The following is a 54,963-nucleotide window of genomic DNA, read 5'->3' as shown; positions in this document are numbered from 1 at the left end:
GCCGAGCAGCTCCGGGATCACGTACTCGCCCACCGCCGGGATGAACACCAGCAGGCTGCCGGCGATGATCCCGTTCTTCGACAGCGGCAGCGTGATGCGCGTGAACGCGACCCACGGCTTCGCTCCCAGGTCGTACGCGGCTTCGAGCAGCGTCAGGTCCATCTTCACGAGGTGCGCATAGAGCGGCATCACCATGAACGGCAGGTACGAATAGACCATCCCGATGTAGACGCCCGCATCGCTGTGATAGAGCCGCAGCGGCGTGTGGATGATGCCGAGCGCGATCAGCGTGTGGTTCAGCAGGCCGTCATCCTTCAGGATGCCGATCCATGCGTACACGCGGATCAGGAACGACGTCCAGAACGGCAGCATCACGGCCATCATCAGCACGTTGCGGCGGTTCGGCTCCGAGCGCGCGATGTAGTACGCCATCGGATACCCGATCAGCAGGCACAGCACCGTCGACACGGCGGCCATCTTCAGCGAGCTGAGATAGGTCGCGATGTACAGGTCGTCCTGCAGCAGGAACGCGTAGTGCGACAGTTGCAACGCGAAGTGCACGACGCCGTCCTTGATCTCGACGAGCGACGTGTACGGCGGGATGCCCATCACCTGGTCGGCGAAGCTGATCTTCAGCACCAGCACGAACGGCAGCGCGAAGAACACGGCCAGCCACAGGAACGGCACGCCGATCGCGACGTTGCGGCCCGACGGCAGGAAGCGCGACAGCGCGGCGAAGCGGCGGCCGCGCGCGGCGGCCCGTGTGGCGGCGGCAGCGCCGGCCGACACCGGCGCGGAAGGCGTGGAAGGCGTGGAAGCGGAGGTTCTCATCGTGGCGTCCTCATTGCGTCAGCACGACGCCGCTGGCCGGCGACCACGACACGAACACGTCGTCGTTCCAGGCCGGCGCGCCGTCGTTCATCAGGTGCGAGCTCGACAGGTTCGACACCACCGTCTTGCCGCTCGGCAGACGTACGTGGTACAGCGAATAGCTGCCCATGTACGCGATATCGGTGACGACGCCGCGCGCCCAGTTGTGCTTCGAGCCCGGCTTCTCGCGCGACACGTGCACGCGCTCCGGGCGCACCGAGATGCCGACCGGCATCCCGAGCGGGCCGGTCACGCCGTGGCTCACGTACATGCGGGTTTCGAGGTCGTCGCTTTCGACGAAGATGTGATCGGGTTCGTCCTCGACGACGCGGCCTTCGAACAGGTTGGTCGAGCCGATGAATTCGGCCGAGAAGCGGCTGTTCGGGAATTCGTACACTTCGCCGGGTGCGCCGATCTGCACGATCTTGCCTTCGCTCATCACCGCGAGGCGGCTCGCCATCGTCATCGCTTCTTCCTGGTCGTGCGTAACCATCACGCAGGTCACGTCGACCTTCTCGATGATGTTCACGAGTTCGAGCTGGGTTTTCTGACGAATCTTCTTGTCGAGCGCGGACATCGGCTCGTCGAGCAGCAGCAGCTTCGGGCGCTTCACCAGCGAGCGGGCCAGCGCGACGCGCTGCTGCTGGCCGCCCGAGAGCTGGTGCGGCTTGCGCTTCGCGTACTTGCTCATCTGCACGAGCGCGAGCGCGTCGGCCACGCGCTCCTTGATCTCGTTCTTCGGCGTGCCTTCCTGCTTCAGGCCGAATGCGACGTTCGTTTCGACCGTCATGTGGGGGAACAGCGCGTACGACTGGAACATCATGTTGACGGGGCGGCGGTACGGCGGCAGCGACGCGAGGTCCTCGCCGTCGACGAAGATCTTGCCGGAGGTGGCCGTTTCCAGCCCGGCGAGCATGCGCAGCAGCGTTGACTTGCCGCAGCCCGAGCTGCCGAGCAGCGCGAACAGCTCGTTCTTCGCGATCGTCAGGTTCACGTTGTCGACGGCCGTGCTGTCGCCGAATTTCTTCACGACGTTTTCGATGCGCACGAACGCGTCGTTTTGCGTACGGGGCGCGATGGCCGGTTGGGTCTGTCGTGCAGCAGCGGAAGAGGGTATCGATTGCATGGGAGTCACCATTCGTTCTTCACGGATTGCAGGCGTGAGCGTCCCCGCGCGAGGCGCGCAACGCGACTCGCGGACGACGGCTCGTGCCGGATGGAACAGCGCGCGGGGCGCGCGGGCGGACGGAGGTCCGCGAATGTCAGGCGGGCAGGCGTACCGCGATGCCTGCGCCGCCGCGATGCATGGCGATCAGTGCCCCGTCTTCAACTGGGCCCACAGACGGTTCTCGAGGCGCAGGATGTCGGCCGGCATCGGCTTCATCAGCACCATCTTCTTCAGCACGTCTTCGGGCGGGTAGACGGTCGGGTCCTGCGCGACGGCCGGCGTGACGAACGGGTGCGCGGCCTTGTTCGCGGTCGGGTAGAACACGGTGTTGGTGATCGCCGCATTGACCTTCGGATCGGACACGTAGTTGATCCACTTCATCGCGGCTTCCGGGTGCGGCGCATCCTTCGGGATCACCATCACGTCGAACCACAGCAGGCCGCCTTCCTTCGGGTTCGCGAACTTGATGTCGTACGAGCGCTTCGCTTCGGCCGAACGACGGTGTGCGATGCCGACGTCGCCCGACCAGCCGAGCACGACGCACACGTCGTTGTTCGCGAGGTCGTTGATGTAGCCGGACGAGTTGAACTGGGTGATGTACGGGCGGACTTTCTTCAGGACTTCGAATGCAGCCTGGTAATCGCCGGGGTTCTTGCTGTTCGGATCCTTGCCCATGTACTGCAGCGTGGCGGCGAACACGTCGACGGCCTGGTCGAGGAACGACACGCCGCAGCTCTTCAGCTTCTCCATGTTGGCCGGATCGAACACCAGCGCCCAGCTGTCGACGGGCGCCTTGTCGCCGAGCGCCTTCTTCACCGCCTGCGCGTTGTAGCCGATGCCGTCCGTGCCGTACGCCCAGGGCACGCCGTACTGGTTGCCCGGATCGGCGTCGGCGATCATCTTCATCAGCAGCGGGTCGAGGTTCGCGAGGTTCGGAATCTTCGACTTGTCGAGCTTCTGGTACACGCCGGCCTGGATCTGCTTGGCCATGTAGTTCGACGTCGGCACGACGATGTCGTAGCCGGAGCTGCCGGCCAGCAGCTTCGCCTGAAGCGTGTCGTCGCTGTCGTAGTTGTCGTACTTGACGTGAATGCCCGTCTGCTTCTGGAAGTTCGGGATCGTGTCCGGCGCGATGTAGTCGGACCAGTTGTAGACGTTCAGCTCGTCGGCATGCGCCGACGGGCTGGCGACCGACGTGAATGCCGCCGCGGCGGCGAGGGCGGCGACGGAGCAGGCTTGGCGAAGAAAGCAGGCACGCATGGTGGAGTTCCCCTGGTTATGGCGGCGTGCGGCGCCCGCCGCACGCCTGTAGGCAAGGCCGTTACGAAATACCCAGTTGCTGGGCGGTAGCATCGACGGCCTTCTTCGCCTTCGACACGAGTTCATCGATTTCCTGGCGCGAGATCACGAGCGGCGGCGACAGCAGCATCCGGTCGCCGGTCGCACGCATGATCAGGTTGCCGTTGAAGCAGAAGTCGCGGCAGATCGTGCCGACGTCGCCGCCGTTCGCGAAGCGGCGGCGTTCGGCCGGCGCTTCGGCCAGCTGCAGGCTCGCGACCATCCCGTGGCCGTGCACTTCGCCGACGATCGGATGACGTGCGAAGGTTTCGCGCATCAGCGCCTGGAAGTACGGGCCGGTGTCGCTCTTCACGCGCTCGACGATGCCTTCGTCGCGCAGCAGCTTCAGGTTCGCGACCGCGACGGCCGCCGCCACCGGGTGGCCCGAGTACGTGAGGCCGTGATTGAATTCGCCGTTGTCGATGATCGGGCGCGCGATGCGCTCGTGGATGCCCACCGCGCCCATCGGCACGTAGCCCGACGTGAGGCCCTTCGCCATCGTGATCAGGTCCGGCTCGAAGCCGAAGTGCTGGTGCGCGAACCATTCGCCAGTGCGCCCGAAGCCGCCGATCACTTCGTCGGCGACGAGCAGAATGTCGTACTGGCGGCAGATCCGCTGGATTTCCGGCCAGTACGTCGACGGCGGGAAGATCACGCCGCCCGCGCCCTGGAACGGCTCGCCGATGAACGCCGCGACGTTCTCCGCGCCGAGCTCGAGGATCTTCGCTTCGAGCTGCCGCGCACGCGCGAGACCGAATGCTTCCGGCGTCTCGCCCGGCTGCGCCTCGCCGAAGAAATACGGCTGGTCGATGTGCACGATGTGCTCGACCTTCGACGGCATCTGCTCGTGCATGTAGCCCATCCCGCCGAGCGTGCCGCCGGCGATGGTGGAGCCGTGGTAGCCGTTCCTGCGCGAGATCACGTACTTCTTCTGCGGCTTGCCCTGCACGCGCCAGTACTGGTGCACGAGACGCAGCACCGTGTCGTTGCCTTCCGAGCCGCTGTTGCAATAGAAGAAGTGGTTGAAGCCGGCGGGCGTCACTTCCGCGAGCATCGCGGAGAGTTCGATCACCGGCGGATGCGTGGTCTTGAAGAACGTGTTGTAGAACGGCAGCTCCTGCAACTGGCGATACGCGGCGTCGGCCAGTTCCTTGCGGCCGTAGCCGACGTTCACGCACCAGAGGCCGGCCATTCCGTCGATCACCTTGTTGCCGTCCGAGTCCCACAGGTAGACGCCGTCGGCCTTGACGATCACGCGGCTGCCCGCGCGATTGAGCGCGCCCATGTCCGAGAACGGATGGATGTGGTGTGCGGCGTCGAGCGCGCGGTATTCGGCGGTCGAGCGTGCCTGCGTCGCGCGCGGCGCGGCGGCCGTGGCGGTCGGTGCGGCCGGCTGGACCCAGGCCGTTTCATTGCGGTAAGTCATGTTTTCTCCGTGATTCCGTATGCGGTTGGCACGCTTACACGTGCAGCAGCAGATGGCGGCGTTCCCACGAGCTGATCACGCGGAAGAACGCTTCGTATTCGGTTTCTTTCAGCGCGAAATACGCCTTCAGGAACTTGTGCCCGAGGATCTCGCCGAGCGGCTCGCATGCGGCCATCAGCGTCAGTCCTTCCTCGAGGTTGCGCGGCAACTGGTACGGCAGGCTGTAGCCGTCGCTGACGAGCGGCTCGGTCGGCTCCAGGCGCTGCGTCATGCCGAGATAGCCGGCCGCGAGCGTCGCCGCGAGCGCGAGATACGGATTGCAGTCGACGCCCGGGATGCGGTTTTCGATGCGGCGTGCGGCCGGGCCCGAATGCGGGATGCGGAACCCCACCGTGCGGTTGTCGTAACCCCATTGCACGTTGATCGGCGCGGCCATGAAGCGCGACAGGCGGCGATACGAATTGATGTACGGCGCGAAGATCGGCATCAGCGCCGGCGTGTACTTCTGCAGCCCCGCCAGATAGTTGTAGAACATCGACGTCGCGCCGCCGGTCTCCTGCGACGTGAACAGGTTCCGGCCCGTTTCCTCGTCGACGATGCTCTGGTGCACGTGCATCGCCGAGCCTGGTTCGTCTTCCATCGGCTTGGCCATGAACGTCGCGTACATGTTGTGACGCAGCGCGGCCTCGCGCACCGTGCGCTTGAACAGGAACACCTGGTCGGCCAGCGACAGCGCGTCGCCGTGCATGAAGTTGATCTCCATCTGCGCGGCGCCGACTTCGTGGATCAGCGTATCGATGTCGAGGTTCTGCGCGTCGCAGTACTCGTAGATGTCCTCGAACAGCGGATCGAATTCGTTGACGGCCTCGATCGAATACGACTGGCGGCCCGTTTCGGGGCGGCCCGTGCGGCCGACCGGCGGACGCAGCGGCAGATCGGGGTCCTTGTTCATGTCGACCAGATAGAACTCGAGCTCGGGCGCCACGACCGGCTTCCAGCCCTTCGCCTTGTACAGCGCGAGCACGCGGCGCAGCACGTAGCGCGGCGAGATCTCGACCGGCGAGCCGTCGAAGTGCACGCAGTCGTGGATCACCTGCGCGGTCGGGTCGACGGCCCACGGAATCAGGCGGATCGTCGACTCGTCGGGCACGCACACCATGTCGGGATCGGTCACGCCGGTCAGCGAGCCGTCTTCCGGATATTCGCCGGTGACGGTCTGCACCATCACGGCCTGCGGCAGCCGCATCGATTCGCCGGACGTGAACTTGTTGCGCGGCGTGATCTTGCCGCGCGCGATGCCGGCCATGTCGGGAATGATCGCTTCGACTTCGGTGATCCGGTGTTGTTTCAGAAAGTCTTCGATGTCTTGCATGTCTGTTCTCGTTGTCTGGTTGGCGCGCTCAAGCGAGCGCGGCGGCGGCCATCGCGCGGATGCGGGCGGCGCGGCGAGCGCGGCAGGCATCGCCGAAGGCGCGGAAGATCGCGCTCGACAGCGGGTCCTGCGCGTGTCGCCATTCCGGATGCCACTGCACGGCCAATGCGAAGGCCGGTGCATCGACGACGCTCACGGCCTCGATCAGCCCATCCGGCGCGACGGCCTCGACGGCGAGGCCGGAGCCGAGCCGCGCGACGCCTTGCTTGTGCAGCGAGTTCACGTGCACTTCGTCGCGACCGCCGGCGAGCGCATGCAGCTTGCCGCCGGGCGTCAGGCGCACGACGTGCGCGGGGCCGTATTGCGTGTCCATCGGCGCGTCGTCGTCCTCGCGGTGATCGCCGAAGCCGTCGACTTCGTGCACGCGCTGGTGCAGCGTGCCGCCGCAAACGACGTTCAGCTCCTGGAAGCCGCGGCACACGGCGAGCACGGGCACGCCCGCGACGATCGCCGCGCGCAGCAGCGGCAGCGTCGTCGCGTCGCGTGCGGGGTCGTGCTTCGTGCCCGGTGCGCTCGGTTCGCCGCCATACCGGTGCGGCTCGACGTTCGAGTAGCTGCCGGTAAACAGCAGCCCGTCGACCGCGTCGAGTACGTCGGCGCTCGACTGGCGTTCGCCGAGGGCCGGCAGCACCATCGCGAGCGCATGCGCGCCGTCGACGATCGCGGCGACGTATTTGTCGCCGACCGTATGCGACGCGTGGGCGCCTATCTGGGTGAGGTCGGCAGTGATACCGACGAGAGGTTTCCTTTCCATGACGTCAATCAGTAATCCATATGGACGTGACGCGCGTCGAGCCGGATGCGGCAAAACGCAGACGCGACACGACCCCGCAGCCGGGCGCTGGGCGCACGGACGCTGGTGAATGGGCGCAACGGGATGGCGTGGCGATCCGCGCTGCGCGCGACGATCAGGCCGTCGTTCGTTTCGTCGCGATACGCGACGCCGCAACGAATGCGCGAACGCGTTCCGTCACCGCAGGGACGATGCGGTTGGCGAATCGACGAACGAAACGAACGACGTGAAGAAAGGAGAGGCGCTACGGCAGCAGCGACGCCACTTCGTCGGTATCGACGGCGACGAAGGCGCGTGCGGAAACGGCGTTGTGGCGCCGAACGGAACGACGGGACAGGATGGTGTAGATCGACAGGTGAAGCAGGCGAGGACTATGCCAGCCGCAACTGCCGTCGGAAGCGGGAACGGCGCTGCGCAAACTTCGCACATCGCCTCGATCCCACCTCACCAGAGGGCCACGGACTCTCACGATTACACTCGACTGGTTTGTTGAAAGTATTGAACACCTGATCGTTTCGACGCGCGGGGCGTTTAAAATAATCAAGGCGCCGGCCCTGCATCATTTACGTTGACGGGCATCGATTGCTGCGTTGCGATAACGCTTTTCGATGTCTGTGAAAGCCTGATGACGCTGACCTGAGAGCCAGCATATACGAGCCAATAACGGCGTCAAATGTTTTTTAATGGTCCTGTATCAGGGCTTTCCCGAGCAGTGCGAACAAAATATTCGCAAAAGGAATCATCGACGCGCCGTTCATTATTTCGAACGCCTTTCAGGGTTTTCCCCGCTGATGTGCGGCATAAAGTGATTAGAATATTCAACGGCTGTCCCATGCGCCGTTTCACTTTGTCATCGCACTTATCGTGTCCGAAACCGAATCGATGTCCACCGAAGTTGCCGAGCGCCTGCGTTTCGTGCGCAACAAGCATGGCCTGTCGCAGCGCGAACTCGCGAAACGCGCCGGCGTCACCAACGGCACGATCTCGCTGATCGAACAGGGCCGCGTGAGCCCGTCGGTCGGCTCGCTGAAGAAGCTGCTCGAATGCATCCCGATGAGTCTCGCGGAGTTCTTTACGTTCGAGCTCGTCGAATCGCGCGCGGTCGTGTCGCGTCGCGACGAGATGCCGAACCTCGGCAACGAGTCGCTCGCGTTTCACCTGGTCGGCGCGAACGTGAAGGATCGCAACATGTGCATCCTGCGCGAGATCTACCAGCCGCTGGCCGACACGGGGCCCGAGATGCTGGTGCACGCGGGGCACGAGGGCGGCGTCGTCGTGTCGGGCCGGCTCGAGCTGACCGTCGACGGCGCGACGTGGCTGCTCGACCCCGGAGACGGCTACTACTTCGAAAGCCGTTTGCCGCATCGTTTTCGCAATCCCAGCGCGGAACTGCTCTGCGAGATCGTCTCGGCCAATTCGCCGGCGACCTTCTGACCGCGCGTCACCGCATTCGCCGCCGGCCGGCTGCGCGCCAGGCGCGGCGTGCCGCGTCGCGAATGCCAAACCATTGAGGCATCCTGATGAACAAGTTGACTTTGGCTGACTGGCAAAACAAGGCGGCGTCGCTCGAGATCGAAGGGCGCGCATTCATCGATGGCGCGTCGCGCGACGCGCACGGCGGCAGGACGTTCGACTGCGTGAGCCCGATCGACGGCCGCGTGCTGGCGAAGGTCGCCGACTGCGGCGAAGCGGACGTGAACGCCGCGGTCGCGGCCGCGCGCCGCGCGTTCGACGCAGGGGTGTGGGCCGGCCTGAACCCGCGTGCACGCAAGGCCGTGCTGCTGCGCTGGGCCGCACTGATGCGCGAGCACCTCGACGAACTGTCGCTGCTCGAGACGCTCGACGCGGGCAAGCCGATCGGCGACACGACGACGGTCGACGTGCCGGGCGCCGCATACTGCGTCGAATGGTTTGCGGAAGCGATCGACAAGGTCGGCGGCGAGGTCGCGCCGGCCGATCATCATCTTGTCGGCCTCGTCACGCGCGAGCCGGTCGGCGTGGTGGCCGCCGTCGTGCCGTGGAACTTCCCGATCCTGATGGCCGCATGGAAATTCGGCCCCGCGCTCGCGGCCGGCAACAGCGTCGTGCTGAAGCCATCAGAGAAATCGCCGCTGACCGCGATCCGCGTCGCGCAGCTCGCATTCGAAGCCGGCATGCCGGCCGGCGTGTTCAACGTCGTGCCGGGCGCGGGCGAACCGGGCAAGCTGCTCGCGCTGCATCGCGACGTCGACTGCATCGCGTTCACGGGCTCGACGGCGGTCGGCAAGCTGATCATGCAGTACGCGGCGCAGTCGAACCTGAAGCGCGCGTGGCTCGAGCTCGGCGGCAAGTCGCCGAACATCGTGTTGCCCGACTGCCCCGATCTCGACCGTGCGGCACAAACGGCGGCCGGCGCGATCTTCTACAACATGGGCGAGATGTGCACGGCCGGCTCGCGGCTGCTCGTGCATCGCGACATCAAGGACGCGTTCATCGAGAAGCTCGTCGCGGCCGCCCGCGCGTACGTGCCGGGCAATCCGCTCGATCCGTCGGTATCGATGGGCGCGATCGTCGACGGCATCCAGCTCGAACGCGTGCTCGGTTATATCGAAGCGGGGCGGGGCGAAGGCCGGCTCGTCACGGGCGGCGCGCGCGTGAACGCGGAAACGGGCGGCTTCTATGTGGAGCCGACGGTGTTCGAGGTGAAGCCCGATGCGAGGATCGCGCGCGAGGAAATCTTCGGGCCGGTGCTGTCGGTGATCGTGTTCGACGACGTCGACGAGGCCGTGCGGATCGCGAACGACACCGAATACGGGCTGGCCGCGGCCGTGTGGACGTCGAACCTGACGACCGCGCACGACGTGTCGCGCCGGTTGCGTGCGGGCACCGTGTGGGTGAACTGCTATGACGAGGGCGGCGACATGAACTTCCCGTTCGGCGGCTACAAGCAGTCGGGCAACGGCCGCGACAAGTCGCTGCATGCGCTCGAGAAGTATACCGAACTGAAGTCGACGCTGATCCGGCTGCGCTGACATGCCGGCGGGCGCGTCGCCGTCCGGCGCTGCGCCCGCAGCTGCGCCCGCAGCTTTCGTCGCGCGTTACGCGGTGCGCAGCGCGGGATGGAAGCCGGCGGCTTCGATGATCGACTGGACGCGCTCGGCGCCTTGCGCCGAGTCGACCTTGACGATCTTCGCCGCGACGTCGATGTCGAGCTTCGCGGCGGGGTCGGCGGCCGTCACCGCACGCGTGATTGCGTTGGCGCAGCCGCCGCAGGTCATGTCCTGGACTTCGAATTCCATCGTGTTCTCCCGGGTAAATGGTTGACGAATACGTTCAGCATGAAGCTTGCCACGGTTGGAAGGTCAAGCGCTCGCACGCAGTGATGGCATTGCATCAGCCATTTGTAATGCTGAAGTCTGACGAATCGCCATTTGCGTGCGCGCGTCAGTCCGAACTTTTCCCGATTGACGGCTGCACATCGTCGGCGAAATCTGGCGGAGCCTTGCGCGGCAAGGCGCGCACGGGATCGACGGCGCCCGATTCCCTTGATCGGAGTAAGGGTACTCCGAGTTGAAAATGCGAATCGATCTTAGTATCGATTCCCTTCAATATTTCCGCTCATTACGCACATGACCCGTTTCGCTATCGGTTTCGCTCTGGCCCTGCTGGGCGCCTCCGCCGCCTCCGCATTCGCTGCCGACGACGTCGTCAACCTGACGCTGAAGGACCACAAGTTTTCGCCCGATGGCGTGACGATCCCCGCCGGCAAGAAGGTGAAGTTCGTCGTGAAGAACCTCGATGCGACGCCCGCGGAATTCGAAAGCGACGACTTCAAGGCGGAGAAGGTCGTGCCGGCCGGCAAGTCGGTCGAGATTCTCGTCGGGCCGCTGAAGGCCGGGACCTACGAGTTCCACGACGAGTATCACGAAGCGCAGTCGAAGACGCACCTGACCGTCAAGTAAGCCGATACCGACATGCTGTCTACTGCCCTGATCGTCTTTCGTGAAGTGCTCGAGGCCGCGCTGGTGGTCTCGATCGTGATGGCCGCCACGAAGGGCGTGCCGCGGCGCGGCTGGTGGGTGGGCGGCGGGCTGGTCGGCGGCGTGATCGGCGCCGGCCTGATCGCGGCGTTCGCCGACGTGATCTCGCAATGGGCGTCCGGCATGGGCCAGGAAGTCTTCAACGCGGGCGTGATGTTCGTCGCGACGCTGATGCTTGCGTGGCATTGCATCTGGATGAGCCGGCACGGTCGCGAAATGGCGCTGCACATGGGCGAGGTCGGCCGGGCGGTCGCGGCCGGCAGCCGGCCGCTGACCGGGCTCGCGATCGTGGTCGGCGTCGCGGTGCTGCGCGAGGGTTCCGAGGCCGTGCTGTTCCTGTACGGGATCGCGGCGGGCGATCCGGGGCAGACGCCGCAGATGATCGCCGGCGGGCTGCTCGGCGTGCTCGGCGGCGCGGGGCTCGGCTACGCGATGTATGCGGGCCTGCTGCAGATTCCGTTGAAGCGCCTGTTCTCCGTCACCAACGGGCTGATCGTGCTGCTCGCCGCGGGCATGGCGAGCCAGTGCGTCGGCTTCCTGCTGGCCGCCGGCCTCGTGCCGTCGTGGGGCGATGCGGTCTGGGACACGTCGTGGCTGCTCAAGGAGTCGAGCATCGTCGGCAAGGCGCTGCATACGCTGATCGGCTATACCGCGCGTCCGGCGGGCATCCAGATCGCCGCGTACGTCGCGACGCTCGCGGCGATCGTCGTGCTGGCACGGCTCGTCGGCCGGCCGCGGGAAACGGTGAGGCCACCGCACGCCGCGGTGTGAGCGTGCCGGATTCGAATGAAAGAAGGGGCGTCCATGACGCCCCTTCTTTCATTCCAGATGCATGCAGTCGGTGTCGGTCAGCAGTGGTTGTCGATCCACGCGCGCGCCCATTCGAGCCCCGCGTCGCGCGCGTCGTCTTCGGTGTCGAACACGCCGAGCACGCCCGACGCCTCGACGAGCCGGTTGTTCTGCGTGATCGTGCCGCTCGCCGCGAAACGCTCGGGCTGCATGATCTCCTCCTGCTGCAGGATCGCGTGGCCCCAGATCTGGTAGCCGCGGTAGGTCTGCGCTTCCATTATCGAGTCACCTCCGCGGAGCGGCCGTGCGTGCCGACCTGCAGCACGTTGCCGTCCGGCGTGTATTGACGCGGGATGTCGGAGAAGGCGAGCGCGCGCGTCGTGTCCGGTGCGGCGGGCTGCATCACCGTGAGACGCCCGGGCGCGGGTTGCGCGACGGGGCGCGGGGCGGCCGGGGTGTCGGTCGCGGCGGGCGCGCGGTGCGAGCCGGCTTTCATGGCCTGCGCGACGCGGCGCTTGTGCGGTTTCGCGGCGGCTTTCGGGGTGGCGCTCGCGTGCTTCTCCGCGCTCTTGCCGACGCGCGCGTCGGCGCCCGGGCGGGCGGCCGGTGTGCGGGCATCCGGCATGCGAGCCGCGGGTTGCCGCGCCTCGGGCGGGTTCCAGACCTCGACATAGTGCTCGGCGGCCCAGCCCGTCGACGCGAACGTCAGCGCCAGCACTCCGCATCCAAACAGTCTTACCATTGTCTCTCCGTCATATTCGTTGCGGCGCGTCCGGCCGGGCCGGCCATGTGCATTCGCGGAAGCCGGCTCAGGAGAACACCTCGAGCCCGTGTTTCTCGACGATCTGGAGCATGCGCGCGGCGATGCCGCTGGGCCGCTTGTCGCCCTGTTCCCATTGGCGGATCGTCGATGTCGTCGTGTTCAGGTAGAGCGCGAACACGCTCTGGCTGACGTTGACCGACTTGCGGATGCGGGCGATCGCTTCCGGGTCGAATTGCGGCGCGGCTTCGATGCAGAGATCGTCGTATTCCCGCATCGTCTTCTTGTCGATCAGGTTGGCGCGATAAAGCCCCGACGCGGCGCCGTGGATCGCCTCCGTCGCGTCGCTCTTGAATCGACTCTTGGCCATTGCAACTCTCCACAAGCTCTTTCAGTGCGACCAGCGTCGCGATGTCGCCGTCGGCGTGTCGACCGACGTCCGGCGCCAGCTTTCTGAAGGCGCGCAGTTCGCGTGCGTCGATGTCGTCGCGACCGCATTTCGCGAACAGGAACACCCACGTGTGCCCGACCTTGCCCAGCACGATCCCGCGTTGCCGATTCCCGTCGAGGCGCTTCTTCCAGACGTTCCCGCCCAGATCGACGCCCTGCCCGCGGGCTAGCTCCCGCACCGCGCGGCAGAGCTCGCCATCGGCGATTCCCGCTTTCCCGGCTGCCTTGTGAAACCATCTCGTCCTGAAGACGCGTCGTACGGAAGCAGACATGTCGAGCCGGTCGAGTCAGCACGGGATTATATACCACTACGTGGTACATAATTCGACCTGGCCGAATGGCCTCCCGCACGCCGATACGACGTCCGGACGGGCCGGCGACGGCCCGGCCGGCCAGACAGACAGCCTTACTCCACCGTCACCGATTTCGCGAGGTTCCGCGGCTTGTCGACGTCGGTGCCGCGCGCGCACGCGGTGTGATACGCGAGCAGTTGCAGCGGCACGACGTGCAGGATCGGCGACAGTTGCCCGTAGTGCTCCGGCATCCGGATCACGTGCAGGCCGTCGTCGTTGACGATCTGCGTGTCGGCATCGGCGAACACGTACAGCTCGCCGCCGCGCGCGCGCACTTCCTGCATGTTCGATTTCAGCTTCTCGAGCAGCGTGTCGTTCGGCGCGACCGTGACGACCGGCATCGCTTCCGTGACGAGCGCGAGCGGCCCGTGCTTCAGTTCGCCGGCCGGATAGGCCTCCGCGTGGATGTACGAGATTTCCTTCAGCTTCAGCGCGCCTTCGAGCGCGATCGGGTAGTGCAGCCCGCGGCCGAGGAACAGCGCGTTTTCCTTGCGCGCGAATTCCTCCGACCACGCGATGATCTGCGGCTCGAGCGCGAGCACGCTGTTCAGCGCGGCCGGCAGGTGGCGCAGCTCCTTCAGGAATTGCGTCTCCTGAGCGGCATCGACGTGCCCGCGCAGCTTGCCGAGCGTCGCGGCCAGCACGAACAGCGCGACGAGCTGCGTGGTGAACGCCTTCGTCGACGCGACGCCGATTTCGGTGCCCGCGTGCGTCAGGAACTGCATTTCGGTCAGGCGCACCATCGCGCTCGTCGCGACGTTGCAGACCGCGAGCGTATGCGTATGGCCGAGCGATTGCGCATGCTTGAGCGCCGCGAGCGTGTCGGCCGTCTCGCCCGATTGCGAGATCACGAGCACGAGCTGGCGCGGGTTCGGTACCGACTCGCGGTAGCGGTATTCGCTGGCGATCTCGACCTGGGTCGGGATCTTCGCGATCGATTCGAGCCAGTACTTCGCGGTGAGGCCCGAGTAGTAGCTCGTGCCGCACGCGAGGATCAGCAGGCTGTCGATCTGCGCGAACGCGGCGGGCGCGGCGTCGCCGAACAGCGTCGCGTCGAACGCTTCCGTCTGCGGCACGGTGTCGCCGATCGCGCGCGGCTGCTCGAAGATTTCCTTCTGCATGAAGTGGCGATAGGGCCCGAGCTCGACCGCGCCGCCGTATGCGCTGACGACGCGGATCTCGCGCTGCACGGTGGCGCCGTGGCGATCGACGATCGTCACGCCGTCGAGCGACAGCTCGCACACGTCCCCTTCCTCGAGGAACGTGAAGCGGTCGGTGCTGCCGGCGAGCGCGAGCGCGTCGGACGCGAGGAAGTTCTCGCCGTCGCCGTGGCCGACGACGAGCGGCGAACCCTGGCGCGCGCCGACGACGGTGTGCGGCTGGTCCTTGTGGATCACCGCGATCGCATACGCGCCGTGCAGCTGCCGAATGGCTTCGCGCACGGCGTCGAACAGGTTGCCGCGGTACACGCTGTGCACGAGGTGCGCGATCACTTCGGTGTCGGTCTGCGACACGAATTCGTAGCCCTTCGCGCGCAGCGCGTCGCGCAGCGGCTCGAAGTTCTCGATGATGCCGTTGTGCACGAGCGCGAGCGCGCCCGACGAGAAGATCGGGTGCGCGTTGTGCGTGACGGGCGCGCCGTGCGTGGCCCAGCGCGTGTGTGCGACGCCGGTCGTGCCTTCGAGGTGCGTGTCGCGCACCTGCGCGTCGAGGTCGGCGACGCGTGCGACGCTGCGCGCGCGCTTCGGTGCGCCGGGTTCGAGCACGGCGACGCCGCACGAGTCGTAGCCGCGGTATTCGAGGCGCCGCAATCCTTCGATCAGCACCGGGACGATATTACGTTGCGCAACTGCGCCGACAATGCCGCACATGTATGGTCAATCCTGTCAGTCGAAGCGGGCGCCGTGCGGGCGCCCGCAAAAGGTTCAGCTCTTCTTCTTGACCGGGCGGACGTAGCCGCTCTTCGCGGTCTGCGTCTTCTCGTTCAATGCGAGGACGCCTTCGGCGACGTCCTTCCAGATCGTCGTGCCGGCGGCGATCGTCACGCCGCGGCCGACGCGCACGGGCGCGACGAGCTGCGTGTCGGAGCCGACGAACACGTCGTCCTCGATCACGGTGCGGAACTTGTTCGCGCCGTCGTAGTTGCAGGTGATCGTGCCCGCGCCGATGTTCACGCGCGCGCCGATGTCGGCGTCGCCGATGTACGTGAGGTGGTTCGCCTTCGAGCCGTGGCCGATCACCGCGTTCTTCACCTCGACGAAGTTGCCGACGTGCGCTTCGTCCGCGAGCCGCGCGCCGGGGCGCAGCCGCGCGTACGGGCCGATCACGGTGTGCGCGCCGAGTTCGGCGCCGTCGATGTGCGAGAACGCGTCGATGCGCGTGCCCGCGCCGACCGACGCGTTGCGGATCACGCAGTTCGCGCCGATCGTCACGTTGTCGGCGAGCGTCACGTTGCCTTCGAACACGCAGTTCACGTCGATCGATACGTCGCGGCCGCAGCGCAGCGTGCCGCGCACGTCGACGCGGGCCGGATCGGCGAGCGTGACGCCGTCGACGAGCAGCGCATCGGCGACGTTACGCTGGTGAATGCGTTCGAGCTCCGCGAGCTGCGCCTTGCTGTTCACGCCGAGCGTTTCCCATTCGTCGTCGGGCTGCGACGTGACGACCTCGAAGCCGGCCTCGATCGCGAGTTCGACGACGTCGGTCAGGTAGTACTCGCCCTGCGCGTTTTCGTTCTTCAGCGCACCGAGCCACATCGACAGCTGGGCCGTCGGCGTGACGATGATGCCGGTGTTGATCTCGGCGATCTTCAATTCTTCCGGCGCCGCGTCCTTCTGCTCGACGATGCGCGTGACGAAGCCGGACGCGTCGCGCACGATGCGGCCGTAGCCGGTCGGGTCGTCGAGCGTGACGGTCAGGATCCCGTAGCGGCCCTCGCGCGCGGCATCGACGAGACGCTGCAGCGTCGACGCACGCGTGAGCGGCACGTCGCCGTACAGCACGAGCGTCGGCTGGGCGGGATCGAGAAGCGGCAGCGCCTGGCGGACCGCATGGCCGGTACCGAGCTGCTCGGCCTGCACCGCGAACTGGACGTCGGGTGCGGCGACGGCGGCCTGGACCTGCTCGGCGCCGTGGCCGACGACGACGACGAGCCGGGACGGCTGCAGCGTGCGCGCGGTGTCGATGACGTGGGAGAGGAGCGGCCTGCCGGCCAGGGGGTGAAGCACTTTCGGCAGCGCGGAACGCATGCGCTTGCCGGTGCCTGCCGCCAAAATCACGATATTCATGGCGCGCGCTTGGTCAGGGAGTTCGAAGCCGTCCATTTTAGCACGCGGCCCCCGCCGTTCCGGGCCTGCCGCGGCGGCCGCGCCACGCCGGAAAGGGCGCTCGGCGCCCGGTTCCGGCGGGTGTTCCAGCCCTGCTTACAGGTCGTCGAACTGGACGATCGAGATCGGTCGGGCGGCGCCCGGCGCCGCCGGGTCGTCGCCCGACGCGCACGGTTCCTCGTCGAACGCGATGTCGCCTTGCGGATCGGCTTCGCCCGTCGCGCGCAGCGACTGGAACGGGTACAGCGTCGTGTCCATCAGGTGCGACGGCACGACCTTCGCGAGCGCGTTGAACATGTTCTCGACGCGGCCCGGGAAGCGTTTGTCCCATTCGCGGATCAGCGCCTTCATTTCCGCGCGCTTCAGGTTCGGCTGGCTGCCGCACAGGTTGCACGGGATGATCGGGAATTCGCGCAACTCCGCGTATTTCTCGAGATCGGTTTCCTTCACGTACGCAAGCGGGCGGATCACGATGTTCTTGCCGTCGTCCGACTGCAGCTTCGGCGGCATCCCTTTCAGCTTGCCGCCGTAGAACATGTTGAGCAGCAGCGTCTGCACGATGTCGTCGCGGTGATGGCCGAGCGCGATCTTGGTCGCGCCGAGCTCGCCGGCCACGCGGTACAGGATGCCGCGGCGCAGCCGCGAGCACAGCGAGCAGGTCGTCTTGCCTTCGGGCACGAGCCGCTTGACGATGCTGTAGGTGTCCTGGTTCTCGATATGGAACGGGATGCCGACCTGTTTCAGGTATTCGGGCAGCACGTGCTCGGGGAAGCCCGGCTGCTTCTGGTCGAGGTTCACCGCGACGATGTCGAAGTCGATCGGCGCGCGCTCGCGCAGGCGCAGCAGCACGTCGAGCATCGCGTAACTGTCCTTGCCGCCCGACAGGCACACCATCACCTTGTCGCCCTGCTCGATCATGTTGTAGTCGCCGATCGCCTGGCCGACCTGGCGTGCGATCCGCTTGAACAGCTTGTTGTTCTCGTACGCTTCCTTCTGCTCGCGACGCGTCAGCGCCTGGCGGCCGGCCGGCGCGGCGGCGTCGTCCTGCGTGGCGGCATCGGCCGCCGTGTCGTTCATGTGGGGGGCGTTCATGCGCGCTCCTCGTCCTTGATGCGAAAGACTTCGACGCCGACGGCGTCGCAGTCCGGATAGGCGTCCGGTTTCTCGGTACGGACGCGTACCGCGCGCACGGCATCGTGCGCCAGCAGGTGCGCGGCGATCGAATCGCACAGCGTTTCCTGCAGGTGGATGTGGCCGCGCGCGAGGCACTGCGCGACGCTCTGCTTCATCAGGTCGTAGTCGACGACTTCGTGCAGCCGGTCGTCGACGGGCGTCGACTGGGCGAGCGGCACGAACAGGTCGACGTTGATGACGACGCGCTGCTCGCCGCGCTTCTCGTGTTCGAAGGCCCCGATGTTGATGTGCACCTCGTAGTCGCGCAGGTAGAGCCTGCGGCAATCCGCGAGGCGGGGGTGCAGGAGAGCGGAAAACATGGTCGTCCCAGTCAAATTGGCGTGCGCGCACGCAAAGCGGCGCGGGCGGCGGCGATCACGCCGCGCCCGCGCGGTTCATTCATTCGGGCCGGCGGCGGGCGGCACCAGGTGCTCGCCACCGTCGACGGTCAGCGTCGCGCCCGTCACGCCGGGCGCGCTCGCGAGATAGCAGGCGGCCGCCGCGATGTCGTCCGCGTGCGGCGCGTGGCCGCGCACGAGCGCCGCGACCCGCACCTTCGGCGCGAGCGCCAGCGCGAGCGCCGACGTCGCGCGGTTCAAGGCGGCCTGCATCAGCGCGTGCGACAGCTGCGCCGGTGCCGGGTGAAACAGGGCCTGATCCAGCACGTGGATCGCGCACGCGCGCAGCGCTTCGTGCTCGCACGCGGCGTCGGGCGTCGCATCGGCGAGCGCGCGAGCCAGCGCGAGCGGCGCCGTCACGTTGCGCGCGAGCGCGGCGGCGAGCGACGCGCCGTCCACCGTGTGCGCGTCGTCGGCGCCTGCGCTGGCGCTGACGAACACCCCGCACGTGGGCCGGCCGAGCGCTTCGCCGCATGCTGTGACGAGGGCCGCGGCATCGGCTTGCAGGGCCAGATCGGCGTCCAGCACGGCCGCGCGGCGGCCCAGCGCCGCGACTTCGGCGACGAGCGCGTCGGCGGCCGCGCGCGGCGCGCCGTGGCTGCGCTGCAGCGCGACGTCCCAGCCGCGGCGTGCGAAACCCGTCGCGAGCGCACGGCCGATCGACGCGGCGTCGGCCGCGCTGCCCAGGGCGCCCGTGACGAGCACCACGCGTTGGGGCGACGTATCGGCTGAAACGGTCATTTACAATGCCGGGATGAACCCGAAAGCTCACGAACCCGCTAGTTTACCTGCTCCCGGCCCTGACGCGCTCGCGCAGTCCGAAACCCTTGCCGCTCAATTGCGCGACGAGATCGTGGCGGCCGGCGGCTGGCTGCCGTTCGACCGCTTCATGGAGCGGGCGCTGTATGCGCCGGGCCTCGGCTACTACAGCGGCGGCGCGCGCAAGTTCGGGCGCCGCGCCGACGACGGCAGCGACTTCGTCACCGCCCCCGAGCTGTCGCCGCTGTTCGCGCGCACGCTCGCGCAACCGGTGGCCGAGGCGCTCGCGGCGAGCGGCACGCGCCGCGTGATGGAGTTCGGCGCGGGCACCGGCAAGCTCGCGGCCGGGCTGCTCGCGGCGCTCGACGCACTGGGCGTCGAACTCGACGAATACCTGATCGTCGACCTGTCCGGCGAATTGCGCGAACGGCAGCGCGACACGATCGAGGCCGCAGTGCCGGCGCTGGCCGCGAAGGTGCGCTGGCTCGACGCGCTGCCCGAGCGGTTCGACGGCGTCGTGGTCGGCAACGAAGTGCTCGACGCGATGCCGGTGCGGCTGTTCGCGAAGGCGGACGGCGCGTGGCGCGAGCGCGGCGTCGCGCTCGACGCGCGACAGGCGTTCGTGTTCGACGACCGGCCGGTCGGCGCAGCCGGCCTGCCGGCGGTGCTCGCGGCGCTCGACGTCGGCGACGGCTACGTGACCGAGACGCACGAGGCGGCGCTCGCGTTCACGCGCACCGTGTGCACGATGCTCGCGCGCGGCGCGGTGCTGCTGGTCGACTACGGTTTTCCGGCGCACGAGTATTACCACCCGCAGCGCGACCGCGGCACGCTGATGTGCCACTACCGTCACCACGCGCACGACGATCCGTTCATATACCCGGGCCTGCAGGACATCACCGCGCACGTCGAATTCACCGGCATCTACGACGCGGGCGTCGCGACCGGCGCCGATCTGCTCGGCTACACGTCGCAGGCGCGCTTCCTGTTGAACGCGGGCATCACCGACGCGCTGGCCGCGATCGACCCGTCCGACGTCCGCGCCTTCCTGCCGGCCGCGAACGCGGTGCAGAAGCTGATTTCGGAGGCCGAGATGGGCGAGCTGTTCAAGGTGATCGCGTTTTCGCGCGGGATCGACGGCACGCTCGACGCGTTCGCGCGCGGCGACCGCTCGCACGTGCTCTGACGGGGCTGGGGCCTGTTTCCATATGGAACGCGCATGCGAATGCCCGAAATCGCTCGTAGGGCAAGGAGTGAGGAGCGCCGTTTGGCCGCGCCAAACAAGCGACGAGCGACGCCGCCATACGGGCGATTTCGGGCATTCCCGTGACATGATTTTTTTAATTTGGGGTTGCCACGAGAACGGCCGCTCGCCGCGTTGCGCTCCTTGCGAATACGTCAAGTATTCGCGGCGTCGCGCGCCTCGCGAGCGGCCGTTCTCGTGGCAACGCATGCGCGTTCCATATGGAAACAGGCCCTAGCATGCTGCGCTGGCTATTGACGACGTTCATCGCGGTGATGATCCTGACGCGCTGCTGGCCGTGGCTCGGCAAGCTCGGCATCGGGCGGATGCCGGGCGACGTCACGCTGACGCTCGGCGGGCGGCGCTACCCGTTCCCGTTCATGTCGACGCTGGTGCTGACGATGCTGGTATCGATGGTGGCGCGGCTGCTCTGAGCCGCGCCGAACAGAGGGGCGCGCGTCACAGCTCGATTTCGCCGAGGATCCGGTGCGCGAGCGCCTTCGCCTCGTCGAACGCTTCTTCCTCGCTGGGGCTCGTCGAGTGGACGTCGTAGCGCATGTTCTCGGTGTCGTCCCCGTCGTCGCGCGCGAGGATCACGTAACCCTGGAACTGCCCGTTGCCCGCATGCTGGGTATGCGCCTTGGCCGTGTAGATGCCTTTCGTGAACGTGTTGGTGTCCATCGAGGTCTCCCGCAAAAAGGACACTTCATCGTAGCACTGCGGCGCAGCATGGTGAGCGCGGTTTATCGGTGACCGATCAGCGCCGGCCACCGCTCCTTCCTCGTTCCGTTCCTTCAACCTTCGAGCAGCGCGACGACCTCGTCGAGCGTCGGCGCGTGCGCGCCCGTGTGCCGGCACGCGGCGGCGCCGGCCGCCAGCGCGAACGCCAGATGCTCGCGCCAGCCGCGCTGCGGCGCGGCCATCAGGCTGAACAGCAGGCCGCCGATCGACGCGTCGCCCGCGCCGACGGTGTCGGCCACCTCGACGGGCGGCGGGCTGGCCTCGTGCACGTCGCCGTCCGCATGGAGCGTCGCGGCCTGCGCGCCGCGCGTGACGAGCACGGCCGCCCGCGGGTTCAGCGCGCGTACCGCCGCGATCGCGTCGGGGCCGTCGCCGTCGAACAGGTGCCGCAGGTCTTCATCGGACACCTTGATCAGGTCGGCGAGGGCGGCCATCTTCTCCAGCGTCGGCCGGTACGCGGCCGTCATCAGGTTGCGCACGTTCGGATCGAAGCTGATCTTCACGCCGCGCGCGTGCAGGTCGGCCGCAAGCGCGATCAGCGTGCCCGCGAGCGGCTCGCGCACGAGGCTGATGCAGCCGAAATGCGCCCACTTCACGTGATCGGTCCAGCCGGCCGGCAGCCGCGCGGGATCGAACGCGAGGTCGGCGCTCGCTTCGCCGATGAAGAAGTACGCGGGCGGGCGCGTCTCGTGGACGATCGCGAGCAACGGCGGCCGCGCGACGCGCTGCAGGAAGCGCAGGTCGAGCCCGGCCGCTTCGCTCGCATGCCACAGCACGTCGGAGAAGCAGTCTTCGCCGATCGAGCCGGCGAGCGCGCTCGGCACGCCGAGCCGCGCGACCGCGCGCGCGACGTTCCAGCCGGCGCCGCCCGGCACCGACGTCCACTGCGCGTCGCCCGCGCGCACCATGTCGGTCAGGATGTCGCCCGCCGACACGAAAGCCGGAAACGTGCCGCCGCTCATTGCGTCGGCTCGCTGCGTTGCGTGCGCGCGAGGGTCGCGAGCACGTCGTAGCATGCGCCCATCGTGTGATAGTCGGTCTTGCCGGCCGGGCTCTTCTCGTCGCTGTACTTGCGGTTGTCGCAGGTGAGGATCCGGTACCACGCGCCGTAGCGGTGATCGACGAAATGCGCCCAGCTGTAGCGCCAGATCTCGTCGTACCAGTCCCAGAAGCGCTCGCTGCCGGTGCGCGCGCCGAGCATCGCGGCCGCCGCGAAGGTTTCCGCCTGCACCCAGAAATACTTGTTGTGGTCGCAGATCGTGAAGTCGGGGCCGAAGCCGTAGCAGAGGCCGCCGTGATCGGCGTCCCACGCGTGGGTGAGCGCCGCGTCGAACAGTTCGGCCGCGCGCGGCGCGAGCCAGTCGAGCGGGCGGTGCCGCTCGAGGATCAGCAGCAGCTTCGCCCATTCGGTCTGATGCCCGGGCTGGAAGCCCCACGGACGGAAGATGTTCGAGCTGTCTTCCTTGTTGTAGTCCCAGTCGATCGACCAGTCCGCATGGTAGTGCTCCCATACGAGCCCGCCCGACAGCGCGGCCTGGCGCTGCGTGATGTTGCTGGCGAGCTTTTCCGCGCGATCGAGGTACGTGAGATGGCCGGTCGCCTCGTAGGCGGCGAGCAGCGCTTCCGTCATGTGCATGTTCGCGTTCTGGCCGCGATACGACGACACGTTCCAGTTGGGCGTCGCGTCGTCTGCATACAGGCCCGCGGCCGCATCCCAGAAGCGGTGCTCGGCGAGCTCGTAGGTTGCGGCGATCAGCGGGCGCGCTTCGTCGATGCCGGCCATCGTCGCGTGCGCGGCCGCGAGCAGCACGAACGCGAGCCCGTAGCAGTGGCGCGTGCCGTCGAGCGTCGCGCGCTTCGCGCCGTCGCGCCAGTCGAGTTCCCAGTCGTAGCCTTGCAGCGCGTCGTCCCAGTGCGCGTCGCGCAGGAAGCGCAGCCCGTGGCGCGCGTAGTCGAGATGGCGCGGATCGCCGAAATGGCGGTACGCCATCGCGTAGTTGAAGACGAACCGGCAGGTGCTGACGAGGTGGCGCGACGTGCGGTTGTAGATGGTGCCGTCGTCGCGGAAGTAATGGTAGAAGCCCCCCGTCGGGTCGAATGCGTGGGTCGCGTAGAAGCGCAGCGTGTCTTCGATGTGCGACAGCAGGAACGACGGGTCGCGGAAGCTCGCGACGAACGGGGCGGCTTGTGCTTGGCCGAGCGGCGCGGCGGCGCGGGATTGGACCGGGGGCATGTTCATGATTCTTGGACCGTGGCGATATCGAGTGCCGGGGAGCTGGCGGGCTGGCTGCTGGCCCGCACGATCAGCTCGACGGGCAGGGAAATCTCGGTGCGCTCGGGCGATTCCGCGAGCAGCAGCTCGACGCCGCGGCGGCCGAGCGCTTCCTTGTCGACCGCGAGCGTCGTGAGCGGCGGGCTCGCGTGCGCGGCGGCCGGGATGTCGTCGAAGCCGACGATCGCGATGTCGTCCGGAATCCGCAGGCCGCGCGCGATGCACACGCGCTGCGCGGCCAGCGCCGCCGCGTCGTTGTACGCGAACACGGCTTCCGGGCGCGGGCCGGGCGCGTCGAGCAGTTGCTCCATCGCCCGTGCGGCGCCGGTGTCGGGGTCGAGCCCCGCGTCGATCGTCACTTCGTAGGCCGGATCGAACAGCCGCCCGGCTTCGAAGAACGCGCGCCGATAGCCGATCGCGCGCTGCGCGATGCTGTAGTGCGCGGCCGAACCGCCGATGAAGGCGATCCGCGAGCGGCCGGTGGCGAGCAGATGGCTCATCGCGAGCGCCGCGCCCGTCGCGTTGTCGATGTTGACCGAGCGCAAGCCGGGCGCCCACAGGTCGATCAGCACGAGCGGCCGGCCGGTGGCGGCGAGCGCCTCGATCGTCTCGGGCTCGATGAAGCCGGCGACCGCGATCGCGTCGGGCGCGTGCGGGCGCATCTGGCGCAGCACGTCGTCGTTCGGGCCGACCGTGAGCAGCGTCGGCACGATGCCGCGCTCGCGGCACGCGTCCTCGACGCCGTGCAGCACGTGCGAGAAGAACGGGCTCGCGGGAAAGCGGTTGTGCTGGCGGTGCAGCAGGAACGTGAGCCGGCGGATGCGCGGCCGCAACTGCGCGGAATCGTAGCCGAGCTGCCGCGCGATCTCGACGATGCGCGCACGCGTGGCCTCGGACAGGCCGGGCTGGTTTTTCAGCGCGCGGGAGACGGTGCCGATCGAAACCTCTGCCGCCCGCGCCACATCGCGAATGGTCGTACCCATCGTTCGGGGTCCGTTTGTTTAGGGTGGAAGCGATTGTATAGTAAAACGTATCGCGGAATTCGGGCCGGATAACCGGGGAATACCCGAAAGTAACGGCTTTTTAGGCGCTAATCTGCGAAAACGCCGTTACTAAAAATACTAAACAAAACGAGAAAAAGGCAAGGTGGGCGTGCGGATGTCCGGCGATGGCCGCGGAGCGTGGGAGAAAGCGGCGGCAGCCGGTGCGTGCGCCGCGGGCCAGCATGAGGGCTCGGCGCGCCGCGGCCTGCGCGTGCGACGGCGGCAAGCCGTTGCGCCACGGCCCGAGCTTGCACCGGACGGGGACGGGCATCGGGCCGGTCGCCTGGTGCGCGGGCGTTTTGCGTGCGCACCCAATGGCCATCCTTCGTTCAGCCCGTCGCCATCGCCGTTGCCACGGCCGGCGGTTCGCCGCGATGGCGCAGTGCGGCGCGGCCGGCATCGAGGTCGACGACCGCGAGCCCGTCCGGCTGCTGCTTCGCCCGCCGCTTCGCGAGCGCCGCGACCGACGCGATTTCGTCGCTGCCGTAACGTTTCGCGCCGTGCGCGCCGGCCGGCACGCCGACCGCGCCGATCGCCATCGTCACGAAGCCGAAGAACGCCGGGTTGCCGTGGCGATCCTCGCCGTGCAGCCCGCCCGCCTGCCGGTCGGCCTGCGTGTAGAAGAGTTGCGCGCCGTCGTTGAAGCGCGCGATCGCGTCGGCGGCGCGCTCGCGCCAGTCGTCGCGCTGGAACAGCACGAGGAAATCGTCGCCGCCGACGTGGCCGAGAAAGTCGCGCTGCGGATCGCACACGCCGGCCAGCACCGTCGCGGCGAACTTCAGCACTTCGTCGCCCTGCCAGTAGCCGTACTGGTCGTTGAACGGCTTGAACTGGTTCAGATCGACGTAGCACGCATGAAAGCCGGCGTCGCGCTTGAGCAGGCGGTCGATGTGCGCGCTGATCGGGATATTGCCGGGCAGGAACGTCAGCGGATTCGCGTAGCGCGCGGCCTCGATGCGCATCTCGGTCACCGCGCGCACGAGGCTCTCGCCGGTGCCGAGCCCGACGTAGCGGCCGTGTTCGGTGATCACGAAGCCGTCCGCGAGATAGCGCTGGTCGTGGCTCGCGAGCAGCATCGCGAGTTGCTCGAACGTGGTCGCGTTGTCGATCATCAGCGGCGCATCGTTGGCGAACTGCAGGCACGGCTTCTTCCCGAACACCTCGCGGTGATAGGGCAGCGCGAAACGGTCGATGAAGCCGCGGCGGTTCACGAGCGCGACGGGCCGCCCGCGCTCGACGAGCGCCACCGCGTGCAGGTCGGGCATCCGGTTGAACAGCTCGAGCACGTCGTTGCTGGTCGCGTCGCGCGGCAGCGCCGGGGCGGGCACGAGCATCTTCCCGGCGATCGTGCCGGCCGGCCGCACCGCGCGCGTCACGCCGGGAAACACCGCGATGTGCGGCGCGCGGATCGCGTCGCGCGCGGCCGGCGCGACTACTCGCGACGGCTGCGCGTTCGGCCGGCCGAGCAGGAAGCCCTGCACGCAGCAGATGCCCATGTCGCGCACGACGATCAGGTCGCATTCGTTCTCGATGCCTTCCGCGATCAGCTTAGCGCCGCTCGCGTGCGCGAAGTGCTGCATCGCCTTCACGGCCTCGAACTTGAGCGGATCGCGCGAGATGTCGTGGATGAAGAAGCGGTCGATCTTCACGACGTCCGGGTGCAGGCGCAGCCACAGGTTCATGCTCGCGTTCGCGGTGCCGTAGTCGTCGAGCGCGAACTGGACGCCGGCGTCGCGCAGCGACGCGACCGCCGGCCCGATGTGCGCGACGTCGGTGGTCGCGTTCTGCTCGGTGAGCTCGATCACGATGCGCTCGGCGCCGATCCGCGCGCGGCCGAGGAACTGGCGTGCGCGCTCGCGTTCGCTGGCGAGCGTGAGGATCGTGCCCGCGCTGAAATTGAGGAACAGCTTGCCGTCGCAGTCGAGCGCCGCGAACGCGTCGAGGCAGGTGAGCGCGGCGGCCCGTTCGAGCGCGATGGTTTCGCCTTCGCGCGCGGCCTGCGCGAACAGTGCGGCGGGCGGCTCGAGGTCGGTGCCGCTTGGCCCGCGGATCAGCCCTTCGTAACCGACGACCGTCCCCGAGCCGAGATCGACGATCGGCTGGAAAACGGCGGCGAGCGCGCGATCCGCGATCAGACGCGTGGTGCGGGCGACAGCGGGATCGGAGTGGAGCGCGGGCATGGGCGAGGGTAGCCGAATCGACGGGACGCCCAGCTTAACGGCACCGCTCGCGGAGAATTGAATGAAGATTTCGTGACGCGATGGGCGTTGCTGGTGCATCGCGCTGGACGGGGCTGGGGGTGGAAGGGGCGGTGGATGGGAAGCGGGAAGCGGCAGGCGCCAGGCGGCAGGCGAGAGGCGAGAGGCGAGAGGCGAGAGGCGAGAGGCGAGAGGCGAGAGGCGAGAGGCGAGAGGCGAGAGGCGAGAGGCGAGAGGCGAGAGGCGGAAAGCCGCCGGCAGCGGCCATCGCGCCCCCCGGACGCATCAGCGCTTGCTCGTGCTCAGCGCGCCGGACGCGGCCGTCGTGCCGCCCTCGTGCTCGCCGCTCGTGTCGCGTGCGCCCCAGCGCTGCGCGAGCGCCGCGCACGCCATCAACTGGATCTGGTGGAACAGCATCAGCGGCAGCACGATCGCGCCGACCGCGTTCGCCGAGAAGATCACCTTCGCCATCGGCACGCCGGCCGCGAGGCTCTTCTTCGATCCGCAGAAAATGATCGTGATCTGGTCGGCCCGGTTGAAGCCGAGCCGCTTGCTGACGAACGCGGTCAGCAGCAGCGCGATCGCGAGCAGCACGAGGTTGACGACGAGCAGCCCGCCGAGCGCGCGCGGCGGAATCTGGCGCCACAGCCCCTCGTTGACGGCCTCGCTGAACGCGACGTAGACGACCAGCAGGATCGAGCCCTGATCGACGAAGCGCAGCACGCCGCGATTGCGGTCGATCCAGCCGCCGATCACGGGCCGCAGCAACTGCCCGGCGATGAACGGCACGAGCAGCTGCATCACGATGCTGCCGACGGTGCTCCACGGCGACGCGGCCGCGGCCGACTGCGACGTGATCATCAGCCCGACGAGTGCCGGCGTGACGAAGATCCCGAGCAGGCTCGACGCCGATGCCGCGCACACGGCGGCCGGCACGTTGCCCTTCGCGATCGACGTGAACGCGATCGACGACTGGACCGTCGACGGCAGCGTGCACAGGAACAGCACGCCCGCATACAGCGTCGGCGTGACGAGCGGTTGCAGCACGGGTTTCAGCGCGAGGCCGAGCAGCGGGAACAGCGCGAACGTGCTGAGCAGCACGACCGCGTGCAGCCGCCAGTGCGTCGCGCCCGCGACGACGGCTTCGCGCGACAGTTTCGCGCCGTGCAGGAAAAACAGCAGGCCGACGGCGACGTTGGTCGCCCAGTTGAACGCATGGGCGGCCGGGCCGCGGCAGGGCAGCAGGCTCGCGAGCACGACGGTGCCCACGAGCACGAGCGTGAAGTTGTCGGGAAGAAAACGGGGACGGGCCATCGGGAACTCGAATCGGAAGCGGCGAAAGCGCGCGTCGCGCGCGCGAATGACGCCATTGTCCCGGTTGGCGATTCACTACACAAATTCATTGTGTGAATCGATTGATGAATCGATCGCATGAAGCGGCGGCCGGCGCGCCTGCCCGGCCAGGCCGGAAACCGCAGAAGAATGTTCTGTCGCGATCGCGCGCCGAAGCGAAAAAACCTAGCAGTAACATGGTGTTACACCGATGCCGGCGACATAACACTTTTTGGCTCGACACACTTTCGCCCCGCTCATAAATTACTGCTGAAAGCCTTGGGTCGGCCGAAAGGAGCCGACGGCGGGCGTGGATGGGCACGGAACGATGACGGAACGGCTGAAACGGAAGATCGGACGATGGGCGGCAGGCGTGCTCGGCGCGCTGCTGATGCCGCTCGCGCTGGCCCAGCCGCCCCACGGCGGTCACGGGTTCGGCGGCCAAGGCTTCGGCGGCGGCGACATGCGCGCGTACGGTCAGCCGGCAGGCGGCTCCGTCGGCGGCCCGGTCTGGCGCCGCGTTCCTCCGCCTGCCGGCGTGCATCCCGGCGGCGTGAACGGCTCCGGCTCCCGCTGGGGGCTGCGCCCGACGCCGTCGTACGGCCATTACGCCGCGCAAAGCCCATATCGGCCGATCAGCGCCGAAGTCCGCCAGATGCCGCGCCCGCCGGGCGGCGGCAACGTCCCGCTGCGGGCCGGCTCGATCCGCGCCGACGTCGCCCGCTACAACGAGGAGCGCGGCGGCCGCCCGATGCCGCCGCCCCGCTCGCAGGAAGAGTCCGCGCACTCGCCTTCTTTCTCCCCGTTCTACCGAAACTGAGCGCCCCGGCGCTCGTCCCCTTGCCGGCTGATGCGAATTCGCCACAGTCGCGCGCAGATTTCCGCTGATTTTCCCGCCGCATTGCGCTATCTTTCGCGCCCGGCACGCGCATGCCACGCCGCCGCTCGCCCGTGCGACCGCGTTCGCGCCGGGCCGCCGCCGTGCATCCGGCCATGGATACATTCCGCGAAGTTAATGCTGGCGCTATACCAGCAATAAGTGTGCGCAATTTTGGCCGGACGAATGATCCGTAAAGATGGCTGCGCCCCATACGACGCAAGCACTCGGCTCCAAACAACAACGCTCGCGCCACTTATCGACTATTCGACAAAACCTGGAGATCCCATGAAAGCATTCGCCCGCCGTGCGTCGCGCACGTCCGTCAAGCTGATCGCCGCAGCCGCCTGCGTGGCGGCCGCCGCACCCGTCCACGCGCAGTCGAGCGTCTCGCTCTACGGTCAGGTCGACGAATGGGTCGGCGCCACCAAGTTCCCGGGCGGCGATCGCGCATGGAACGTGTCGGGGGGCGGGATGTCGACGTCGTACTGGGGCCTGCACGGCGCCGAGGATCTGGGCAGCGGCTACAAGGCGATCTTCACGCTGGAGAGCTTCTTCCGTGCGCAGAACGGCCAGTACGGCCGCTTCCAGGGCGACACGTTCTTCGCGCGCAACGCGTACGTCGGCATCAGCTCGCCGTACGGCACGGTGACGGCAGGCCGCCTGACGACGCACCTGTTCCTGTCGACGATCCTGTTCAACCCGTTCTACGACTCGTACACCTTCTCGCCGATGGTGTACCACGTGTTCCTCGGCCTCGGCACGTTCCCGACCTATCCGAGCGACCAGGGCGCGGTCGGCGATTCGGGCTGGAACAACGCGCTGTCGTACACGTCGCCTTCGTTCGGTGGCCTGAATTTCGGCGCGATGTACGCACTCGGCAACCAGGCCGGCGACAACCGTTCGAAGAAGTGGAGCGCGCAGTTCAACTACGCGAACGGCCCGTTCGCGGCGACCGCCGTGTATCAGTACGTGAACTTCAACAACGGCCCGCAGGATCTGAGCGCGCTCGTGACCGGCATGAAGAGCCAGGGTATCGCGCTGGTCGGCGCGACCTACGACCTGAAGCTCGTGAAGCTGTTCGGCCAGTACATGTATACGAAGAACGACCAGGTTGCGGGCAGCTGGCACGTGAACACCGCGCAGGGCGGCGTGTCGGTGCCGATCGGCGTGGGCAACGCGATGGCGTCGTATGCGTACTCGCGCGACGCGGGCGGCCTCGACCAGACGCGCCAGACCTGGGCCGTCGGCTACGACTATCCGCTGTCCAAGCGCACCGACGTCTACGCGGCCTACATGAACGACCACATCAGCGGCCTGTCGACCGGCAACACGTTCGGCGCAGGCATCCGCGCGAAGTTCTGACGCGCCCGCGCGATCGGTGCGGCGGCCGCGCGCGTCGATCGCGCGTGCCCGCTGCATGGTTTCCCGCCCGAAACGGCGCCGCCACCCGCGGCGCCGTTTTGCCTTTCTTGACCTTTCTGTTTCCTCGCCTTTGTTACCCTATCCCGTAATTGGTTGATTCCCCCGGGATTGCGAGCTAGTTCGATGGATACCCTCGTCAGCATGAATGTGTTTCGCTACGTCGTCGAAGTGGGCAGCTTCGTCGGCGCGGCGGAGCGCATGCAGATGTCGGCGGCGATGGCGAGCAAGCACGTGATGCACCTCGAGCAGCAGCTCGGCGCGCGGCTGCTGCATCGCACGACACGACGCGTCGCGCCGACCGAGGCGGGACGCGAATACTACGAGCGCCTCGTGCAGGCGCTGTCCGAACTCGACGAAGCCGGCCAGGCCGTCGGCGCCGCGAGCGTGGTGCCGCAGGGCAGGCTGCGCGTGACGTCGTTGTCCGCGTTCGGGCTGCGGCACGTGATGCAGGCCGTCACCGATTACGCGGGCCGCTTCCCGGACGTGACCGTCGACATGACGCTGTCCGATCGCGTGGTCGACCTGATCGAGGAAGGCTACGACGTCGCGGTGCGCGCGGCGCCGAACGGATTGAAATCGTCGTCGCTGGTCGCGCGGCAGATCGCGACCGCGCACATCCTGCTGGTCGCGTCGCCCGAGTATCTCGACAAGCGCGGCACGCCCCAGACGATCGCCGATCTCGCGCACCACAATTACCTGCGGCGCGATTCGAATTCGACGATGCTCGATTCGCTGGTGATCGACGCGGCCGCCGCGTCGCGCGTGAGCCTGAACGGCAACCTGATCGTGAACCATCTCGAAGGGCTGCGCGCAGCCGTGCTCGCCGGTGCGGGCATCGCGCTGCTCGGCACCGAAGTGGTCGGCGACGACATCGAATCGGGCCGGCTCGTGCCGTTGCTGCTCGATTCGGTGTCGCCGCACGAGGCGCCGATCTATGCGGTGTACGCGAGCCGTCGTCACGTATCCGCGAAGGTGCGCTCGTTCGTCGATTTCCTGGCCGCGCGTTTCGAAGGGCAGTCGCTGTGCCCGTCGATCGAATCGCACCTGCGCGTGCTGCCGATCACTCGGATGAAGCGCGCGGTCTGAGCCGTGCCGTCCGCCGCGGCGGGGCAATAAAAGAGCGCGAACCGTTGCGGTTCGCGCTTTTTTTTGGGGTTCGACGCGCTCGCGCCGCTGGCGGCCGCGACGGCCGCCGCCTCCGTCAGCGCGGGATGCCGAGCCGCGCCTTCGCGTCGTCGTACTCGCGCTTGAGCCGCTCCACGAGCGCGCCCACGCTCGGCAGGTCGTCCATCAGGCCGACGCCCTGGCCGGCGCCCCAGATGTCCTTCCACGCCTTCGTCTTGTCGCTGCCGAAATTCATCTTGGTCTTGTCGGATTCCGGCAGCGCGTCCGGATCGAGGCCGGCCTTCGCGATGCTCTCGCGGATGTAGTTGCCGTGCACGCCCGTGAAGAGGTTCGTGTAGATGATGTCCGACGATTTCGCGTTCAGGATCGCGTGCTTGTAGTCGTCGATCGCATGCGCTTCCTGCGTCGCAATGAAACGCGTGCCCATGTACGCGAAGTCGGCGCCCATCGCCTGCGCGGCGAGAATCGAGCCGCCGTTCGCGATCGAGCCGGACAGCACGATCGGGCCGTCGAAGATCTTGCGGACTTCGCCGACCAGCGCGAACGGCGACGTCGTGCCCGCGTGGCCGCCCGCGCCGGCCGCGACGAGGATCAGCCCGTCGACGCCGGCTTCGAGCGCCTTCTGCGCGTGGCGCAGGTTGATCACGTCGTGCAGCACGATGCCGCCGTAGCCGTGCACCGCGTCGACGATTTCGCGCGCCGGCGCGCGCAGGCTCGTGATGAAGATCGGCACCTTGTGCTCGACGCACACGCGCACGTCGTGCTCGAGCCGCGCGTTCGACTGGTGGACGATCTGGTTGACCGCGATCGGGCCGATCACCGCATCGGGATTTTTTGCCCGATGGTCGGCGAGTTCCGACTGGATCTGCGTGAGCCACTCGTCGAGCAGTTCGGCCGGGCGCGCGTTGAGCGCGGGGAACGAACCGACGATGCCCGCCTTGCATTGCGCGAGCACGAGTTCGGGGTAGCTGACGATGAACATCGGCGACGCGATGACGGGCAGCGTCAGGTTCTGCAGGACGGTGGGCAATGCCATGTGATGTCTCCAGTCTCCGGGGGCGTTGCGGTCGAACGATCGATTCGAGTGTAGCGCCGCGATCGGTTGTTCATATTAATACGAACGGTCGTGCGATTCTACGCGAGCTTAACAAATTCCGCGGTGTGCCGGCAATCGAGTGAGTGTTCTCTTTCTACGGTTTCGGGCGGTTACGCCGCTCTGAAGACGCACCGGCGCTTCTAAAATAGCCGCCATAACAAACCAACGAGAAACAAACCATGTCGTTTGAGGCGTTTGCACCGTTTCGCGTGACGGTGCAGGACACCGACATTTTCGGTGTCAAAGGAGGCGCGGGTCCGCCGCTGCTGTTGCTGCACGGACATCCGCAGACTCACATGATCTGGCATCGCGTTGCCGCGACGCTCGCGAATCACTTCACGGTGATCGCCACCGACCTGCGCGGCTACGGCGCATCGGGCCGGCCGCCGAGCGACGCGCAGCACACGCCGTATTCGAAACGGGCGATGGCGGCCGACCAGGTCGCCGTGATGCGGCATTTCGGTTTCGAGCATTTCCACGTGTGCGCGCACGATCGCGGCGCGCGGGTCGCGCACCGGCTCGCGCTCGATCACGCGGATGCCGTCGAGCGGATGATGCTGCTCGACATCGCGCCGACGCTCGCGATGTACGAGAAAACCGATCGCGCGTTCGCGACCGCGTATTTCCACTGGTTCTTCCTGATCCAACCCGAGCCGCTGCCCGAGACGCTGGTCGGCGCGCATACCGATGCGTACATCGAGCGCGTGATGGGCAACCGGTCGGCCGGGCTCGCGCCGTTCGCGCCTGAGGCGCTCGACGCGTACCGGGCGGCGCTCGCGCAGCCCGGCGCCGTGCACGCGATGTGCGAGGACTACCGCGCGTCGGCGACGATCGATCTCGAGCGCGACCGTGCGGATCTCGAACGCGGCAACAAGGTCGCGTGCCCACTGCGCGTGCTGTGGGGCGAGCACGGCGTCGTCGGCCGCTGCTTCGATCCGCTCGACGAGTGGCGGCGCGTCGCGCGCGACGTCAGCGGCCGCGCGCTCGACTGCGGGCACTACATTCCGGAAGAGGCGCCCGTCGCGCTGATCGACGAACTGCTCGCGTTCTTCGACGCGCGCGAGCCGGCCGTGTGACCGCGGGTGCGGGCGGCGCGTGCCGCCCGCGGTTCGGTGATGCGCGCCGTGTGCGGCCAGGCGACGTGGGCCGCCCGCGGCTCAGCGGTGCGCGTGGTCGTCTTCGACGAGCGGCGGCAGGCGCCGCGGCACGGGCGTCGATTTCACGATCGCGGTGCTCGTCTCCGCGCGCTCCGTCACCTTCGACAGGATGTCGTCGAGGTGCTCGATCGTCCGCAGGTAGAGCCGGCAGATGAAGCAGTCGTCGCCGGTGACCTTGTCGCATTCGACGAATTCGGGAATCCGCCGCAGCAACTCCTCGACCAGGTGCAACTGGCCCGGCAGCGGCTTCACGCGGACGATCGCCTGCAGCGTATAGCCGAGCGCGCGCGGGTCGAGCTCGACGGTGAACGCGGCAATCACGCCTTGCGCCTCGAGCCGCCGCACGCGGTCGGCGGTCGCGGGCGCCGACAGCCCGATCTGCCGCGCGAGTTCGCTGGTCGCGAGGCGTGCGTCGTCGGCCAGCGCGGCGAGGATCGCGCGGTCGGTCGCGTCGAGCGACGCGACGGCGGGTGGGGAAAGGCGTTTCGGCATGATCGCTTTGCTTTCGAAGGTGAATCGGCTGATTCACTTCAGTTTAGCCGTGGTTCCGGCGAAAGCAAGTTTCTAGAATCGAAGTCATCCACTCTCTTCAACGGAGTTCATGATGGCCTCGAATGAAATGCGCCGCGGCGCCGCCGAGATGATCGTCGCGATGCTGATGTCCGGCACGATCGGCTGGCTCGTGATGTCGTCGCGGCAGCCGCTGACCAATGTCGTGTTCTTCCGCTGCCTGTTCGGCGCGGCGACGCTCGCGATCGTCTGCGCGGCGTTCGGCTTCCTGCGCCGCTCGCTGTTCTCGCCGCGGATGCTCGCGCTCGCGACGCTCGGCAGCGTCGCGATCGTCGCGAACTGGCTGCTGTTGTTCGCCGCCTATTCGCGCGCGTCGATCTCGATGGCAACCGCCGTCTACAACACCCATCCGTTCATGCTCGTCGCGCTCGGCGCGATCGTGTTCCGCGAGCGGATCACCGCGTCGACGGTTGCATGGCTCGCGCTCGCGTTCGCCGGGCTCGTGTTCGTGGTGCGCGTCGAGCCGGCGGTGCTCGCGGTGCCCGGCGAATATCTGGAAGGCGTCGCGCTGTCGCTCGGTGCGGCGTTCCTGTATGCGATCTCGTCGATCGTCACGAAGCACCTGAAAGGCACGCCGCCGCATCTGCTCGCGTTGCTGCAGGCCGGCCTCGGCATCCTGCTGCTCGCGCCGTTCGCGCACTTTGGCACGCTGCCGGCGACGGCCGGACAATGGCTCGACCTGATCGTGCTCGGCGTCGTCAACACGGGGCTGATGTACGTGCTGCTGTACGGCGCGATCCAGAAGCTGCCGACCGCGATGACGGGCGCGCTGTCGTTCGTCTATCCGGTCGTCGCGATCGTCGTCGATCGCGTCGCGTTCGGGCAGACGCTCGCATGGACGCAGGTGTTCGGCGCGTTGCTGATCCTGCTCGCGGCGGCCGGCGTGAACCTCGGCTGGCGCATCGTGCCCGCGCGTCGCGCGGCGATCGGCAACTGAAACGGTCGTACGATTCGGCGCGGCGGCGCGCTCGCGCCTCACCCGGTCGAACGCGCGTGTCGGGAACGCGGATTGCGCGCGAAACGGCATCACGCGGGCGTCGCGCGCAGCCGTGAAAGCGCTGTAAGAAGTTGTAGGGAAACACCCGATGCGATGCGGCCGCGTCGCTCGTATGATGCGGGCTGTGACGTTGATCACGTTCACAGGATTCCGATCTCGATGCCGTTCGCCCCTGAGGCTGAACGGCTTTTTTTTTATGTTTCGCTTCCCGCGATCAGGCGCCGACGCGCGTCCAGCCGCGCGAGCAGCGCGCGCCTCGCATCGTCGTCCGACGTACGCCATCCCTTGATCTCGCCGCGCGTGCGCAGGCAGCCCGCGCACCAGTCGGTGCGCGGATCGATCCGGCAGACGTCGGTGCACGGCGACGCGACCGTGGCGACCGGCATCGTCACGTCGCTCATGCGGGCTCCCGCAACGCGACGTCCGCGATCGGCGCGCCCGTCAGCGACACGAGTTCGTGCGGCGACAGGTTGAACACCGCATGCGGATGGCCGGCGGCGGCCCACAGGCTGTCGAGCGCGAGTAGGTCGGCGTCGATCAGCGTGACGGGTTCGACCAGATGGCCGATCGGGCAGACGCCGCCGATCGCATAGCCGGTGTGGTCGCGCACGAACTTCGCGTCCGCCCGGCCGACCGGCCCCACCTGCGCGGCGACCTTCTTTTCGTCCACGCGATTGACGCCGCTCGCGACGACCAGCACGGGCGCGCCGTCGGCCTGCCGGCGAAACAGGATCGACTTCGCGATCTGCGCGACCGAGCAGCCGAGCCCGGCCGCGGCCTCGGCCGACGTCTTGCCGGTTTCGGCCAGCATCACGATGCCTTTCTCGTGGCCGCGCTCGCGCAGCAGCAGCGCGACGCGTCGCGCGGAATCGGGGAGAGAATCGAATGAAGCGGGTGTCGTCATGTTGAGGATCCGTGGAAGACCGCGATCAGACGCAGTTCGCGGCGTCGGCCGCGCTCTGCGCCTTGGCCAGCAGTGCGCGACCGGCGCGCGACACGTTTGCGCGGCCGATCGCGTTCGAGATGAAATCGCCGGCGGCGACGACCTGCGCGAGATCGATGCCGGTATCGATGCCGAGGCCCTGCATCAGGTACAGCACGTCCTCGGTCGCGACGTTGCCGGTCGCGCCCTTCGCGTACGGGCAGCCGCCGAGGCCCGCGACCGACGCGTGAAAGATCTCGATCCCTTCGAACAGCGCCGCGTAGATGTTCGCGAGCGCCTGGCCGTAGGTGTCGTGGAAGTGGCCCGACAGGCGCTCGCGCGGGAACACGCGCGTGACGGCCGCGAGCACTTCGCGCGTGCGCTTCGGCGTGCCGACGCCGATCGTGTCGGCGATGTCGATCTCGTCGCAGCCGAGCGCCGCGAAGCGCTCGACGACGTCGACGACCGACGCGACCGGCACCTCGCCCTGGTACGGGCAGCCGAGCGTGCACGACACGCTGCCGCGCAGGCGCAGGCCCGCGTCCTTCGCGGCCTTCGCGACGGGCTCGAAGCGCGCGATGCTCTCGGCGATGCTGCAGTTGATGTTCCGCTGCGAGAACGCCTCGCTCGCCGCGCCGAAGATCACGACTTCGTCCGCGCGTGCGGCGAGCGCATGCTCGAAGCCCTTCAGATTCGGCGTGAGCACCGAGTACACGGTGCCCGCGCGGCGCTCGATGCCGGCCATCACGTCTGCGCCGTCGGCCATCTGCGGCACCCATTTCGGCGACACGAACGACGCGGCCTCGACGTTGCGGAAGCCGGCGCGCGACAGCCGATCGACGAGCGCGATCTTCACGTCGGTCGGCACGAAGGTCTTCTCGTTCTGCAGCCCGTCGCGCGGGCCGACTTCGACGATCTTGACGGCGGTGGGGAACGTCATGGTTGTCTCCTGGTTTCTTTGTAGGGCGGAATTCAGTAGCCGCGCGCGTAGTCGACGATGCCGCTGACGGGCGCGCCGCGCTCGAACGCGCGGATCTTGCCGGCGATCTGTTCGACGGCTTCCGCGCGCAGCGTCTCGGCCGAGCTGTGCGGCGTGATCGTGATGCGCGGCGCGTGCCAGAACGGATGGTCGTCCGGCAGCGGTTCGTGCTGGAACACGTCGAGCGTGGCTGCGGCGACCTGGCCGCTCGCGAGCGCGTCGAGCAGGTCGGCTTCGACGAGATGCGCGCCGCGCGCGACGTTGACGACGTACGCGCCGGGCGCGAGCCGCGCGAACGCGCGCGCCGACAGGATGCCGTCGGTGTCCTGCGTGCTCGGCAACAGGTTGACGAGCACCTTCGCGCCGTCGATGCACGCATCGAACGCGCCGTCGCCGGCGAAGGTCGCGATGCCGTCGAGCTGCTTCGCACTGCGGCTGTAGCCGCGCACCGGCAGGCCGAGCGCCGCGAGCGCGCGAGCGACCTCGGCGCCGAGCACGCCGAGGCCGAGGACCGCGACGGTGAAGCTCGCGCGCGCATGCGGTTCGAGCGGCTGCCAGCGGCGTTCGCGCTGTTGCATGTCGTATTCGTCGAAACGGCGCAGGTAGCGCAGCACCGCGTGCGTCACGTATTCGACCATCTGCTGCGCCATGCCGGAATCTTCGAGTCGCACCAACGGCACGTGCGCGGGCAGCGTACCCGGATGGGCGCGCTCGAGCGCGAGCAGCGCATCGACGCCCGCGCCGAGGTTGAAGATCGCGCGCAGGCCGTCGCGCGGCGCGAAGAACTCGCGCGGCGCGCGCCACACGAGCGCGTAGTCGGCGGCGGCCGTATCGCCCGGCTGCCATGCGCGCAGTTCGGCTTCCGGCAGCGCACGCGCGATCTCGTCGCGCCATGCGCCGGCATCCTGATGCGGCGAATGGAACAGGATCTTCATTGCGTGAGGGCGCGCGCGCCGGAAAGGCGCGTCACGGGAATGGCGAGCGAAGCCGGGCGCGGCGCGCCGGCGGACGTAGCGGACATCGGGCGTCTCCTGACGGCGGCCGGCGCGTCACGCGCCGGGCCGGTTCCGTGTGAAGCTGACGGGAAGCCCACATTCTACGGTTTCGCGGCACGTTGCGCCGCCGCCGGGCCGTCGCCGGGCCGCCGCCGGTCACCGCCCCGCGCAAAAGCAAAGCACAAAATATTGGTTCGGCCGCCGCGTACCCGACGCCACAATCGAACCTCGTCTTCAAGCAAGCGAGGGCAATCATGCGCGCATGCAGCAAATCGGCGTGGCCGCCGCGGCTCGTCACCGTTCCGGGCCTGCACGGCAGTGAAGGCGCTCACTGGCAGACCTGGCTCGAACGGCAGTTTCCGCGCTCGCTGCGCGTCGAGCAGGACGACTGGGACGCGCCCGATCTCGCGCGCTGGGCGCAATCGGTGCGCGCGCTGCTCGATCGCGAGCGCGGCCCGTTCGTGCTCGCCGCGCACAGCTTCGGCTGCCTCGCGGCCGCGCATGCGCTCGCGCAGTGGCCGCATGTGGGCGATGTCGCGGGCGTGTTGTTCGTCGCGCCGGCCAGCCCGAGGAAATTCACGTTTGCCGGGCCGTTCGACGCGCGCCGGCTCGCGGTGCCGTCGATCGTGATCGGCAGCGAGACCGATCCGTGGATGCCGCTCGCCGATGCGCGCACGCTCGCGCAGCGCCTGGGCAGCGCGTTCGTGAACCTCGGCGATGCCGGGCACATCAACACGGCGGCCGGCTTCGGGCCGTGGCCGCGCGCGAAATACTTCATCGACACGCTGGTTCATTGCGCGGCGCCGCTGCGCTTTCGCGACGCGGACGACGGCTTCGAGGTCGCGCTCGTCGAGCGCGCGCTCGCGCACGCGGTCTGACGGGCGGGCTGCGCGGCGCATGCCGGGCCGTTGCGCTTGCGATGCGCAGGCGGCCCTGACGGCGGCCGGGTCCGAATCGCTCGGCCGGCCGTGCCCGACGTGGCTCGCGAAGCGGCGCGACACCGTACCGTTCGCGTCGCCGCCGACCGTCACGTCATGCCGGTGGTGGCGCGACGCACGCGCCCACCGCTCTCCCCGAGCGGTACCGACTCATATCACGCGGCGGCGGGATCAGCCCGGCGACGACGCGGCGGCGCTCGACGCGGCCGCGTTCGTGGCGGGCTTCGCGTCGTCGTCGTCATCGGGCGGGTAGTGCACGACGGGCGGTGCGAGCGGCGCGGCATCGGATACGGCGGCGTTCGCGGTCGTGTCGCTGTTGAACGCGCTGGCGGCGCTGCCCGATGCGCCGGCCTGCGGCGCGGTGTCGGTCGCGTTGGCGTTGGCGTCGTGCGGTGCGTCGTCGCTGCACGCGGCGACGAAAACGGCGGCACACAGAACGACGGCGACGGAAACGCGACGCATGACTTCTCTCCTGGCAGGCTGATCGGGAAACGTTTTCGAGTATGCCGCCGCGATGCGACGTTTCGGTGAATCGTTCGCGATCGGGGCGCGATCGCGACATGGTGTCGTCAGGCTGACCGAATGCCTTCGCGGCGATCCGCCGGCACGCGTGGCGGAATTTTCCAGCAGCGGCGGATGCTGCGCGCATTTACACGGCGCGCGTCGCCGCGACCCGGCCACGGTGACGCGGGCGCCGTGCGCGGTACCGCACATGCGCCTGGCAACTTGTGACCGATGGGTGGCCGATCACGCCCAAAAACCGGGCGTTATTGCCGCTTCGTCAGCGAATGGCCAGCCGCGCGCCAGCGTGGCGTCAGGGAGGTGGGGTCACTCGCGCCACGGCCTGACTATCGCGCGTGTGCGTCGCGGACCGGCGCCGGCACCGCGCATGGGCGCGGCTCTCCGCGGGTTCGCGGCACCGGAATTGCTCTTTGCCGCTGCGCATGCCGCCCGCGCTGCCATCCGGGCACGGGCGGCACATCTGCGTCCCTCAACCATGGAGCGAGCAGAAGCCATGTCCAGCGATCGACCCGATTTTCCGCCCGCCGAACCGGCGCGCGACGCCGCCCCGTCGCCGCTCGGGCCCGGCCATTCGACGGCGCCGCCGTTGCCGCACGATACGCCGTCCAGCGCCGCGCGGCGGCGCTTCCTGCAATCCGCGGCAGCGGCGGCGACCGTCGGCGCCGCCTCGCACGTTCATCCGCAGCCGCCGCACGCGGCATCCGCACCGGCCGCGCCCCGCCGCGATACGGTGCCGGCGCGGCCCGTGCATCTCGACATCAACGGGCGGGCGTACACGCTGCAGCTCGAGCCGCGCGTCACGCTGCTCGACGCACTGCGCGAATACGCCAGGCTCACGGGCACGAAAAAAGGCTGCGATCGCGGGCAGTGCGGCGCGTGCACGGTGCTCGTCGACGGGCGGCGCATCAACGCATGCCTGACGCTCGCGGTGATGCACGAAGGCGAGCGGATCACGACCGTCGAAGGGCTGGCGCGCGGCGGCGTGCTGAGCCCGGTGCAGCGCGCGTTCGTCGAATACGATGCGTTCCAGTGCGGCTACTGCACGTCCGGCCAGCTCTGCTCGGCGACCGCGCTGCTCGACGAGTTCGCGGCGGGCGCCGGGAGTGCCGCCACCGACGACGTGCGGCGCGGTCCCGCGCAACTGTCGGACGACGAGATCCGCGAGCGCATGAGCGGCAACCTGTGCCGCTGCGGCGCGTACCCGAACATCGTCGCCGCCGTGCGCGCCGCGCATGCGGCGCACGGCTAGCCGACGGAGGGCAGCGCAATGGAAGCGATTTCCTACGAACGCGCGACCGACGTCGCCGGCGCCGTGCGCGCGGCGCAACGGCCCGGCGCGGCATTCATCGGTGGCGGCACGAACCTGCTGGACCTGATGAAGGGCGGCGTCGCGCGGCCCGTCACGCTCATCGACATCACGCGCATCGCGGGCCTCGATACGGTCGATGCGCTACCCGGCGGCGGTGTGCGCATCGGTGCGCTCGTGCGCAACAGCGATGCGGCCGATCATCCGCGCATCCGCGCCGACTATCCGCTGCTGTCGCAGGCGCTGCTTGCCGGCGCGTCCGCGCAATTGCGCAACATGGCGACCGTCGGCGGCAACCTGATGCAACGCACGCGCTGTCCGTATTTCTACGATTCCGCGTTCGCGCAGTGCAACAAGCGCGCGCCGGGCAGCGGCTGCGCGGCGATCGGCGGCCATAACCGGATGCACGCGATCCTCGGCGCGAGTCCGCAGTGCGTGGCGGTGAACCCGTCGGACATGAGCGTCGCGCTCGCCGCGCTCGACGCCGTCGTGCAGGTGAGCGGCCCGCGCGGCGCACGGCAGATTCCGATCACCTCGTTTCACCGGTTGCCGGGCGATCGGCCCGATCTCGATACGACGCTCGAACCGGGCGAACTGATCACCGCGGTGGACTTGCCGCCGCCGCGCTTCGCCGACCATGCGCACTATCTGAAAGTGCGGGATCGCGCGAGCTATGCGTTCGCGCTGGTGTCGGTCGCGGCGGCCCTGCGGATGGACGGCCCGCGCGTCGCCGACGCGCGGATCGCGCTCGGCGGCGTCGCGCACAAGCCGTTGCGTGCGATGGAGGCGGAAGCGCATCTCGCGGGCCGCGCACCGACCGACGCGACGCTGCGCGAGGCGGCCGCGCTTGCGTTGCGCGATGCGCGGCCGCTCGACGGCAATGGATTCAAGGTCGCGCTCGCGCAGCGCTCGATCGTGCGCGCAGTGAAAATGGCGGCTTCGGCGACGGGAGGTGCCGCATGAACACGCTGACGGGACAGCCGCTCGACCGTGTCGACGGCGTACTCAAGGTGACGGGCGGCGCGCACTACGCGGCCGAGTTTCCCGATGCGCGGCTCGCGCACGCGGTGCTCGTGACGAGCACGATCGCGGCCGGACGCATCGAATCGATCGATGCGGCACGCGCGCGCGCGATGCCGGGCGTGCTGATGGTGATCACGCACGAGAACGCGATGCGGCTGCCCAACGGCGGCCGGCCGCCGCTGTCGCCGCCCGCCGGGCGCCGGCTCACGTTGCTGCAGGACGACACGGTGCGCTACAGCAACGAGCCCGTCGCGGTCGTCGTCGCCGAAACGCTCGAGCAGGCGACCGACGCCGCGAATGCCGTGCGGGTGCGCTATCGCGCGACCGATGCCGCGCTCGATTTCGCGCAGGCGAAGCGCGGCGCGCGCGTGCCGCCGAAGCAGCAGGGGCGCCCGATGGACACGCAGCGCGGCGACGTCGAGGCCGGCCTGCGCGAAGGTGCGGTGCGCATCGACGCCACCTATACGACGCCGATGCAGCACCACAACCCGATCGAGCCGCACGCGACGATGGCGCACTGGGACGGCCCGACGCTCACGCTGCACGATGCGACGCAGGGCGTGTCGGGCGCGAGCACCGCGGTGGCCGCCGTGTTCGGCCTCGCGCCGGAACAGGTGCGCGTGATTTCGCCGTTCCTCGGCGGCGGCTTCGGCTGCAAGGGTTCGTCGTGGTCGCACGTGTCGTTGTGCGCGATGGCCGCGAAGCAGGTGGGGCGCCCGGTTCGCCTTGCGCTGACGCGGCCGCAGATGTTCGGCCCGGTCGGCGGCCGGCCGCTCACCGAACAGCGCGTCGTGCTGGCCGCACGCCAGGACGGGACGTTGACGGCGATGCGTCACGACTCGATCGTCACGACGTCGACGTTCGAGGACTGGACGGAAATGTGCGGGATGCCCGCGCGGATCATGTACGCGGTGCCGAACCACGCGACCACGCACCGGATCGTGTCGCTGAACGTCGGCACGCCGACGTTCATGCGCGCACCCGGCGAGGCGTCCGGCTCGTTCGCGCTGGAATCGGCGATGGACGAGCTCGCGTGGCGGCTCGGAATGGACCCGGTCGCGCTGCGGCTCGCGAATTACGCGGAGGTCGATCCGCAGGACGGCAAGCCGTGGTCGAGCAACAAGCTGCGCGAGTGCTACGAGGCCGGCGCACGGCGCTTCGGCTGGTCGCGCCGCACCGGCGCGCCGCGCACGATGCGCGACGGCGACACGCTGATCGGCCTCGGGATGGCGGCCGCCACGTATCCGGCGAACCGCAGCGAAGCGTCGGCGCGTGCGCGCATCTTGCCGGACGGCACGGCCGAAGTCGCGTCGGGCACGCAGGACATCGGCACCGGAACCTACACGGTGATGACGCAGGTCGCGGCCGACGCGCTCGGTTTCGCGCCGCAGAACGTGCGCTTCGCGCTCGGCGATTCCAGCCTGCCGCGCGCGCCGGTATCGGGCGGCTCGCAGTCGGCGGCGAGCGTGGCGCCGGCCGTGCGCGAGGCCGCGTTACAGGCGCGCGCCCAACTGATTGCGCTGGCGATCGCCGATCCGGGCTCGCCGCTGCACGGCGCCGCGGCCGACGACGTGACGGTCGACGACGGCTGGGTCGTGCATCGCGGCGACCCGTCGCGGCGCGATCCGGCCGCGGCGGTGATCGCGCGCGCGGGCGGCCGGCCGATCGACGCGCAGGCGACGACGAAGCCGGGCGACGAGAAGTCGCGCTATGCGTCCCATTCGTTCGGCGCGGTGTTTGCCGAAGTGCACGTCGATGCCGAGCTCGGCACGCTTCGCGTTCCGCGTATCGTCGGTGTCTACAGCGTCGGCAGGCTGCTCAACGCGAAGACGGCGCGCAGCCAGTTGATCGGCGGGATGGTGTGGGGGTTCGGCACCGCGCTCGAGGAGGGCTCGCATCTGGACGTGCGGCACGGCCGCTTCACGAACGCGAATCTCGCTGAATATCATGTCCCCGTGAACGCGGACATCGGCGAGCTCGACGTGAGTTTCGTCGACGAAAGCGACACGCATTTCAATCCGCTCGGTATTCGCGGCATCGGCGAGATCGGCATCACCGGCGTGCCGGCCGCGATCGCCAATGCGGTCTATCACGCGACCGGCGTGCGGGTGCGCGATCTGCCGATCACGCTCGACAAGGTGGCGATGCCGATGCGCGCATGAGCGTCGGCGTCGGCGTCAGCGCCGCGGCGTCCTGCGCCGCACTTCGCTGCGCAGCCAGTCGAGCCAGGTGCGGATCGCCGCTTCGCGGGGATGGCCGGGGCGCCACACGACGTAGTGCGCGTACACGTCGGTGATGCGTACCGTCGACACGCGCACGAGCGTGCCGTCCGCGAGTTCGGGCTCGATCAGCGAGCGGCGCGCGAGCGCGACGCCGCGGCCTTGCCGCGCCGCATCGATCAGCGCGTTCGCATCGGTGAAGCGCGGTGCGCGCGCGGATTCGGTGAGGTCGAGCCGCGCGGCCTGGAACCACGGTTCCCACGGCTGCGCGGGATGGCGCAGCAGCGTCGCGCGCACGAGGTCGGCCGGCGTGCGCGGCACGACGCCGTCACGATTGCGGTAGGCGGGGCTCGCGACCGGAAAGATCGTCTCGTTCATCAGCTTCTCGGCGACGACGCCGGGCCACGTGCCGGGCCCGTAGCGCAGCGCGACGTCGATGCGGTCGCGCTTGCGCAGCGGCGCGAGCGCCACGTCCGGATGCAGCGAGATCGAGATGTGCGGATGCGCGGCCGCGAAGCGCGGCAGGCGCGGCGCGAGCCAGCGCTCGGCGACGCTCGGCAGCACGCTCACGTTCAGCGTCACGTCGCAGGTGCGCGGGCGGCGGCGCACCGCCAGCGTCGGCTCGAACGCGCGTTCGAGCACGCTCAGGCCCTGGCGTACCTGCAGCGCGAGGGCGTGCGCGGCGTGCGTCGGCGTCGCGCCGTTGCGTTCGCGCGTGAAAAGCGGATAGCCGAGCTGCGCCTCGAGCGCGCGGATGTGCTGGCTGACCGCGCCCTGCGTGAGCGCGAGCTCGTCGGCCGCGCGCGTGAAGCTCTGCAGCCGCACGGCGGTCTCGAACGCGCGCAGCGTCTGCAGCGGAGGGAGGTGGATGCGTCGCATGCGGGTATTAGTAACACTAATGTCCGAGCACGACAATTCATCGTTTGCCGCGCATCGGCAGGCGTTCCTACACTCGGTTCCGTCTTCCACAGCCCCGTCGGGCCACATCGCCATGAACGCATACCGTCTCTATCTTTCGCCGGGCGCCTGCTCGCTCGCCGCCCACATCGCGCTGGAGGAAACCGGCGCGCCGTTCGACATCGAGATCGTCTCGGTGAAGGAGCGGCAGCACTTCGAAGCGCGCTACCTCGCGATCAACGCGAAGGCGCGCGTGCCGGTGCTCGCGATTCCGGGCGAGCCGCGCGTGCTGACCGAAACGCCGGCGATCCTCACGTATCTCGCGCGGCGCTACCCGGACGCGCAATTGCTGCCGCTCGGCGATCCGCTGCGCGAGGCGCGGTGCCACGAATGGCTCGCCTGGCTGGTCGGCTGGGTGCATGGCGTCGGCTACGGCGCGCTGTGGCGGCCGGGCCGCTTCATCGACGATCCGGCCCTGCACGGCGCGATCAGCGCGCACGGGCGCGGCACGATCGATGCCGCGAACGCATCGATCGAAGCCGCGCTCGCCGACGGCCGCACGTGGGCCGAACCGGGCGCGCATTCGATCGTCGATCCGTTCCTGCTCGTGCTGTATCGCTGGGGCGTCGCGATCGGGCTCGACATGACGCGGCATCCGGCATGGACCGCTCATGCGCAGCGCGAGGCCGAACGGCCGGCCGCACGGCGTGCGCTGGCGCGCGAGGCGGTTTGACGGGGGCGCGGGCGTCGGGAGCTTCGCCGCGCTGCCCGTGCCGCCCGCACCGCCGGCACCGCCCGCGTGAAACGGGCGGCGGCTATTTCGCCGCGAACAGCGGATAGGTCGCGCCCGCGATCAGCGCCGCCGCGAGCCATACCACGCTCCACGAACTCGCGGCGAGCAGCGGCGGAATCGCGAGCGGCGTCGCGAACAGCCCGAGATAGACGATCGTGTTCGCCATCCCGAGCGCGGTGCCCGCGTGGTTCGCGCCCGCGAGCGTCGCGAGCTCCGTATACGCGACGCCGTGCCATGCCGACACGCAGATGCCGGCGAACACGAGAATCGCGACGATCGCGGCGAGCGGCACGTGCGGGCTGCCGGCCGTCGCCGCGGCGAGCAGCGCGAACGACCCGGCCGCGACGAACACGGAACCGCGCAGGTACGCGCGCCGGTTGCCGTGCCGGTCGGTATGGCGGCCGCTCCAGACGCGCATCGCCATCGCGCCGAGCTGCAGCGCGACCATCGCCGCGCTGATGCCGGCGAGGCCGAGCCGGCCGAAGTCGTGCAGGAACACCGTCGCGAACGTGAGCACCGCGAATTGCGGCGTGCACAGCACGCCGATGCCGAGCACGATGCGCCACACGGGGCCGCTCGCGAGCGGGTTGCGCGCGGGGCCGGCGGCCGGTGACCGGCGGGCGGCGCGACGCGTGTCGAGGTGCGCCGCGGCCGGCTCGGCGGGCGGCTCGTGCAGCCAGCGCCAGGTGAGCGCGGCCGATCCCGCGCACAGCAGCATCAGCGCGCCGAACACCGCGGCGAAGCCGGCATGCGAGGCAAGCGCCGGCAGCAGCGCCGCGCCGAGGCCGCCGCCGAGCGGCACGGCCGTCTGGCGGATGCTCATCGCGAGCCCGCGTTCGCGCTCGCCGAACCAGCGCATCACCGCCCGCCCGCTCGACCCGTTCACGCTGCCGCCGAGCAGGCCGACGCCCCCCATTGCCGTGACGACGCGCATGAGCGGCGGCACCGCGTGCGCGGTCGGGGCGATCGTGACCATCATCAACGCGAGCATCGCGGCCGTCGCGACGAGCCCGGTCAGCAGCACGCGGCGGTCGCCGAAGCGGTCGGCGGCGATTCCCCACGGCAGCTCGGACAACGCGACGCCGAAGCCGAGCGCGCCGAGCACGAGGCCGAGCGCGCCGTTGTCGAGGTGATAGGCGGTGCGCATCCACACGGCCGTGGTCGGAATGCCGGCCGCGGCGGCCGAAAAGCTCATGTTGGCGGCGACGCCGGCGGCCAGCACGCGCCAGCGATGGGCCGGCCCGCGCACGTCGCGGGCAGGCGAAGAGGGGGAAGCGATGCACGAGGTATCCATGACGGCAGGCCCGGTTCGAAGTTGACGTACACAGTCTGGCGGCCTACATTCATCCTGAAAATCGGAAAGTTTTTGATTAATCGTTCGATGAAACAGGATGATTGAGATGCCTGGACAAGACATTCCGCGCGACGGCGGCGAGCCGCTCGCGGTGGCCGACGCCGCGCTGGCGCGCCCCAACTTCGACGTCGCGGCGCTGCGCAGTCTCGTCGCGGGCGTGGATCTCGGCAGTTTCGCGAAGGCGGCGGACCGCGTCGCGCGCTCGTCGTCGGCGGTGAGCGCGCAGATCCGCAAGCTCGAGGAGCAGGCCGGCACGCCGCTGTTCGTGAAAGCCGGGCGCGGGCTCGCACTGACCGATGCCGGCGATGCGATGCTGCGCTACGCGCGGCGGATGATCGAGCTGAACGACGAGGCGGCCGCGGCCGTGCGCGGCGTGAATCTCGACGGCTGGGTACGGGTCGGGCTGCAGGAGGATTTCGGCGAGGCGATCCTGCCGGACGTGCTCGGGCGGTTCGCGCGTGCGCATCCGAAGGTGCGGATCGAGGCGCGCGTGGCGCGCAACGCCGATCTGCTCGACCGGCTCGATGCGAACCAGCTCGACCTGGCGCTCGTGTGGGGCGATCCGGCGTCGGCGGCGCTCGCGGCGTGATGAGCCGCCGAGATCCGGTTTGGCATCCCCCGTTCGGCTGAATGGATCATCCTGGCGGACTTGACTACAGTGGTGGCATCCAACGCGGAGGTCATCATGCAACGCGCAAATATTCCCGGCACCACGGCCGATCCATCGCAACAAGTCGACGTTTCGGTTTCCGGCGAGGAAATCGCGATCTCGAACCCGACAGCATCCGGGGATCGGTCCGTATCCGTCAAACGGCCCGTTCGGTTTGGCCTCCTGCAAGGTCAGGTCCGGATTGCGGACGACTTCGACGCACCGCTGCCCGACGACTTGCTGGCTGCTTTCGAAGGGCGCTGATGCGGTTGCTGCTCGATACGCACATCTTCTTGTGGAGCGTGACCGATGACCCAAAGCTCAGCGCCCGAGCGCGCAGGCTGATCTCGGATGCCGACGAGCGGTTCGTCAGCAGCGCGAGTATCTGGGAAGCCGCCATCAAGGCCGGCTTGGGGAAGCTCGATGTCGATGTGGATCGGCTAGTCCGCGCGCTTCGGGCGAGCGGGTTCCGCGAACTGCCGGTCCGGGCCGTACACGGGGCAGCCGTGCGCAACTTGCCGAGCCATCATCGCGACCCGTTCGATCGGCTGCTCGTTGCGCAGGCCCAGCATGAACCCCCTGCAGCTCGTCACTGCCGATGGGCATCTCGCCCGGTACGGCATGTCTGTGGTCCTGACAGTCTGAAACAATCTGCCAGGCGGGAAGCCGGCGGTCGCCGGCCCCCAATGCATGACGGGCCGTTCATGCAGCCGCAGCGTGCGGTTCGATTTCCTCGAGCGCCGCACAGAGCCTGCCCAGCCTCTCCCGCAACCCGTCGCTCGCCGGCACGAACGGCAGCCGCAACCCGTCCTCGCACCATCCTTGCGCGGCGAGCACGGCCTTCACCGGCGCCGGGTTGGGTTCCGCGAACAGCGCCGCGACGAGCGGCTGCAGCGCGACCGAAAGGCGCCGCGCGTCGGCGAGCCGCCCGTCGCGCAGCAACGCATGAATCCGCACGTGCCATTCGGGCAGCACGTGCGCGCTGCTCGCGATCGCGCCGTGTGCCCCCGCGCACATCGCCGCGAAATTCTGGTTGTCGTCGCCGGACAGGATCGCGAGCGGCGTGTCGTGCACGAGCCGGCTCATCCGGTCGAGCGTGCCGCCGCATTCCTTGATGCCCGCGACGCGCGGATCGCGTGCGAGCGCCTGCAGCGTGTCCAGTTCGACGTTCACGCCGGTGCGGTACGGGATGTTGTAGACGAGCACGGGCAGGTCGGCCGCGTCGACGATCGTCTCGACATGGCGGCGGATGCCGTCCTGCGTCGGCCGTACGTAGACGGGCGGCGTGACGAGCAGCCCGTCGGGGCGCAGCGCCGCTAGTTCCCGCGCGCGGGCGGTCGCGAAGTGCGTCGCGCTCGCGGTCAGCCCGACGACGATCGGCAGCCCGGGCGCCGCGTCGCGCAGCGTCGCGAACACCGCGTCCTGTTCGCGCGCGTCGAGCAGCACGCCTTCACCGGTCGTCGCGCCCGCGACGAAGCCCGCGATGCCGGCGGCCGCATAGTGGCGCGCGAGCCGCGCGAGCGCCGCGTGATCGACCTCGCCGTGGTGGAACGGCGTGACGATCGGCAGCCAGATACCTTCGAAACGTGTGTTCATGCAAAGCCTCATGATGGAAACGGAGTGGGAAGGAACCGTTCCGCCGGCGCAGTGCCGGAGCGAGGCGTGCATGCAAGGAGAAAGAAACGACCTGCGGGCATCCCGTCCGGCATTCGCCTGACGGGACGCGACGTCCCCGTCAGTCGAGGAGTCGTTTTTTCAGTTTCAGCCCGGCCGCGCGCGCACCTGCCGCGACGGCGGCGAGGATCGAGGGCGAGCGCAGGATAGCGGACATGGATGAACCGTGAGTGGGCTGAGCGGCGATCTTAACACCGGGGCGACGGGGCGCGCGAGCCCTGGTCTCCGTTTAGCAGGATTCGAGATTTGCTTTCCACGACTGATTGGAAGGCGCGCTGCGCCCGGCCGCTAGAATGCCCGCTTACGTTTCGATGACGGCGCGTACGCGTGCGGTCACGCACATTCACCACCACTGGAAACGGGGCACATCACGATGGCAAGCATCAAGGGGATCGGCCGCTGGCTGCACACGGGCGCGGCGGCGGCGCTGGTCGTGGCGGCGGCGGCCGCGCACGCGGACACGTCGATCCTGAACGTGTCGTACGACGTGACGCGCGAGCTGTACAAGGACATCAACGCGAGCTTTGCCGCCGCCTACAAGCAGAAGACCGGCGAGACGGTCACGATCAAGCAGTCGCACGGCGCGTCGAGCGCGCAGGCGCTGTCGGTGCTGCAGGGGCTGCAGGCCGACGTCGTGACCATGAACCAGCCGAACGACATCGACCTGCTCGCCGAGCGCGGCCAGCTGCTGCCGAAGGACTGGCGCGCGCGCTTCCCGGACAACAGCTCGCCGTACTCGACGACGATGGTGTTCCTCGTGCGCAAGGGCAACCCGAAGGCGATCAAGGACTGGAGCGATCTCGCGAAGCCGGGCGTCCAGGTGATCATCGCGAACCCGAAGACGTCGGGCAACGGCCGCTATGCGTATCTCGCCGCATGGGGCTTCCAGAAGCAGAAGGGCGCGACCGACCAGCAGGCGCTCGACTTCGAGAAGGCGATCTTCCGCAACGTGCCGGTGCTCGATTCGGGCGGTCGCGGCGCCACGACGACGTTTACGCAGCGCGGCATCGGCGACGTGCTCGTCACGTTCGAGAACGAGGTTGCGCTGATGGACACGGGCGCCTCGGGCGCGCAGTTCGACGCCGTGTATCCGTCGGCGAGCATCCTGGCGGAGCCGCCTGTCGCCGTCGTCGACAAGGTGGTCGACAAGAAAGGCACGCGCAAGGTCGCGCAGGCGTATCTCGACTACCTGTATACGCCGCAAGCGCAGGAGATCATTGCGCAGCACCATCTGCGCCCGCGCGACGCGACCGTGCTGAAGAAGCATGCGGCCGAGTTCAAGGCGCTGAAGACCTTCAGCGTCGAGCAGGTCTTCGGCAGCTGGGCGAACGCGCAGAAGACCCATTTCGCCGACGGCGGCACGTTCGATCAGGTGATCGTCGACCGGAAGTAATCGCGGCGCGCGCCACGCGCGCGTCCGCATGACGACGCAGCCGGCCGCTCGTGCGGCCGGCTTTTTTTGCGTCTAGCCGGCGGATTTCCGTTCCGAACCGGCCCGCATTCCCGACCGCTGCCGCGCGTGCTACGCTCATCGCCTCCCCGTAACCGGCCCCGCGCGATGAATGTCGATTCGTCCTCCCCTGCCTCCCGCGGCCGTGGCCGCAAGATCTGGTCGGGCACCCGGCCGGTGATCGCATACGGGATGCCGCCCCTCGGCTGGCGCGATTTCTATCACCGCGCGCTGACGGTGAGCTGGCCCGTGTTCTTCCTGTCGCTCGCGGTGCTGTTCCTGCTGCTCAACGGCGGCTTCGCGACGCTCTACCTGCTCGGCCATGCGTCGATCGCGAACCAGTCGCCGGCGGGCTTCGGCGGCGCGTTCTTCTTCAGCGTCGAGACGCTCGCGACCGTCGGCTACGGCGACATGCATCCGCAGACGGTTTATGCGCACCTCGTCGCGACGTTCGAGATCTTCGTCGGGATGTCGGGCATCGCGCTGGCCACGGGGCTCGTGTTCGCGCGTTTTTCGCGGCCGCAGGCGAAGATCCTGTTCGCGCGCTACGCGATCGTGCGGCCGCTGAACGGCCGGATGACGCTGATGGTGCGCGCCGCGAATGCTCGCCAGAACGTGATTGCCGAGGCGCAGGCGAAACTTCGGCTGATGCGCGTCGAGGGCACGCACGAGGGCTACTCGCTGCGCAAGATTCATGACCTGCCGCTCGTGCGCAACGAGCATCCGGTCTTCCTGCTCGGCTGGAACCTGATGCACGTGATCGACGAGTCGAGCGCGCTGTTCGGCGAGACGCCCGAATCGCTCGCCGCGCGCGACGCGTCGCTGCTGATCACGATCGAGGGTTCGGACGAGACCACCGCGCAAGTCATGCAGGCGCGTCATTCGTGGGCGCATGGCGAGATCCGCTGGCGCCACCGCTATGTGGACCTGATGCACGACGAGGACGGCATCACGCACATCGATTACACGCATTTTCACGACGTCGTGCCGATCGAGATCGATACCGACGAGCGCGGGTCGCCTGGCGTGGTGATCGACGCGGGCGCGTCGGCGGCGGGGCCGGCCGCGCAGGCGTGATCAAGGGCGGTGGGGCGCCGCCCCGTTGCGCGTCACGCGTGCAGCAGACGCGCCGCTTCGCGCTGTTCGATCGCGGCCGCGCGGCGGAACGCGTCGCGGTCCTCGGCACGCGCGACGTAGTCGCCGAGCACGCCTTCGTGCGGAAGCAGATGCGCGTCGAACGCGATCTTCAGCGTGCTCGCGAGCAGCAGGTCGGCCGCGGTGAAGCGCTCGCCGACGAGCCAGCGGCCGTGGGCGAGTGCTTGTGCGAGGGCCCGCTGCACGCGCGCGATGTTGCCCCAGCCGAACGCGACCGGATTGCCCGACGCGCCGGTGAATTTCTCGGCCATCGCCGGTTCGAGGCAGGTCGGCGTGAAGAACATCCACTGGAGGAAACGGCCGCGCAGCGGATCGTCGGGCGCGACGCCGAGCCCGGCAGCCGGGCAGCGGTCGGCGAGATAAAGCAGCACGGCGCCCGATTCGGCGAACGGGGCGCCGCCGTCGTCGAGCGCGGGCAGCTTGGCCATCGGGTTGACCTGCACGAACGCGTCGCTGCCCTGTTCGTGCGAGCGCAGGTCGATCGGCACGAGTTCGTACACCACGCCGGTTTCCTCGAGCATCCACAGCGCCCGGAATGCCCGGGTCTTCGGCCAGTAGTAGAGCTTCATCGCGCCTCCGCGTTTGGGTGCAGGTGTCGATCCGGTGGATGCTCAAGCGTACCCGAGCCCGGGAGGTTGGGACAGGGGCGCCCGGCTAGCGGCTCCCGACCAGGGGCGCCCGATTCAGTTGCGGTGAAGCCTTTATGTGACGGGAATTCAATAAATAACTAGTTATACAAAAACTAGTTATGAAAACTCTCGAAAATCCCGGCGGAAAATCGGCATCACTACAATGTGCCCGGCCCATCCTGCAGTACCCGTGCACCGGCAACGCAATCGGCCGCTCGCCCGCAATCGACAACCCATCACGCAACCCCGCATTTACTGGAGACCCATCACGCATGGCAAACGACGATCGCACCACGATCATTGCGCGCAGGACATCCGAATCGGCGACCATGGTGGCCGAGATCAAACGGGCGATGGCGATCACCGCGCGGCTCAACCGCCTGACGTTCGACGATGCGGCGGACGTGCGCGCATTGTTCGGTGAACTGATCGGCACGCAGGTGGACGACGGTTTCGTACTGATCCCGCCATTCCATGCGACGGGCGGCACCGGCATGAAGCTCGGACGCAACGTGTTCGTCAACCAGAACTGCACGTTCTACGATCTGGGCGGACTCGAGATCGGCGACGACGTGATGATCGGCCCGAACGTCAGCCTCATCACGTCCGGTCATCCGGTCGAGCCTTCGCGGCGGCGCGACTGCGTGGTCGCGAAGCCGATCGTGATCGAGCGGAACGTGTGGATCGGCGCGGGTGCGACGATCATCGGCGGCGTGACGATCGGCGAGAACGCGGTCGTCGCGGCCGCGGCCGTCGTCACCGGGGACGTTCCGCCGAATACGCTGGTCGGCGGCAATCCGGCAAGGATCATCCGGTCGATCGCGGAATAACTTCGCCCGGGCGCACGTGCCGGCGCGATGACGCAGCGTCGAAGGGATGTGGACAACCCGCCGCCGCGACCACTCGAAACGCTGTGCATTTGAACGGTGAGTGTGCCGCCGAGGCCGTCCGGACAAGCCTTTCCGGCTTTCCCCGGTTGTCGCGCGCCGAGTTGTCCGTCGCTCGGCAGATGAAGATTCGCCCGCGCACCGGTTGTGGATATCCGCGCTTCGAAACGACTCGGCGCCCTGTGGTTTTCACAGGTGAGGATGACCGGATGCTGCGCGATACATGAAGCGGGTTGTGGACAACTCGCGGCAAGACGAAGCGAAATGCTGTGAAATTCAATGGTGAGTGTCGCGCCCGATCCGGCGGTGCGCCTGCTCCGGCGCGGGTTTCGGGCCGGAGCCGGTTCGGCGCGACGCGCATTCTAGCCGAATGGCGCGCGTGCGTGATCCCGGCATGCGGACCGGGCGACGTCGATATCCGGCCCCAATCGAAGGGCTGTGCATTCTAACGGTGAGCGCCGGTGCGTGCTTCGCGACGTGCGGATTTCGACGCACTTATCCGCTTTCTCCAGCGACTCGGCGCGCTGTGCAATTCAATGGTGAGCGTGCGCCCGCGCTCGGGGCGTAGTCCGTCGGGATGCGGCCGTTCGACCGCGATGCCGCGCGAAGCGGTGTTCCTGTCAGGCGCAGACGCAAGGTTGCGAACGAAGACGAGGTGCCTGCCGGTGTGGATATCCGTCCGCCGAAACGACTCGCGGCACTGTGTATTTCGACGGTGAGCATCGGCGTGCGATCGGGTGACGCGTGGCGCCCGGTATGGATTGCCCCGTGTCGGTACCCTTCGAAACATGCGTCAGCCATCGATCGCGCGCGCTCGGCCATGTGGATATCCGGCCCGTCCGATCACTCGACGCGCTGTGGTATTCGACGGTGAGGGTGGGCGTATGGCCGGGAGACGGCGCGGATCCGCGCGTGGACAACTGCCGCCGCAGCCAGTCGAAGCCCTGTGCATTTCAACGGTGAGTGCGGGCCGGCAATCGCACGGCCTGCGTGTTCACACGACGATATTCGGTCGGCAAGCCCACTCTCGACCCTGTGTATTCGAACGGTGAGGGTGAAAGTCGGACCGACGAAACGCGCGGTTTCCGATGTGGATATCTGCCGCCGGCATCCACTCGCCAAGCTGTGAATTTCAACGGTGAGCGTCGCTGGTCGAGCGCTCCGCATGTCGATTTCCGGATGTGGACATCCCGGTCCCGACGCCACTCGAAATGCTGTGCAATCGAACGGTGAGCGCGCGAGCCCGATCGGCCGAAGGGCGCGGCATTGTGGACATCCGTCGCCGCCGACCAATCGGAACGCTGTGCATTTCAACGGTGAGGGTGACGGCCCGATGCCGCCGAAACCCTTGTCGGACGGGGTTCGAGCGCCAATCGCCGGTCAGGCGGTGGCCCTTGCGGCCTCCACCGGCGTTTCCGCCCCAAGCCCCAAGCCCCAAGCC

53 protein-coding genes and 3 pseudogenes (1 of these 56 only partly in view) are annotated in these 54,963 nt (G+C 68.4%); 22 read left to right on the top strand and 34 right to left on the bottom strand.

Annotated features, from left to right (window positions below; translation table 11 throughout):
* The 7 genes from C4B30_RS30390 to C4B30_RS35965 all read right to left on the bottom strand — a co-directional run.
* Positions 1-831: the 5' portion of an ABC transporter permease subunit gene (locus C4B30_RS30390; RefSeq protein ID WP_027785642.1), read on the bottom strand. It extends 165 nt beyond the left edge of the window; 831 of the gene's 996 nt are visible here — the first part of the coding sequence; its start codon is at positions 829-831; its stop codon lies off the left edge, out of view.
* A gap of 10 nt (positions 832-841) precedes the next feature.
* On the bottom strand, positions 842-1,996 hold the full coding sequence (locus C4B30_RS30385) for an ABC transporter ATP-binding protein (RefSeq protein ID WP_027785641.1): 1,155 nt from the start codon (positions 1,994-1,996) through the stop codon (positions 842-844).
* Between the two features lie 186 nt (positions 1,997-2,182).
* Positions 2,183-3,298, bottom strand: coding sequence for a polyamine ABC transporter substrate-binding protein (locus C4B30_RS30380; RefSeq protein WP_027785640.1), 1,116 nt, complete (start codon positions 3,296-3,298; stop codon positions 2,183-2,185).
* Positions 3,299-3,359: 61 nt separating this feature from the next.
* A complete protein-coding gene (locus C4B30_RS30375) occupies positions 3,360-4,802 on the bottom strand; it encodes an aspartate aminotransferase family protein (protein ID WP_027785639.1) in 1,443 nt (480 codons plus the stop codon).
* A 34-nt stretch (positions 4,803-4,836) separates the two neighbouring features.
* On the bottom strand, positions 4,837-6,174 hold the full coding sequence (locus C4B30_RS30370; protein WP_027785638.1) for a glutamine synthetase family protein: 1,338 nt from the start codon (positions 6,172-6,174) through the stop codon (positions 4,837-4,839).
* A 28-nt stretch (positions 6,175-6,202) separates the two neighbouring features.
* Positions 6,203-6,988, bottom strand: a complete 786-nt coding sequence (locus tag C4B30_RS30365) for a gamma-glutamyl-gamma-aminobutyrate hydrolase family protein (RefSeq protein WP_027785637.1) — start codon at positions 6,986-6,988, stop codon at positions 6,203-6,205.
* A gap of 283 nt (positions 6,989-7,271) precedes the next feature.
* Entirely contained in the window at positions 7,272-7,454 is a 183-nt protein-coding gene (locus C4B30_RS35965; RefSeq protein ID WP_006488040.1) for a hypothetical protein, read from the bottom strand.
* Between the two features lie 455 nt (positions 7,455-7,909).
* Between C4B30_RS35965 and C4B30_RS30355 the strand changes: the two genes are divergently transcribed.
* Together C4B30_RS30355 and C4B30_RS30350 are read left to right on the top strand one after the other, a co-directional pair.
* Positions 7,910-8,461 (top strand): cupin domain-containing protein, encoded by a 552-nt coding sequence (locus C4B30_RS30355; RefSeq protein WP_027785636.1) that lies wholly within the window; start codon positions 7,910-7,912, stop codon positions 8,459-8,461.
* A gap of 86 nt (positions 8,462-8,547) precedes the next feature.
* Positions 8,548-10,038, top strand: a complete 1,491-nt coding sequence (locus C4B30_RS30350; RefSeq protein WP_027785635.1) for an aldehyde dehydrogenase — start codon at positions 8,548-8,550, stop codon at positions 10,036-10,038.
* Positions 10,039-10,104: 66 nt separating this feature from the next.
* Here the strand turns inward: C4B30_RS30350 and C4B30_RS30345 are convergent, their stop codons facing one another.
* Entirely contained in the window at positions 10,105-10,305 is a 201-nt protein-coding gene (locus tag C4B30_RS30345; protein WP_006477591.1) for a heavy-metal-associated domain-containing protein, read from the bottom strand.
* Between the two features lie 330 nt (positions 10,306-10,635).
* Between C4B30_RS30345 and C4B30_RS30335 the strand changes: the two genes are divergently transcribed.
* Both C4B30_RS30335 and C4B30_RS30330 read left to right on the top strand, forming a co-directional pair.
* The gene (locus tag C4B30_RS30335) at positions 10,636-10,968 is read left to right on the top strand and encodes a cupredoxin domain-containing protein (RefSeq protein WP_027785634.1); all 333 of its coding nucleotides are present in this window, start codon (positions 10,636-10,638) and stop codon (positions 10,966-10,968) included.
* Positions 10,969-10,980: 12 nt separating this feature from the next.
* Entirely contained in the window at positions 10,981-11,817 is an 837-nt protein-coding gene (locus C4B30_RS30330) for an FTR1 family iron permease (RefSeq protein WP_027785633.1), read from the top strand.
* 77 nt (positions 11,818-11,894) lie between these two features.
* On the opposite strand, the gene C4B30_RS30325 is transcribed toward C4B30_RS30330, so the two are convergent.
* The 9 genes and pseudogenes from C4B30_RS30325 to C4B30_RS30285 form a co-directional block, all read right to left on the bottom strand.
* The gene (locus tag C4B30_RS30325; RefSeq protein ID WP_027785632.1) at positions 11,895-12,113 is read right to left on the bottom strand and encodes a hypothetical protein; all 219 of its coding nucleotides are present in this window, start codon (positions 12,111-12,113) and stop codon (positions 11,895-11,897) included.
* Positions 12,113-12,577, bottom strand: a complete 465-nt coding sequence (locus C4B30_RS30320) for a hypothetical protein (protein ID WP_027785631.1) — start codon at positions 12,575-12,577, stop codon at positions 12,113-12,115. Before C4B30_RS30320 ends, C4B30_RS30325 begins: the two co-directional genes overlap by 1 nt.
* Before the next feature lie 67 nt (positions 12,578-12,644).
* Positions 12,645-12,965 carry a helix-turn-helix domain-containing protein gene (locus C4B30_RS30315; protein ID WP_027785630.1) on the bottom strand — a complete coding sequence of 107 codons (321 nt, stop codon included), beginning with the start codon at positions 12,963-12,965 and terminating at the stop codon, positions 12,645-12,647.
* A pseudogene (locus tag C4B30_RS30310) lies at positions 12,961-13,317 on the bottom strand (type II toxin-antitoxin system RelE/ParE family toxin); the annotation flags it as partial. The pseudogene C4B30_RS30310 and the gene C4B30_RS30315, both read right to left, overlap by 5 nt.
* A 134-nt stretch (positions 13,318-13,451) precedes the next feature.
* Positions 13,452-15,269, bottom strand: a complete 1,818-nt coding sequence (gene glmS, locus C4B30_RS30305) for a glutamine--fructose-6-phosphate transaminase (isomerizing) (protein ID WP_027785628.1) — start codon at positions 15,267-15,269, stop codon at positions 13,452-13,454.
* 54 nt (positions 15,270-15,323) lie between these two features.
* Positions 15,324-16,685, bottom strand: coding sequence for a bifunctional UDP-N-acetylglucosamine diphosphorylase/glucosamine-1-phosphate N-acetyltransferase GlmU (gene glmU, locus C4B30_RS30300; protein ID WP_027785627.1), 1,362 nt, complete (start codon positions 16,683-16,685; stop codon positions 15,324-15,326).
* A 135-nt stretch (positions 16,686-16,820) separates the two neighbouring features.
* Positions 16,821-17,816, bottom strand: coding sequence for a tRNA 2-thiocytidine(32) synthetase TtcA (gene ttcA / locus C4B30_RS30295; RefSeq protein ID WP_027785626.1), 996 nt, complete (start codon positions 17,814-17,816; stop codon positions 16,821-16,823).
* Complete coding sequence (locus C4B30_RS30290; RefSeq protein WP_027785625.1) at positions 17,813-18,217, bottom strand: dihydroneopterin aldolase; 405 nt, start codon at positions 18,215-18,217, stop codon at positions 17,813-17,815. The genes ttcA and C4B30_RS30290 overlap by 4 nt, the downstream gene beginning before the upstream one ends.
* 75 nt (positions 18,218-18,292) lie before the next feature.
* On the bottom strand, positions 18,293-19,036 hold the full coding sequence (locus C4B30_RS30285) for an SDR family oxidoreductase (RefSeq protein WP_027785624.1): 744 nt from the start codon (positions 19,034-19,036) through the stop codon (positions 18,293-18,295).
* A 13-nt stretch (positions 19,037-19,049) separates the two neighbouring features.
* Here C4B30_RS30285 and C4B30_RS30280 point away from each other — a divergent pair, with 13 nt between their 5' ends.
* Both C4B30_RS30280 and C4B30_RS30270 read left to right on the top strand, forming a co-directional pair.
* Positions 19,050-20,240, top strand: coding sequence for a class I SAM-dependent methyltransferase (locus tag C4B30_RS30280; protein WP_027785623.1), 1,191 nt, complete (start codon positions 19,050-19,052; stop codon positions 20,238-20,240).
* 296 nt (positions 20,241-20,536) lie between these two features.
* On the top strand, positions 20,537-20,731 hold the full coding sequence (locus C4B30_RS30270) for a DUF2905 domain-containing protein (RefSeq protein WP_011546377.1): 195 nt from the start codon (positions 20,537-20,539) through the stop codon (positions 20,729-20,731).
* A gap of 25 nt (positions 20,732-20,756) precedes the next feature.
* Here the strand turns inward: C4B30_RS30270 and C4B30_RS30265 are convergent, their stop codons facing one another.
* The 6 genes from C4B30_RS30265 to C4B30_RS30235 form a co-directional block, all read right to left on the bottom strand.
* Complete coding sequence (locus C4B30_RS30265; RefSeq protein WP_027785622.1) at positions 20,757-20,978, bottom strand: hypothetical protein; 222 nt, start codon at positions 20,976-20,978, stop codon at positions 20,757-20,759.
* A gap of 113 nt (positions 20,979-21,091) precedes the next feature.
* Positions 21,092-22,000 (bottom strand): carbohydrate kinase family protein, encoded by a 909-nt coding sequence (locus C4B30_RS30260; RefSeq protein ID WP_027785621.1) that lies wholly within the window; start codon positions 21,998-22,000, stop codon positions 21,092-21,094.
* Positions 21,997-23,277 (bottom strand): AGE family epimerase/isomerase, encoded by a 1,281-nt coding sequence (locus C4B30_RS30255; protein WP_027785620.1) that lies wholly within the window; start codon positions 23,275-23,277, stop codon positions 21,997-21,999. Before C4B30_RS30255 ends, C4B30_RS30260 begins: the two co-directional genes overlap by 4 nt.
* Positions 23,274-24,293: a LacI family DNA-binding transcriptional regulator gene (locus tag C4B30_RS30250; RefSeq protein WP_027785619.1), complete on the bottom strand. Its 1,020-nt coding sequence runs from the start codon at positions 24,291-24,293 to the stop codon at positions 23,274-23,276. Before C4B30_RS30250 ends, C4B30_RS30255 begins: the two co-directional genes overlap by 4 nt.
* 389 nt (positions 24,294-24,682) lie before the next feature.
* Complete coding sequence (locus tag C4B30_RS30245) at positions 24,683-26,533, bottom strand: EAL domain-containing protein (protein ID WP_027785618.1); 1,851 nt, start codon at positions 26,531-26,533, stop codon at positions 24,683-24,685.
* Between the two features lie 303 nt (positions 26,534-26,836).
* Positions 26,837-27,865, bottom strand: a complete 1,029-nt coding sequence (locus C4B30_RS30235; protein WP_027785617.1) for a bile acid:sodium symporter family protein — start codon at positions 27,863-27,865, stop codon at positions 26,837-26,839.
* A 346-nt stretch (positions 27,866-28,211) separates the two neighbouring features.
* Between C4B30_RS30235 and C4B30_RS30230 the strand changes: the two genes are divergently transcribed.
* The 3 genes from C4B30_RS30230 to C4B30_RS30220 all read left to right on the top strand — a co-directional run bounded on the left by C4B30_RS30230 (position 28,212) and on the right by C4B30_RS30220 (position 31,271).
* On the top strand, positions 28,212-28,703 hold the full coding sequence (locus tag C4B30_RS30230; protein ID WP_027785616.1) for a hypothetical protein: 492 nt from the start codon (positions 28,212-28,214) through the stop codon (positions 28,701-28,703).
* A 345-nt stretch (positions 28,704-29,048) separates the two neighbouring features.
* Positions 29,049-30,125, top strand: coding sequence for a porin (locus C4B30_RS30225; protein ID WP_027785615.1), 1,077 nt, complete (start codon positions 29,049-29,051; stop codon positions 30,123-30,125).
* A 183-nt stretch (positions 30,126-30,308) separates the two neighbouring features.
* Positions 30,309-31,271 carry a LysR family transcriptional regulator gene (locus tag C4B30_RS30220; RefSeq protein WP_027785614.1) on the top strand — a complete coding sequence of 321 codons (963 nt, stop codon included), beginning with the start codon at positions 30,309-30,311 and terminating at the stop codon, positions 31,269-31,271.
* A 115-nt stretch (positions 31,272-31,386) separates the two neighbouring features.
* Here the strand turns inward: C4B30_RS30220 and C4B30_RS30215 are convergent, their stop codons facing one another.
* Positions 31,387-32,346: an NAD(P)H-dependent flavin oxidoreductase gene (locus C4B30_RS30215; RefSeq protein ID WP_027785613.1), complete on the bottom strand. Its 960-nt coding sequence runs from the start codon at positions 32,344-32,346 to the stop codon at positions 31,387-31,389.
* Positions 32,347-32,585: 239 nt separating this feature from the next.
* Here C4B30_RS30215 and C4B30_RS30210 point away from each other — a divergent pair, with 239 nt between their 5' ends.
* On the top strand, positions 32,586-33,482 hold the full coding sequence (locus C4B30_RS30210) for an alpha/beta fold hydrolase (protein WP_027785612.1): 897 nt from the start codon (positions 32,586-32,588) through the stop codon (positions 33,480-33,482).
* 81 nt (positions 33,483-33,563) lie between these two features.
* Here C4B30_RS30210 and C4B30_RS30205 read toward each other — a convergent pair whose 3' ends face one another.
* Positions 33,564-34,055, bottom strand: coding sequence for an Lrp/AsnC family transcriptional regulator (locus C4B30_RS30205; RefSeq protein WP_027785611.1), 492 nt, complete (start codon positions 34,053-34,055; stop codon positions 33,564-33,566).
* Positions 34,056-34,167: 112 nt separating this feature from the next.
* Here C4B30_RS30205 and C4B30_RS30200 point away from each other — a divergent pair, with 112 nt between their 5' ends.
* Entirely contained in the window at positions 34,168-35,070 is a 903-nt protein-coding gene (locus C4B30_RS30200) for a DMT family transporter (RefSeq protein WP_027785610.1), read from the top strand.
* A 254-nt stretch (positions 35,071-35,324) separates the two neighbouring features.
* Here C4B30_RS30200 and C4B30_RS30195 read toward each other — a convergent pair whose 3' ends face one another.
* Genes C4B30_RS30195 through C4B30_RS30180 form a run of 4 tightly spaced genes read right to left on the bottom strand, consistent with a single transcriptional unit; the run spans position 35,325 to position 37,966 of the window.
* The gene (locus C4B30_RS30195; protein WP_006488644.1) at positions 35,325-35,531 is read right to left on the bottom strand and encodes a DUF1289 domain-containing protein; all 207 of its coding nucleotides are present in this window, start codon (positions 35,529-35,531) and stop codon (positions 35,325-35,327) included.
* Positions 35,528-36,034 (bottom strand): YbaK/EbsC family protein, encoded by a 507-nt coding sequence (locus C4B30_RS30190; RefSeq protein WP_027785609.1) that lies wholly within the window; start codon positions 36,032-36,034, stop codon positions 35,528-35,530. The genes C4B30_RS30195 and C4B30_RS30190 overlap by 4 nt, the downstream gene beginning before the upstream one ends.
* 25 nt (positions 36,035-36,059) lie before the next feature.
* Positions 36,060-36,992, bottom strand: coding sequence for a hydroxymethylglutaryl-CoA lyase (locus tag C4B30_RS30185; RefSeq protein ID WP_027785608.1), 933 nt, complete (start codon positions 36,990-36,992; stop codon positions 36,060-36,062).
* A gap of 32 nt (positions 36,993-37,024) precedes the next feature.
* A complete protein-coding gene (locus C4B30_RS30180) occupies positions 37,025-37,966 on the bottom strand; it encodes a 2-hydroxyacid dehydrogenase (protein WP_027785607.1) in 942 nt (313 codons plus the stop codon).
* A gap of 314 nt (positions 37,967-38,280) precedes the next feature.
* Between C4B30_RS30180 and C4B30_RS30175 the strand changes: the two genes are divergently transcribed.
* Entirely contained in the window at positions 38,281-38,904 is a 624-nt protein-coding gene (locus tag C4B30_RS30175) for an RBBP9/YdeN family alpha/beta hydrolase (RefSeq protein ID WP_027785606.1), read from the top strand.
* A 231-nt stretch (positions 38,905-39,135) separates the two neighbouring features.
* Here the strand turns inward: C4B30_RS30175 and C4B30_RS30170 are convergent, their stop codons facing one another.
* Positions 39,136-39,426 carry a hypothetical protein gene (locus tag C4B30_RS30170; RefSeq protein ID WP_027785605.1) on the bottom strand — a complete coding sequence of 97 codons (291 nt, stop codon included), beginning with the start codon at positions 39,424-39,426 and terminating at the stop codon, positions 39,136-39,138.
* 553 nt (positions 39,427-39,979) lie between these two features.
* On the opposite strand from C4B30_RS30170, the gene C4B30_RS30160 reads away from it, so the two are divergent.
* From C4B30_RS30160 to C4B30_RS30150, 3 genes are read left to right on the top strand one after another with little or no spacing between them, the layout of a single operon-like run.
* Positions 39,980-40,735: a (2Fe-2S)-binding protein gene (locus C4B30_RS30160; protein ID WP_027785604.1), complete on the top strand. Its 756-nt coding sequence runs from the start codon at positions 39,980-39,982 to the stop codon at positions 40,733-40,735.
* A gap of 18 nt (positions 40,736-40,753) precedes the next feature.
* Positions 40,754-41,755, top strand: coding sequence for an FAD binding domain-containing protein (locus C4B30_RS30155; protein WP_027785603.1), 1,002 nt, complete (start codon positions 40,754-40,756; stop codon positions 41,753-41,755).
* The gene (locus C4B30_RS30150) at positions 41,752-43,977 is read left to right on the top strand and encodes a xanthine dehydrogenase family protein molybdopterin-binding subunit (RefSeq protein ID WP_027785602.1); all 2,226 of its coding nucleotides are present in this window, start codon (positions 41,752-41,754) and stop codon (positions 43,975-43,977) included. The genes C4B30_RS30155 and C4B30_RS30150 overlap by 4 nt, the downstream gene beginning before the upstream one ends.
* Before the next feature lie 15 nt (positions 43,978-43,992).
* Here C4B30_RS30150 and C4B30_RS30145 read toward each other — a convergent pair whose 3' ends face one another.
* The gene (locus tag C4B30_RS30145; RefSeq protein ID WP_027785601.1) at positions 43,993-44,913 is read right to left on the bottom strand and encodes a LysR substrate-binding domain-containing protein; all 921 of its coding nucleotides are present in this window, start codon (positions 44,911-44,913) and stop codon (positions 43,993-43,995) included.
* Between the two features lie 112 nt (positions 44,914-45,025).
* Between C4B30_RS30145 and C4B30_RS30140 the strand changes: the two genes are divergently transcribed.
* Complete coding sequence (locus tag C4B30_RS30140) at positions 45,026-45,664, top strand: glutathione S-transferase family protein (RefSeq protein WP_105133382.1); 639 nt, start codon at positions 45,026-45,028, stop codon at positions 45,662-45,664.
* A gap of 82 nt (positions 45,665-45,746) precedes the next feature.
* Here the strand turns inward: C4B30_RS30140 and C4B30_RS30135 are convergent, their stop codons facing one another.
* Positions 45,747-47,018 carry an MFS transporter gene (locus tag C4B30_RS30135; RefSeq protein WP_027785599.1) on the bottom strand — a complete coding sequence of 424 codons (1,272 nt, stop codon included), beginning with the start codon at positions 47,016-47,018 and terminating at the stop codon, positions 45,747-45,749.
* A 106-nt stretch (positions 47,019-47,124) separates the two neighbouring features.
* Between C4B30_RS30135 and C4B30_RS30130 the strand changes: the two are divergent.
* The 3 genes and pseudogenes from C4B30_RS30130 to C4B30_RS30120 form a co-directional block, all read left to right on the top strand.
* Positions 47,125-47,664 (top strand): annotated as a pseudogene (locus C4B30_RS30130) (LysR family transcriptional regulator); the annotation flags it as partial.
* Positions 47,665-47,763: 99 nt separating this feature from the next.
* Positions 47,764-47,991, top strand: a complete 228-nt coding sequence (locus tag C4B30_RS30125) for a hypothetical protein (RefSeq protein WP_027785597.1) — start codon at positions 47,764-47,766, stop codon at positions 47,989-47,991.
* Positions 47,991-48,372, top strand: a pseudogene (locus tag C4B30_RS30120) (type II toxin-antitoxin system VapC family toxin). The gene C4B30_RS30125 and the pseudogene C4B30_RS30120 overlap by 1 nt, the downstream one beginning before the upstream one ends.
* A gap of 57 nt (positions 48,373-48,429) precedes the next feature.
* On the opposite strand, the gene dapA reads toward C4B30_RS30120, so the two are convergent.
* Complete coding sequence (gene dapA / locus C4B30_RS30115; RefSeq protein ID WP_027785595.1) at positions 48,430-49,323, bottom strand: 4-hydroxy-tetrahydrodipicolinate synthase; 894 nt, start codon at positions 49,321-49,323, stop codon at positions 48,430-48,432.
* A gap of 451 nt (positions 49,324-49,774) precedes the next feature.
* Here dapA and C4B30_RS30105 point away from each other — a divergent pair, with 451 nt between their 5' ends.
* Positions 49,775-50,794 carry a sulfate ABC transporter substrate-binding protein gene (locus C4B30_RS30105; RefSeq protein ID WP_027785594.1) on the top strand — a complete coding sequence of 340 codons (1,020 nt, stop codon included), beginning with the start codon at positions 49,775-49,777 and terminating at the stop codon, positions 50,792-50,794.
* A gap of 165 nt (positions 50,795-50,959) precedes the next feature.
* Positions 50,960-51,928 (top strand): ion channel, encoded by a 969-nt coding sequence (locus C4B30_RS30100; protein ID WP_027785593.1) that lies wholly within the window; start codon positions 50,960-50,962, stop codon positions 51,926-51,928.
* Positions 51,929-51,960: 32 nt separating this feature from the next.
* On the opposite strand, the gene C4B30_RS30095 is transcribed toward C4B30_RS30100, so the two are convergent.
* On the bottom strand, positions 51,961-52,575 hold the full coding sequence (locus C4B30_RS30095) for a glutathione S-transferase family protein (protein WP_027785592.1): 615 nt from the start codon (positions 52,573-52,575) through the stop codon (positions 51,961-51,963).
* Positions 52,576-52,907: 332 nt separating this feature from the next.
* Here C4B30_RS30095 and C4B30_RS30090 point away from each other — a divergent pair, with 332 nt between their 5' ends.
* The gene (locus C4B30_RS30090; protein ID WP_027785591.1) at positions 52,908-53,465 is read left to right on the top strand and encodes a DapH/DapD/GlmU-related protein; all 558 of its coding nucleotides are present in this window, start codon (positions 52,908-52,910) and stop codon (positions 53,463-53,465) included.
* Positions 53,466-54,963: the final 1,498 nt, after the last annotated feature.

Origin of the sequence: Burkholderia sp. BE12 (assembly GCF_002959955.1) — a bacterium.
Lineage (GTDB): Bacteria > Pseudomonadota > Gammaproteobacteria > Burkholderiales > Burkholderiaceae > Burkholderia.
This window is presented reverse-complemented; position numbering and strand designations above follow the sequence as displayed.

Bases quoted from the DNA above. Each gene is read 5' to 3' on its own strand.
- C4B30_RS30385 (WP_027785641.1), bottom strand. From the start codon at position 1,996: ATGCAATCGATACCCTCTTCCGCTGCTGCACGACAGACCCAACCGGCC.
- C4B30_RS30380 (WP_027785640.1), bottom strand. From the start codon at position 3,298: ATGCGTGCCTGCTTTCTTCGCCAAGCCTGCTCCGTCGCCGCCCTCGCC.
- C4B30_RS30375 (WP_027785639.1), bottom strand. From the start codon at position 4,802: ATGACTTACCGCAATGAAACGGCCTGGGTCCAGCCGGCCGCACCGACC.
- C4B30_RS30370 (WP_027785638.1), bottom strand. From the start codon at position 6,174: ATGCAAGACATCGAAGACTTTCTGAAACAACACCGGATCACCGAAGTC.
- C4B30_RS30365 (WP_027785637.1), bottom strand. From the start codon at position 6,988: ATGGAAAGGAAACCTCTCGTCGGTATCACTGCCGACCTCACCCAGATA.
- C4B30_RS30355 (WP_027785636.1), top strand. From the start codon at position 7,910: ATGTCCACCGAAGTTGCCGAGCGCCTGCGTTTCGTGCGCAACAAGCAT.
- C4B30_RS30350 (WP_027785635.1), top strand. From the start codon at position 8,548: ATGAACAAGTTGACTTTGGCTGACTGGCAAAACAAGGCGGCGTCGCTC.
- C4B30_RS30345 (WP_006477591.1), bottom strand. From the start codon at position 10,305: ATGGAATTCGAAGTCCAGGACATGACCTGCGGCGGCTGCGCCAACGCA.
- C4B30_RS30335 (WP_027785634.1), top strand. From the start codon at position 10,636: ATGACCCGTTTCGCTATCGGTTTCGCTCTGGCCCTGCTGGGCGCCTCC.
- C4B30_RS30330 (WP_027785633.1), top strand. From the start codon at position 10,981: ATGCTGTCTACTGCCCTGATCGTCTTTCGTGAAGTGCTCGAGGCCGCG.
- C4B30_RS30325 (WP_027785632.1), bottom strand. From the start codon at position 12,113: ATGGAAGCGCAGACCTACCGCGGCTACCAGATCTGGGGCCACGCGATC.
- C4B30_RS30320 (WP_027785631.1), bottom strand. From the start codon at position 12,577: ATGGTAAGACTGTTTGGATGCGGAGTGCTGGCGCTGACGTTCGCGTCG.
- C4B30_RS30315 (WP_027785630.1), bottom strand. From the start codon at position 12,965: ATGGCCAAGAGTCGATTCAAGAGCGACGCGACGGAGGCGATCCACGGC.
- glmS (WP_027785628.1), bottom strand. From the start codon at position 15,269: ATGTGCGGCATTGTCGGCGCAGTTGCGCAACGTAATATCGTCCCGGTG.
- glmU (WP_027785627.1), bottom strand. From the start codon at position 16,685: ATGAATATCGTGATTTTGGCGGCAGGCACCGGCAAGCGCATGCGTTCC.
- ttcA (WP_027785626.1), bottom strand. From the start codon at position 17,816: ATGAACGCCCCCCACATGAACGACACGGCGGCCGATGCCGCCACGCAG.
- C4B30_RS30290 (WP_027785625.1), bottom strand. From the start codon at position 18,217: ATGTTTTCCGCTCTCCTGCACCCCCGCCTCGCGGATTGCCGCAGGCTC.
- C4B30_RS30285 (WP_027785624.1), bottom strand. From the start codon at position 19,036: ATGACCGTTTCAGCCGATACGTCGCCCCAACGCGTGGTGCTCGTCACG.
- C4B30_RS30280 (WP_027785623.1), top strand. From the start codon at position 19,050: ATGAACCCGAAAGCTCACGAACCCGCTAGTTTACCTGCTCCCGGCCCT.
- C4B30_RS30270 (WP_011546377.1), top strand. From the start codon at position 20,537: ATGCTGCGCTGGCTATTGACGACGTTCATCGCGGTGATGATCCTGACG.
- C4B30_RS30265 (WP_027785622.1), bottom strand. From the start codon at position 20,978: ATGGACACCAACACGTTCACGAAAGGCATCTACACGGCCAAGGCGCAT.
- C4B30_RS30260 (WP_027785621.1), bottom strand. From the start codon at position 22,000: ATGAGCGGCGGCACGTTTCCGGCTTTCGTGTCGGCGGGCGACATCCTG.
- C4B30_RS30255 (WP_027785620.1), bottom strand. From the start codon at position 23,277: ATGAACATGCCCCCGGTCCAATCCCGCGCCGCCGCGCCGCTCGGCCAA.
- C4B30_RS30250 (WP_027785619.1), bottom strand. From the start codon at position 24,293: ATGGGTACGACCATTCGCGATGTGGCGCGGGCGGCAGAGGTTTCGATC.
- C4B30_RS30245 (WP_027785618.1), bottom strand. From the start codon at position 26,533: ATGCCCGCGCTCCACTCCGATCCCGCTGTCGCCCGCACCACGCGTCTG.
- C4B30_RS30235 (WP_027785617.1), bottom strand. From the start codon at position 27,865: ATGGCCCGTCCCCGTTTTCTTCCCGACAACTTCACGCTCGTGCTCGTG.
- C4B30_RS30230 (WP_027785616.1), top strand. From the start codon at position 28,212: ATGACGGAACGGCTGAAACGGAAGATCGGACGATGGGCGGCAGGCGTG.
- C4B30_RS30225 (WP_027785615.1), top strand. From the start codon at position 29,049: ATGAAAGCATTCGCCCGCCGTGCGTCGCGCACGTCCGTCAAGCTGATC.
- C4B30_RS30220 (WP_027785614.1), top strand. From the start codon at position 30,309: ATGGATACCCTCGTCAGCATGAATGTGTTTCGCTACGTCGTCGAAGTG.
- C4B30_RS30215 (WP_027785613.1), bottom strand. From the start codon at position 32,346: ATGGCATTGCCCACCGTCCTGCAGAACCTGACGCTGCCCGTCATCGCG.
- C4B30_RS30210 (WP_027785612.1), top strand. From the start codon at position 32,586: ATGTCGTTTGAGGCGTTTGCACCGTTTCGCGTGACGGTGCAGGACACC.
- C4B30_RS30205 (WP_027785611.1), bottom strand. From the start codon at position 34,055: ATGCCGAAACGCCTTTCCCCACCCGCCGTCGCGTCGCTCGACGCGACC.
- C4B30_RS30200 (WP_027785610.1), top strand. From the start codon at position 34,168: ATGGCCTCGAATGAAATGCGCCGCGGCGCCGCCGAGATGATCGTCGCG.
- C4B30_RS30195 (WP_006488644.1), bottom strand. From the start codon at position 35,531: ATGAGCGACGTGACGATGCCGGTCGCCACGGTCGCGTCGCCGTGCACC.
- C4B30_RS30190 (WP_027785609.1), bottom strand. From the start codon at position 36,034: ATGACGACACCCGCTTCATTCGATTCTCTCCCCGATTCCGCGCGACGC.
- C4B30_RS30185 (WP_027785608.1), bottom strand. From the start codon at position 36,992: ATGACGTTCCCCACCGCCGTCAAGATCGTCGAAGTCGGCCCGCGCGAC.
- C4B30_RS30180 (WP_027785607.1), bottom strand. From the start codon at position 37,966: ATGAAGATCCTGTTCCATTCGCCGCATCAGGATGCCGGCGCATGGCGC.
- C4B30_RS30175 (WP_027785606.1), top strand. From the start codon at position 38,281: ATGCGCGCATGCAGCAAATCGGCGTGGCCGCCGCGGCTCGTCACCGTT.
- C4B30_RS30170 (WP_027785605.1), bottom strand. From the start codon at position 39,426: ATGCGTCGCGTTTCCGTCGCCGTCGTTCTGTGTGCCGCCGTTTTCGTC.
- C4B30_RS30160 (WP_027785604.1), top strand. From the start codon at position 39,980: ATGTCCAGCGATCGACCCGATTTTCCGCCCGCCGAACCGGCGCGCGAC.
- C4B30_RS30155 (WP_027785603.1), top strand. From the start codon at position 40,754: ATGGAAGCGATTTCCTACGAACGCGCGACCGACGTCGCCGGCGCCGTG.
- C4B30_RS30150 (WP_027785602.1), top strand. From the start codon at position 41,752: ATGAACACGCTGACGGGACAGCCGCTCGACCGTGTCGACGGCGTACTC.
- C4B30_RS30145 (WP_027785601.1), bottom strand. From the start codon at position 44,913: ATGCGACGCATCCACCTCCCTCCGCTGCAGACGCTGCGCGCGTTCGAG.
- C4B30_RS30140 (WP_105133382.1), top strand. From the start codon at position 45,026: ATGAACGCATACCGTCTCTATCTTTCGCCGGGCGCCTGCTCGCTCGCC.
- C4B30_RS30135 (WP_027785599.1), bottom strand. From the start codon at position 47,018: ATGGATACCTCGTGCATCGCTTCCCCCTCTTCGCCTGCCCGCGACGTG.
- C4B30_RS30125 (WP_027785597.1), top strand. From the start codon at position 47,764: ATGCAACGCGCAAATATTCCCGGCACCACGGCCGATCCATCGCAACAA.
- dapA (WP_027785595.1), bottom strand. From the start codon at position 49,323: ATGAACACACGTTTCGAAGGTATCTGGCTGCCGATCGTCACGCCGTTC.
- C4B30_RS30105 (WP_027785594.1), top strand. From the start codon at position 49,775: ATGGCAAGCATCAAGGGGATCGGCCGCTGGCTGCACACGGGCGCGGCG.
- C4B30_RS30100 (WP_027785593.1), top strand. From the start codon at position 50,960: ATGAATGTCGATTCGTCCTCCCCTGCCTCCCGCGGCCGTGGCCGCAAG.
- C4B30_RS30095 (WP_027785592.1), bottom strand. From the start codon at position 52,575: ATGAAGCTCTACTACTGGCCGAAGACCCGGGCATTCCGGGCGCTGTGG.
- C4B30_RS30090 (WP_027785591.1), top strand. From the start codon at position 52,908: ATGGCAAACGACGATCGCACCACGATCATTGCGCGCAGGACATCCGAA.